The organism is Polyangium sp. 6x1, from assembly GCF_029946515.1.
GTDB lineage: Bacteria > Myxococcota_A > Polyangia > Polyangiales > Polyangiaceae > Polyangium.
The window spans coordinates 1-45,396 of the sequence record NZ_JARZHH010000082.1; the positions used below are offsets into that span (position 1 = coordinate 1).

The window sequence follows — 45,396 nt, forward strand, 5'->3', positions numbered from 1 at the left end:
GCGGACCTGCGGGCGGCGGGCTCGGCGGAGGCGCGGCGGCGTCCGGGGCGCCTGCGTCCGCGTCGCTCGGCGCGCTCGGCAGCGGGGCCACGGGCGCAGGCGCCTCGGCAGCGGCCGCGGCGGCGAGCTCGCCTTCCTTGAGCTTCGCGCGCTGGAGGAGCTCCTCGGAGTCGTCGCGCTCTCCCTTGCGCCGGAGCTCTTGATACTTCTTCAGCTCGACGATCGCCTCGGCGACCTGCTGCTTGGCCGACATGCCGGGGACGCTCGGCGCGAAGAGGTACATGAGGCCGAGATCGTAGTGGACCTGCGGCATCGACGCGTCACGCGCGAGCACCCACTCGAACTCGCGCTTCGCGTCGCCGTAACGACCGAGCAAGCGGTACGTGTCGCCGAGCGCGAGGTGCGCGGGGAGGTTGTCGCCGTCGTAGCGCACCGCGCCTTCGAGCAGCGGGAGCGCCTCCAGGCCGTTGCCGGCTTCGAGCAGCATCGCGGCGAGCTGCACGCGCGCCTCGACGAGGTCGGGCCGGCGTTGCACGGCGCGGCGGAAGTTGTCCATGGCGCCGGCGCGCTGGGATTGCTCGCGCAGGATGAGGCCCCGCAGGAGCAGCGCCTCGGGGTTGTCCTTGTCGCGCGGAGGGTTGTCCGCGCCGAACCCGTCGAGGATCGCCTGCAGCGCGTAGAGCGCGAGATCGAGCCTGCGGTTGCGGTAGTGGTCGCGGGCGATCACGACCATCGCGGGCCGGTAGTCCGGGTTGATCTTGAGCGCCTCCTGCGCGAGGCGTTGCGCCGAACCGGTGTCCTTCTGCAGGCTCTTCACCTCGGCGAGCGTGGCCGTGACCGCGGCCGATCGCGGCATGAGGGCGCGCTTCTCCGTGAGCAGACGTTCGGCCTCGCCGAGGTTGCCCTTCCGCGCGAGCAGCATCGCGTACGCGATGATCGCGGGCTCGTAGTCGGGCGTGATGGAGAGCGCCTTCTGGTAGCTCGCCGCGGCCTCGGGCTCGCGCAGGCGCTCCTGCACGGCGCCGAGCGAGTAGTGCGCGTGGTGCGCGCGCGCGTCGGTCTGGATGACCTGCTGGAAGAGGCCCTTCGCCGCAGTGAGATCGCCCGCGGCGAACGCGGCCATGCCTTGCTGGTAGGGCCCGGACGCGGCGGGCGGGAGCGGCGCGGGCGGCGGCGGCGCGGCCGAAATCGAGGGCGGCGCGCTCGGCGTGAGGGTCGGTGTCGGGCTCATGCCCACGACCGGCGCCTGCGGGCCCATCTGCTGGCCCCACGGGTTCATCCCGTTCGGGCCGTACGGATACGCGGCCGATGGTTGCGGCGGCGTCTGCGGCTTCTGCTGCGACGTCGTCTCCTCGCAGGAGGCCGCGAGGAGCGGCACGAGCGAGCACGCGAGCGCGACGAAGACCAAACGAGGCGAACGCTTCATGGCAACGTCACCGGGAGCGGCGCGGGCAAACCGTCGGGCTGGAGCGCGGGCGCCATGCCGGGCCGCGTGCGCAGGAACATGCCGTCCTGGTACATGAACGGCTGCCCCGTCTCGGGATCGATGATCCCCTGGCTCATGTCGCGGATCTTCGCGTCGCCGAGGATGTCCGTGAAGAACGCGAGCCTCTGGATCGCCTGGTCGACCTCGGGGTTTCGCACGTTCCACGCCCGCGCGTAGACCACGGCCTGCACGTAGAACTTGATCATGGCGCGGTCAGCGTCGTTGAGGAGCCGCTCGCGCGCCTCGCGCCACTGCTCGCGGCGCTTCTGGCGGATGGCGTCCGCGGTCTCCTGCAGGTCCTCGCGATCGCTCGTCTCGGCGAGCTTGAGGAGCTTCTCCTCGCGGTCGGTGTAGAGCTTCAGGCCCGGCGGGCGCGTGTTGTAGAGGCCCGTGCGGCACGAGTCGTAGAGCGAGCCCTGCCGCGCGAACGCCGCGACGGACAGCGCGCGCGACTCGTACGTCTTGATCACGGACTGAAGGTCGTTGAAGTACGTGTCGCCCGCCTTCTTGAGGTCGTCGCCGTACGTCTTGACGACCTTGTCGATGACGCCGGCGTAGCGATGGTGGCCGGCGTCGTAGTCCCACGACTGCCGGAGCCGATCGTTGACGACGCCGTACGCGCACTCGGCGGCCATGTCGGCCTGCATCGTGCCGAGCGCCTTCTTGCCGTCGACGGCGGCGAACGCCTTGAACTTGTCGAACGCGGAGGTGGTGTTGCGGCACCACTCGACCGACTTCGGATCGCTCCCCGCCTTGCGCATCTTCGCTGCGTGGTAGGCCGCCTGGACGAGGAACGGCGTGGCCGCCGGCGTGAGGCGGTTCATCTCGTAGTAGTCCTCCATCGCGGTCATGGCCTTGACGCGCGCGGCCTTGTTCGCGCCCTCGTCGAGGCCCTTCTCGTCCCACGCCTTGAGGTCGGCCGACGCGACGATGTAGTCGATCTCGGCCTTCTGCTCGACCGGCGCGTCGAGGTTCAGGAACGCGTTTCGCGAGGCGATCATCCGATCCCGCTCGCCTACGTTCGCGTACAGGAGGACCGCGCTTCGCGCTGCCTCGCGCCGCGCAGGTTTTTCGAAGCGACCGTTGCGCGAGATCGTGTCGTACGTCTCGGCGGCGGCGCGGTAGTTGAAGAAGAGCACGTACGATGCGCTGAGCGCGTCGTAGGCCTGCTTCAGGTACTTCACGCGCTCGCCGTAGCGCTTCGGATCCGCGGGCTTCGGGGGCTTGCCGGCCTCGTCGCCCTTCTCCAGCTTCGAGAGGTTCGCCTCGCTCCCGTACTCCTTGATGAAGAGCGCGTACATCTCGATGGCCTGGTCGTAGTCGCCGACCTGCTTGTAGCAGTACGCGCCGTTCATCGCGGCCTCGGGCGCCTCGTCCCGCGCCGGGGCTTTCTCCAGCGCCACGCGGTAGAGCGCCGCCGCCTCACGCCAGGCCTGCACGCGCTCCGGGCCGTCGGGCATCTTCTCGGCCTTCTCGAACTTCGCCGCGGCGTCGACGTAGTAGCCGCGCGAGATCGTGGGCTGGGCGATGCCCGTCTCCTTGAGCTTCTGCTCCTCGCTCACGGCGCAGCTCTTCGTCATCGCGGCCTCGGCGAGCGCGCGGGATCGCGGCACGTCGTTCTCGAGGTTCGCCATCGTCGTGAGCTTCTCCCACGCGAGGTAGCCGAACGGCGTCTTGCCGCACTGCTCGGCGTAGATCGGCTCGAGCCTGCGTCGCGCCTCGGCGAAGTTGCCGTAGAGGAAAGAGAACTCCGCGGACTGGTAGGCGTAGAGATCGCTGTTCTTCTGATCCTGGTTCGTCTGCGGATCCCGCGTCGAGAGATCCATCGCCGGCGGCACGCGCTGGATGTACTCATCGCGCGCCGCGATCGCGTCCTTGATGACCTTCGGCAGCTCCTCGGCGACGACCTTCTGCTTGTCGTTCTCCGTGACGATCTTGAGCCCCGTGCGTTGCTCGATCCCCTCTTGCCCGCCGGTGCGCTTGTAGAGCTTGTACTGGTCGAGCAGCGCCTGGTACGCGGTGTCGACGACCATGAACGCGGCGGGCTGCAGGTGCTTGTCGTCCTCGTTCGAGTCGCGGACGTCGACGCCTGTGCGCCGCGCGGTCTCGATCTCGTCGGCCGTCGGCGAGCGATCCATCGCCACCGCGATCACGACGACCATGTGGTTCGCGTCGGCGAGCCAGTAGCGGCTGTCGTAGGCGTCGGGCGCGTTCTCGTCCTCCTGAAGGACACCCTGCCAGCCGAGCGCGGCCATGCGGTACTCGGAGAGGGCGCGCTCGAAGAGCTTGGTGCGCGTCTCCTGCTCGCCGCTCTGGATCGCCGCGTTCACGAGCGCGCTTCCCGCGTTCGTGTGATCGGCCGCGGCGCGACGCAGGCCGCCGCGCACGAGGCGCTCGGCGGTCTGGATGGCCTCCGGATCGTCCTTGTTCGCTTCGACCCACGGCGTCTTGCCGACGTAGTTCGCGAGCTTCGTGCGCGCGTCGAGCGCCTTCGCCGCGTTCTCCGCGCGCTCGGCCGTGCCCTCGCGCGACTGGCCGGTGAGCGTGTCGTAGATGTCAGCGATCTGCGCCTGCATCACGGGCGCGTCGCGGTGCATCGGCCACTTCTTGAGGATGAGCTCCGAGACCTCGACCGTGTTCCGGTACTGGTTCAGCTCCTTGAACTCGGCCGCGAGCGCCTTGTAGATCTCGACGGTCCACTTGCGATCCTGCGGGATCAGCGCCGCGTTCTGCACGCGCTCGATCGCGACGCGCATCTTCTGCTCGCGGATCCGCGGGTCCTGCTCGAGGTCGAGGATGTCGCTGCGCGGGACGAAGGGCTCGTCGGCGGCGGGCCCCGTGAAGTCGAGGAACGTGAGCGCGCCGGCGATGTACGTGTACGACTCGCCGCGGAAATCCGTGCCCGGATCGCCCGTGAGTTTTTCCTGTTCGTCGGTGTACTTGAGCAGCTCGACGAACTGCCGGACGCTCGTCTCGTAGCGGAGCTGCTTGAAGTACGTCCAGGCGAGCTTGTACATCGCGACGCCGTAGACGGGCGGCTTCTTGTACTGGAGCGATCGCGTGTACGCGACCTCGGCGCGGTTCAAGCTGAAGGGCCCGCCGCCCGGATCGATCTCGTTGAAGTGGTAGTCGCCGATGAGCCACCAGACCTCGGCGAGGTACCGCGGCTCCGCGCCCTCCGCGACCTTCTGCGGGATCGGCTTGCAGCTATCGGGGTACGGGTTGACGAAGACGAGCTCGTCCTCGATCGCCGGCGCCTCCGGCTCGGGCTCCGGCTCCTTCCCCTTGCCCTTGCCCTTGGCGTTGCCCTTCTTGGGGGGCGGCTGCGCGGCCTTGCGTTTCGCGGCCTCGCCGATGGGGATCGGGTGCCGCGCCTCCCAGCCGAGCCAGTAGTCGCGATCGTGATCCTGCGGGAGCTTGCCGACCGTGTCCCGCGTCGGATCCTTCGGATCCGTAGGAACGGGGTACGGGTAGCGGTCGTGGCAGACGAGCGATCGGAAGACCTGCTGCGCCTCGAAGATCCGCGCCGAGTCGTTCAGCGCGTGGCCGAGGTAGTAGTAGACGCCGGCGAGCTCCTTGTACTGCGGGAACTCGCGGATGATGCGCTTGTAGAGGGCGATCGCGGGCCGGAGGCCGACGGCGAGATCGTCGGAGAGGTCGGTGTCCTCGCGGGCGCGCTCCTCGTAGAGCGCCGCGAGGCGGAACATCGCCGTGGGCGTGCTCTCGGGGTGCGCGTTCCTGCCGCTGTACGTCTCGACGAACTTTTCGAGGCGGCGGATCGCCTCCTCGCGCGCGGTCCGGAGATCCTTTTGCTCGACGTCGATCTCGCGATCGAGCGCGGCGATGACGCGGCGCCTGCGCTCCTCGTAGTGCTGCTGGATGATCCGCGTGATCGAGGAGCGGTAGTCGCGCGCGGCCTGCTCGTACGCCGCGGCCTCCTTCTCCAGCTCCGCGAGCACCGCGACCTGCTCGGGCGTGGGCGGCGGCGGCGGAGGCGCCTGCACGCGCGGCTTGAACGCGGGCGTGGGCGGCGGGATGGGCGGCGCACTCGCGGACGTCGCTGGAGGCGCGGACGCCTGCGGCGCGGGCGCCTGCGGAGCTGCGCTCGGCGGCGCTGAAGGCATCGCGCCCGGAGGCGCTGTGGGCATCACGCCCGGAGGTGCTGTGGGCGCTGCGCTCGGCGGTGCCGTGGGCGCTGCCGTCGGCGGAAAAGGCTGCGGCTGCGACGCGGCGCTCCCCGCGACGCACGTCGCGACGAGCAGCGCGAGGACCGACGACGCGCCGCGCCCCGACCGCGACGAGGAACGACGAAGCACGCTCATTTGCCCTCCGTCTCGGGCGCGCTGCTGTCATCGAGGACCTCGTCGAGCTCCTCGCGCAAGAGCTTCTCCTCGCGCGCCCGCTCGACGCGCAGGCTGCGTACGCGGGTCATCTGCTCCTCGCGCACCTCCCACGCCTCCTCGGTGATGCCCACGTCCGCGCGCAGGACGATGTTCCGCAGCCGATCGCGCACGAGGCCGAAATTCCGCATGGCCACCTCGCCCACGACGCCACGCGCCTGCTTGTCGAGCCGCTCGAGCTCCACTTCGTACCCCACCACCGCGGCCGTCTCGCGCGCCAGGATCGCCCGCACGTCCGTCGTCCTCCGCGCGACCTCGCGCTCGAGATCGCTCAGCGCGGCGAAGACCTTCGCGTCCGTCTCGTCGCCCTTCTGCAGGAGCGGCGCGACGCGCCTCGCATACGCGGCGAGCGACGCGCCCCCCTGCCCCGCCATCGCGAGGTGGACCTCGCGCAGGATCGCCTCGCGGTACGCACCCCGCACCTGCCCGTCCTCGATGAAGCGCTGATCGCCGAAGCCGACCTGCATCTTGCCGGCGCCCACGAGCTTGCGCAGATCCGTGATCTGCTTGCGGTAGATCGCGAGATCACGCTCGTGCACGGCGAGCTCCTGTTCGAACCGCGCGACCGCCGCGGGATCCCGCACGACGCCCGCCTGCGGCGCCTCGCGCAGCATGCGACGGAGGCCGTTCACCTGCGCCTGGAGCGAGTCCACCTCGAGCGTCATGCGCTGGACCGACTGCGACGCGCCGTTCCACTGCTTGAGCGCCTGTCCTTCGCGCTCCTGGAAATCCGCGTCGTTGACGGGGATCAGCCCGAGCCGCTTCTCCAGCGAGCGCCTTCGCGCGCGCACCTGCCCGATCTCGCCGGAGAGCGCCGAGGACTCGACCTCGTCCATGCCCTGCCCGATCGAGAGCCGCGCGATGCCTACGCGGTTGATGAGACCGAGCGCCTTCTCCTCGCCCGCCTTGAGCTCGGGGAACGCGCGGACGCGGTTCGTCGAGGCGACGACCGCGTTCAGCTTCTCGATGAGATCGTTCGACTGCTGGATCAGCTCGCGGCACTGCGCGATGCCCTCGATCACGGCGAACGCGGCCGGGCCGTCCTCCGCGTCGCGCGCCCACTGGATCGCCAGCGTGGGCAGGCCCGAGCTCGAATCGAGGACGTCGAGCTGCTCCTGGCTCAGCTTGTCGTAGTAGACGGCCGGATCGCTGGTCGAGCCGAGGAACGCGTCGACGCGCGCGCGCATCGGATCGTAGTTCGCGCGGACGCCCTCGTAGACCTTGAGCGACTTCTCGAACTGGCCCGCGCGCAGCATGAGGTCCGCGCGAAGCAGCGAGCCGTCCGCGATGTTCTGGCTGTTCGGATCGGCGACGGAGAGGACCTCGAGGGCCCGCTGCGCGCGCTCGACGTCGCCGAGACGGACGTACACCCAGCCGAGCTCGTACAGCATCGTCCCGAACTCCGGCGAGGATCGGTCGATGTGGTTGTACGCATCGACGGCCTGCGACCACTGATCGGACTCGTAGAAGAGCCGGCCGATCGCGAGCCACGCCATGTCGATCACCCGCTCGTGATCCTTCGAGTCGGGCGCGAGCTGCGTGACCTTGCGGAACTGATCGATCGCCACGACGTAGCGGCTCCGCGGCGCGCGCGGCGGCACCTCGCCCTCGGCGAGCGGAACGGGCGGCGGCGTCGCCTCCTTCATGGCCACGACGCCGAGCAGGTAGCCGGCCTGATGCGCGTATTCGCTCTTCGGATCGACTGACGCGAGCGCGGCCTTCGCGCCCGCCCAATCCTTCCTCACGACGAGGCCCTTGCCCCGCGCGTACGAGATCCCGCTCGTCACGGCCGCCGGCGGGAGTCGGTTCATCGCGGCGAAGACGTCGTCGAGGTGCCGGTAGTCCTTCGTCCTGAGCGCGATGTCGACGAGCCGCTCGAGCGCCTTGCTCTGGTAGGCCAGAAAGCGCGGCTCCTGGTTGCGATCGGTGATCTTGAAGTAGACGCGCCGCGCCGAGAGGTACTGCCGCGACTGGAAGTACGTCTCGCCGAGGAGCGAGAGCGCGTCGGGGTACGCGGTCGGGTGATCGGGGTACTTCTCGATGATCTCGTTGAGCAGCGTGGCCGCGCGCTCCCAGTCCTTCGAGCCCACGAGCAGCACGGCGTCGGCGACGCGCTGCGCCGGCGTGCGCTCGCGGCCCTTCGACTTCTGGATCGCGTCCTCGATCGCGCGCAGGCCGTTCGAGGCGATCGTGATCTGCTGCGAGGCGCTCGCGATCGCCTGCTCGGCGTCGATCGCCTGGGCGAGGCTCGGCGCGAGGGTCGCGAAGGCCGCGACGAGGCCCGCGAGGAGCGCCTTCCGCGTGCGGGAACCGCGTGTGCCGTTCATGCGTGCCCCTTCGGGAGATCGCTCACTTGGCGACGCCCTGCGGCGCCGGCGCGCCCGCAGGGGCGTTCGGATCCGAGAGCCCTTGCGTGACCTTCTCGACGAACCGCACCGCGGGGCGCTCCTCGATCGGCACGGTCACGCCGCCCTTCTCGAACGACACGATCTGCAGCGTCATCGTCTTGCCTTCGAGCGCGGTGAACGAGTGGTTCGAGCGGACCTCGAGCCGGTAGCCGCGCATGTACGAGAAGACGCCGTAGCCGTTGCCCTGCAGGTTCACGAGGACCTGCACGGTGTGATCGCCGGGCGGGATCGAGCCGTTGAAGATCGGGATCTCGCCGGCCTCGGCGATCGCGCCCGTCTGGTCGGTCTTGTTGTACTGGACCGCGCCGTCGAGGACGACGAGCAGGCGCGTGATCTTGAAGGCGCCCGAGAGCTCGTTCGTGTACTTGAGGTTCGCGCGGGAGCCGGCGCCGCCGCTCGACAGGATCGTGTCGCTGAGCAGCGAGAGGCGCGTGTGGCTGCGTCGGATCTGCTCTTTCAGCTCGTCGATGCGTTGCTCGAGGTCCCGCAGGCGCACGGCGTACGTCTGGCCGTCCATGCCAGGCGGCGCCGCGGGCTGCGCCCCAGGAGTTGGCTGCGCGCCGGGCATGCCCGGCGGAGGCGCGGGCTGCATCGGCGGCTGAGGCTGCATGCCGGGTTGCGTCGGCGGCGGCTGCATCGGCTGCGGCTGCATCGGCTGCGGCTGCATCGGCGGCTGCTGCATGCCGGGCTGCGTGGGCGCCGCGGCGGGTGGGGTTTGGCCGGACGGTACGGCATGAAGCGCGCCGGGGCCTGCCGGCGGAGGCGCCGTGGGGGCCTGGGCAAACGCCGGCGCTACGGTCAGCCAGGTTGCCGCGAAGGTCACGGCGAGCGTCTTCGGGAGCAATCGCATGAAGACCAACCCCATCGGTCGAAGGAAGGCGGGAGGACGCGCTGTCGCCCGGCGATGCTTGCCGGCCTTCGCCAAGTGTACGTTCCGGGAGCGCGCCGATGCAACCGAGGACCCCGCGCGCCCCGGGGACGTGACGTGCCGTGAATTTGCTGGCGCTCCGTGTCCGCCCTCGGCGCGAGGTCTTTCCGACGCGGCCGGGCACCCAAACTTCGCGGCTCCGCCCGTGTCCCGATCCGGTAAGGTGGCGTCGTGCAGCGACGACCCCCTCCGTTCAGAACTTCGGGCCACGTCGCGCGTCCCATGGACCGGTTCGACGCTTGGGGCTTCGGGTCGCCTGATGGCGCCCTTCGCCCCAAACCCCGGTTCGACCATCGCCACGGCCCCCTTTCGCCCGCTTCCGCATCGACGGAAACGCAGGGAACGAGGAGGTGACGATGGCGAGCATCTCTCGCGAGGAGGTGACCGACGAGGTCCTGATGATGCGGTTCCAGGGTGGTGACCGATCGGCGTTCGCCGGTCTCGTCCGCCGGCACAAGACGAACGTCTACAACTTCATCCTCCGCCAGGTCCGCGCGCCCCAGATCGCCGAGGATCTCGTGCAGGACGTGTTCGTCAAAATCGTGCAGAACGCGGCCGACTTCAAGCACGAGGCCCGCTTCTCCACGTGGACCTACGCCATCGCCCGGAACGTGTGCATCGACCACCTGCGGAAGGCCGCGCTCCGGCGGCATCCGTCGCTGGATCAGGCCACGAGCACCAGCAGCGGCGAGGAGGGACCGACGCTCGCCGAGCGCACGGCCGACGCGCACCCCACGGCCTCCGTCGAGCGGGTCGCAATCGGCGCCGAGCTCGGCCATCGGATCACCCACGCCGTCGAGCGGCTGCCCGCCGAGCAACGCGAGGTCTTTCTCCTGCGGGAGATCGGCAACGTGCCGTTCAAGGACATCGCAGAGATCACCGGGGTGCCGGAAAATACCGTCAAGAGCAGGATGCGATACGCCCTCGAGCGCTTGCAGGAAGCGCTCGCCGAGTACGAGGACTACGCTCGAGCCCTGCGATAACGCCGGGCAAGGTGCTCCCATGGATTGCCAGAAGTTCGACCAGGTCGTGATGGACGCGCTGTACGAGGAGCTCGACGAGCTCACGTACGCGGCGCTCCGTCGGCACGTCGAGTCCTGCGCCCGCTGCGGCGAGGCCTGGAACGGGCTCCGCGCGACGCGCGAGGTCGCGATGCTGCCGCTCGAAGAGCCGAGCCCCGGCCTCGAAGATCGCATCCTCGCCGCAGTGACGGACGCGCAACGCACGACGCCCTGGCACCGCAAAGCCCTGCGCGCCCTGGCCTGGGCCGGCAGCCACGCGATGCGGCCGCAGCTCGCGATGGCCGCGCTGTTTTTCCTGGTGATCGGGTCGAGCCTGCTGCTCCTCCGCGCCAAACCCGGCACGGTCGGGATCACGCCGGTGCGCGTGACCGAGCGCGGCGTGCCCGCGCCAGACGAGGGCGATCTCTCGCAAGCAGCCGCCCAGGCTCCGCCCCCGCCCGTGGCCGCAATGCCCATGCCCGCAGCCGCCGCCGAGCAGCCCGCGGAAGGCGCGAAGAAGGGCAAGGACGACGCGACGGACAAGAGCGCGGCGAAGGACGACGGCGCAGTGAAGGCGCTCGCCGAGGCGCGAGCCACGCGGGACGGCTCGGGCTGCGACGCAGCGCTGCGCCGCTACGACGACGTCGGCGCGCATTTCCCGGGCACGCCGCAGGCCGCCGACGCGATGTGGGAAGCGGCGCAGTGCCAGCGCAGCCTGGGCAACACGGATCGCGCGAGAGAGCTCTACTCCGCGCTGAAGCAGAGCGACGGATACAAGGCGCGCGCCGAGGAAGCGCTGAACGAGACCGACGCGCCGGCGCAAACGAACAACGCGGGCGGTGGGCTCGTCGCAAACCGCGCCGCATCTCCAGCCCCGGCCCCGCCTCCGGCCGCGACGTCGACGGTCGCGGGAGCCGGCAAGCCCGCGGCCGCGACCGGGGACGAGGAGGCGCAGCGCGCCAAGGCCGCGCCGGGCGGTGGTCCCGGCCGCAACGTGAACGCCGCGCCGAAGCGCGCCGCAGAGCCCGCCCCAGCCAACGCCGCGTACTGACCGGCACATCAACGGCCTGCGAAACCAGGCCGCAACCCGCTAGACTCGGGTCATGCGCCGATCACGCCTTTTCTTGGGCCTCGTCCCTGCCCTGCCCGTGGCCATCGCGGTGGGCGCTTGCGCCGAGGCGCCCATCAACGTGGGCCTCGTCATGCAAGCGCCCCTCGGGCTGCTCGACACGGCGACGCGCGTCACGCTGCGCGTCTTCGACAAGGGCAACGCGACGTGCACGCCCGCGACAGGTCGCGTCGAGAACGCCCCCACAGGCGACGCCGTGCAGACCTTCGATCTGCAGAAAGACGGCTGCGGCGAAGGCGTCACCTGGTGCAAGGACATCGAGCTCGATCGCGACGGCGCCGAGAAGATCTTCGCGGTCACGGCAGAAGGCGGCGCAGGCGTCCTCGCCGAAGGCTGCGCCGTGGAGAAGGTCGATCAGGACCCGCTCGAGGTCACAATCAAGGTGCAGCGCTACACGCCGCCCGCATGCTGCAACGACGGCGCCGTCGGCACCGGCGAGCAGTGCGATCTCGGTCCAAGCGTGGCGCTCGCGTGCAACGGGAGCCCCGCCGAGACATGCGGCGGCATCGCCCCCGACGCGGTTTGTCGCTGCGACTGCACCGCGCAAGAGATCCTGCTCTCCGTGAAGAACGCCGTGTCCCCCCCGCTCGACAACGACGGTCCGGGCACGAAGACGCACCTCGCGATGGAATTCTGCCCGGGCATCGAGGCGACGAAAAACGCGCTGCGCACCGCATACATGAGCACCACGGGCAGCGGCGGCGGCGACATCCTGATGCGCTTCCTCGCGGCAGATCTGTACCCGATCGAGAAGCCCTACCTGCTCTCGCAGCAGCTCCAGCTCCCCGCGCGTTGCACCACGCTGCCCGCGTCAGGCCCGCCGCTCGTGCAGCGCGATCCATCCCTCGCGCCCGTCGGCCTGAACCACGTCGCGATCGTCTACGCGAGCGATCAGGAGGCGACGAACAACTACCACATCTACCTGAACGCCCAGAACGAGTGGGGCTGCGCAGACGTGCCGCCACTCAAGATCAGCACGCAGGTCGGCGACGTGCAGATCCGGCCCGACGTCGCAGGCGGACCCGAGGACGCAGCGCTCGTCGTGTGGAACCGCGGCACCGGCGTCTTCGGTCGCATCTGGAAGAAGACAGGCGAGCTCGATCCGCCGATGGGCGAGATCCCCATCGCCACGAACGGCTCGGCACCGCGCGTCGCAGGCACCAAGGACGGCTGGGTGGTCGTCTATCAGGGCGCAGGCGACGGCGACGGCAACGGGATCGTCATGGTGACAGTCAAACCGAACGGCGAGGTCGGCACGCCCAAGCTCGTGAACGACGCGACGACAGGCCTGCAAGACCAGCCCGACGTGGCGATGCTCCCCGACGGTCGCTTCATCGTCGTATGGCACGCGAACGGCGACATCTTCTTCCAGCGCTACGACAAGGACGCCGTCCGCGTCCCCAGCACCGAGGATCAGAAGACCGTGAACACACAGACCAACGGCGCGCAGCAAAAGCCGAAGGTCGCCGCCGGTCTCGGCTTCTTCACGGTCGTCTGGGAGGACGAGCGCGGCACGATCGGCGCGCGGTTCATCGGAGGCACGTCCGGCTTCGGCTACAACAGCGTCACCGGCCAGAACGACGCGTTCCTCGCAAACATCCCCGACCCCGAAGGCACGAACGGCTCCCGCAGCGGGCCCGCCGTCGCCATCGGCGGCGCAGGCTTCGTCGCCATCGGCTGGCAAGACGACAACCAGAGCCACTTTGGCGTGTACGTGCGCCGCTTCCCCCTGCCGATCGGGCTGTAATCAAGGCGCTTCGCTGGGGCTTTGCCCCAGGCCCCAGCAGGGGTTGTCCACCCCTGCACCCGGACCAGCGCAAGCGCTGGACTCGTGGTCGATGAACTGCGCTCCGCGCAGTTCATCGAACGGGCCAGGTCAAGACCGCAACCGACCCTGCCAACCAAGACAGCCGCGCTGACCGTTCAACTGGCGACGTGGTCTCAGCGGCGGCCTGTGGGAAGAACTGCGCTGCGCGCAGTTCTTCCCCAAAAGGTCCAGGGCTGGCCCTGGTCCGGGTCGAGGGGCGGATAGCCCCCGCGGGGTCCGGGGCGGCGCCCCGGCGCGGCGCCTTCAGTTCGAGACGGGCCCTGCGTTCTCGCGCAGATACGCGATCGTGCGGATCGTCTCGACGAGCCGCTCGCGCTCGGCGGCTGTGATGTGCACGAAGCGCACGCCCATGCCCGGGTTTGGGTTGTCGTGCAGCGGGCGGACGACGTTGATCCACTGCACGGTTCCTTCGAGCACGAATGAATCGCCGCTGTTTGGCGGGGCGAAGCGGAGTGTGAGGCTCGTGCCGATGGGCAGGGGATCTGTCGTTCGCACGAAGATGCCGAGCTCAGAGATGTTCGTGATTGCGGCGTAGAGGAACGTTTCCTCTGTCTCGCAGTCCACGGACCAGGTCACGTCGTATCGCTCCGAGGAACGGCGTTCGTACCAGCTCGGGCGGCTCGCGGGGGCTGCCTCGTCCCCGCGCGTCGACGCAGGAGGTTTGTCCGCCGTGGCGGCTTCGTCGACCGCTCCGCGTTCTGGATCGCTCCCGCGACGCTCACCCATCGAACCCTTCGCGTAGCCGCTTTCCATACGGGCGCCAAGGGATCCGGCAGGCTTGCTTCGATCAACGCACGCGGAGCGCTCCGGCGATGACGCGGTTCTCGTGGTTCGGGCCACGGGTCACCCGGAAACGCGTGTCTCCGGAGAAGAAGCCGAAATACACGGTGTAGTCGCCTGGCGTGAAATTTGGCTCGAGCTCGAACACGTAGTCGTCCACCACGATGTCGTTCGGCTGCCACAGGTTCATCGCATATTTGCCATCGAGCACGGTGTGATCGCCGTTGTATCGGCGCTGGAAGCCGTCGATGTGCAGGAACGCCTTCCAGGTGCCGGTGATGGGCTTCACGACCCGGTAGTAGAAGCGCATGTGGTACTTGCGCTGCGGGACCACGCTGTCCACGGCCTGACCGGCGCCGTCGCGGACCTCCCAGCCGAGCACGTCGAGTTGATCCTCGAACGCGGCGTCGACCATGTGGAGCTCGGGCGGCGGCTCGTCGAGCACCAGTGCGCCGAGTGGGTTTTCGTTGCGCTGGCCGCCGAGCTCGCTCGACACGAGCAGGATCTGGCTCGACCGCGCGTCGAGCACGGGCAGGTTCGACCCCTTCAGCTTGCGGTGGAGCGCGTTCAGGCGCGTCAGCTCCTCGGCGCGGACGATGAGCCAGCGGCGATCCGTGCCCTCGGTGAGCCACTTGAATGCCTCGGCGGGATCGCTCCACTGCGCGACCTCGCCGCCGTGGTGGTAGTAGGCGATCGAGCGGGCGCGCACGCCGAGCAGACCGAGCGGCTCGCCGGGCTTCTGGAGACGCGCGTAGGCGTCGAAGACCTCCTTCGGCGAGAGCTGCGCCGCGAGCGCTGGGTAGTAGCCGAACGAGAGCACCGCGCCCGCCGCGAGCGCCGCGAGAAGCACGCCTGCGCCGCGTGGAAGACGCGTGAGGCCGAGGGCCGCGCGGAAGCCGTCGCGCAACGTGGCGAGCGAGATCGGCAGCATCGCTAGGACGAGCGGCAGCGCCCACCAGAGGTTCAAGCCGGCGTCGATGAAATTGCGCGGTAGCCTCTGCACGGACACCCAGCCGAGCCGCGTGCCGAGGAAGAGCATCGCGCCGAGGCCGACGAGCGCGGCCTCCACGACGACCGCGGCGAAGACGAGGTTGCCGTTCCAGACGGCGGCGAGCTCGCGGCCCAGGTTGCGGTAGTCCTCGACGAGGCCGTCGGCCCACGCGGCGATCGAACCAGGTTTGTCGGCGCGCCCCTCGAACCACGCGATCGCCACGAGCGCCGTGAACGCCACGGCGGAGAGGCGCATCAGCGTCGTCGCGTCCTGCTCGAAGCTCTTCGGGAACGAAGGTTTGTCGACCTCGAACACGCTGAACATGCGCCCGGGCTCGAGCACCATGTCGCGGTAGAGCACGAACGCGAGCAGCGCGACGCCGAGCGCGAGGGCCCGCGACGGAGGCGCACCGCGATCGAAGTCGGCGACGGCGAGCCCTGCGACGCCCGCGAGCAGCGCGACGCCGCTCCACGGGAGGAACGCGACGTGCGGCGTGAGCGCGGCGTACACCGCGTACGCGACAGCGGCGCCGACGAGCAGCGCGACACGCAGGCCCACCTCGCGCCTGCGGGCAGGCGCGTCGAGCTCGACGGGCGCGCGGAACAACCTGCCGAGCGCGAACGGAAGGAACGCGCTCCACGGGAAGAGCGCGTGGCCGAGGTGCCGGATCGTCCGATCGAACGTCGCATCCACGCTCGCCTTCTTGGTCAGCGCGACGCCGAGCGCGCGCGGCAGCGCCGCGTCGGGTGAGGTGCGGGCCAGGAGCGAGATCCCTAAGCCCAGGGCCACGAGCCCGAGGGCGAGCGAGAGCGCGCCGATGGCATGCTCGGCGGCGGATCGCTTCGCGGAAAAACCTCCGAGCTCGAGGACGAGCCAGGCGAGCCCCGCCGCGAGCGCCGGCACCGCGACTCCGATCACGAGCCCGCGCGACATGTATCCGGCCACGAGGCCGAGGGCCCCGACGAGGAGCCAGACGCCCTTCACGGCCCACGTGCGCGCGCCCGGGACCTCGACCTCTGCGCCTTCTTCGATCCCGCGCGCGCGATCGAAAAGCGCGCCCACGAGGCCCGCGAACGCGAGCGAGAGCGACGACATCGTGACGATGTCGCCGAGCATCGTCCGCGCCTGCATGAAGTAGAGCGGCGTCGTGGCGAGCGCGACGGCGCCGTAGAGCGCGGCCCGCCGCCCCGAGAGACGCGCGAGCAGCTCGTGCAACGCCACGACCCCGACGAACGCCCAGATCGCGAGCGGCAGCCGTCCGGTCCAGTCCGAAAGCCCGAAGAGCTTGAAGCCGAGTGCCATCGAGGTGAATGGCAGCTCACCCATGCGCAGATCGCTCAGCGTGGGCATCTGGTTGACGGCGTCGGGGAGCGCGAGGTTGTCCGCGTGGAAGACGTGGATCGCGATGCGGCGCGAGAGATCGGCCGCGTCGAGCTCGTACGGATCCCAGATCCCGCTCTTGCCGAGGGTCGAGAACAGCACCAGGGCAGCGACCACGAGGGCGAACGGGCGAGACCACGCGGCGAGGGAAGGCGCGCGGGCGCTCGCGTGGTTCGGCGTTTCCTCACGGGTCGCGCCGCCTTGGGCGCTCTCGGGGACGGCTTCCATGGGGGGCTTCTACCGCTGCTCGGGCCGGTAGCCAAAGGCGTTTGGCGGCGCGGACGCGCGCGCCGGGAACGAGCCCCCGAGCGTGGAGAACCGTAAGAAGCCGTTTGAGGCCTCCCTCGCTGTCTGCTATCGCGCCGCGCTGTGAAGATCCGTAGACCCGACCCCCGCGCCGAGCGCCCCGGCCGGAAGACCGAAACCGCGCGCGTAAAGCCGTCCGATGACGAACGAGCCGGCGCGTCCCCGCAGAGGGAGCCGCGCGGGCCGAGGCCCGAGCGAGGGCGCGGCGGAGGTCGGCCGGGCGAGGAGGCGCGCGGCGCGAAGGGAAAACCGCGCGTCGCCGAAGGACGAGGCCAGGCGCCCGGCGCGGCGCGCGGCAAGGGTCCCGCGAAGAAGGGGGCGCCTCCCGCGCGCAGCGGCAAGGGGGCACGACCGGAGGCGCGGGGCGCCGCGGCGCGGCCCAACGCGCCTGCGCGAGGCGGGAGGCCTGCGACGACGGACGATCTCACGCGGGGCGCCGCGGCGCGGCCTGGAGCGCCTGCGCGAAGTGGAAGGCCTGCAACGACGGACGATCTCACGCGGGGCCCGCGGGGCGGAACGGGCGCCGGTCGTCGCGCGGAGGCGCCGCGCCCGAGGCCCGAGCCTCGCCCCGCGCCGGAGGCGAGCGGGCCCTCGCGAAGCGGCACGGTCGCGCTCATCGGAAGGCCGAACGTCGGCAAATCCACGCTGCTCAACGCGGCGCTCCAGCAGCCGCTCGCCATCGTGTCGAAGACGCCGCAGACCACGCGCGACGCGCTGCTCGGCGTCGTGCACCACGGCGCCGCGGAGATCGCGCTGCTCGACACGCCGGGCCTGCATCGGCCGCGCACGCAGCTCGGCCGCGTGATGAACGAGGCCGCGCGGGACGCGGCGCGCCGCGCCGATGTCGTCGTCTTCGTGACGGACGTCTCGCCGCGACCCGTGAAGCACAAGGAAGACGGGACGCCCATCGCGCCACGCCCGCTCCTGCCGCACCCCGGGGATCTCGTCCTGCTCTCGGATCTCGCGCCCGATCGGCCCGCGGTGCTCGTCGTGAACAAGGTCGATCTGCTCCGGGACAAACGGCACCTCTTGCCGCTGCTCGAGGCCTACGGAAAGGTGCGGAACTTCGACGCGATCGTGCCCGTGTCGGCGCAACGCGAGGACGGGATCACGCTCGTGCTCGACGAGATCGCGCGCTTCTTGCCCGAGGGTCCGTTCCGGTACGGCGTCGACGACGTGACCGACAAACCCGCGCGGTACTTCGCTGCGGAGTACGTGCGCGAGCAGATCCTCCGCGCCACGCAGGACGAGGTGCCGCATGCTGCGGCCGTCACCATCGACCGGTACGCCGAGCCGCGCGCCGCGGGGCAAACGGTCCAGATCGACGCCACGATCCACGTCGAGCGGCAGGGCCAGAAGCGGATCCTCATCGGCGCGGCCGGCGCCATGATGAAGCGCATCGGCATCGCCGCGCGCGAGCGCATCGAGGAGCTCGTCGGCGGCAAGGTCGTCCTGCGCCTCTGGGTGCGCGTGACGCCGGACTGGCGCGAGTCTTTGCCGCGCCTCGAGGAGCTCGGTTACGGCAAGGCGCGCAGCGGCGGAGCGGACGCGGCCGAGTACGTGATCGTTGCCGAGCAGGACGCGGAAGCCGACGAGACCGACGACGAAGGCGACGAAGACCTCGACAACCTCGACGACGAGGGGGAAGAGGACGAAGACCAGGACGAGGAGGACCTCGACGACGACGACGAGGACACGTCCGACGACGACGAGGAGGAATGACGATGCAAGAAGACCAAATCGAGCAGCCGGACGAGGGCGTGAACCCCGCGCGGGTGATGAACGCTCCGCTGCCGATCGTCGCGATCGTCGGCCGCCCCAACGTCGGCAAGAGCACCCTGTTCAACCGCCTCGTCGGGAAGAAGACCGCGATCGTGCACGACGAGCCCGGCGTCACGCGCGATCGCCACTACAGCGACGTCACCTCGCGCGGCCGGAGGTACACGCTCGTCGACACGGGCGGCTTCGATCCGGAGAGCGACGATCCCATGCGCCAGGGGATCAAGCGCCAGATCGACGTCGCGATCACGGAGGCCGACGTCATCGTGTGTGTGCTCGACGCGAGCCAACCGCCGACGCCGGCCGATCACGCCGAGCTCGATCTGCTCCGCCGCGCGGGCAAACCCGTCATCTACTGCGCGAACAAGGCCGACTCCCAGCGCGCCGAGCTCGAGCTGTCCGATCTCTACCGCCTCGGCGCGCGCGACCTCATCCCCTTCTCCGCCCTCCACGGTAGGCGCATCGACGAGCTCGAAGCGGCGATCGCGGCCGCGCTCCCGCCTCTCCCGCCCGAGCCGCAGGAAGGCGAGGCGCCGGACGAGGCCATCCGCGTCGCGATCGTGGGCCGCCCGAACGCCGGCAAATCCTCGCTCGTGAACCGCCTGCTCGGCGAGGAGCGCCTCCTCGTCGACTCACGCCCCGGCACCACGCGCGACGCCATCGACACGCGCATCACGAAGGGCAAACACTCGTTCCTCTTCATCGACACGGCCGGCATCCGGCGCAAGGCGAAGGTCACGAAGGAGGACAGCGTCGTCGAGGCGGTGAGCGTGCTCCACGCGATCCGCGCGATGGAGCGCGCCGAGGTCGTCGTCCTCCTGAGCGACGCGTTCGAAGGCGTGGCCGAGCAGGACGCGAAGATCCTCGGCCTCGCCGTCGATCGCGCCCGCGCCGTCGTCGTCGGCCTCAACAAGGCCGACCTGCTCGACAAGAAGGGCTTCGGGAAGGCCGAGGAGAACGCGCGGGACAAACTCTCGTTCGTGCCGTGGGCGCCCATCGTGCCCATCAGCGCGAAGACGGGCCGCGGCGTGGGCAACCTGCTCTCCACGATCACGCGTGTCGCCAAGGCGTTCCGCACGCGCGTCGGCACCGGCGAGCTCAACCGCTTCTTCGAGCAGGTCCTCGAGCACCGCCCGCCGCCCACGTCGGGCGGACGCGCGCCGCGGCTCTACTACATCACGCAGGCCGAAACCTCACCGCCGCTCTTCGTGATCATGGCGAGCGCACCGGAGCAGATCCACTTCAGCTACCAGCGCTACGTCCAGAACCAGCTCCGCAAGAACTTCGGCTTCGAGGGCGTGCCGGTGCGCGTGAAGTACAAGGCGAGGCGACGCCGCGGCGAGTGACTAGTCCCCTCGGTGCGACGGCCGCCCCGACGACGGGCGGCCCTCGTTCACCGGGATCTCGACGCGCGGCGCCTCGTCGCGCACATGCTCCGTCCCCGCGTCTTTCCACACCGGCACCGAGCGGGCGAACACCTCCAGCCGCTCGATCTCCTCATCGTCGACCAGGCACCGCAAGCCGAGCACCGCCTGGTTGATCCCCGTGAAGCCGAGCGCCTTCGCCAGCGCGCGCAGCCTGTCCTGCTCGTCCTCTTGCGGCTCCGACGGGACCGAGATCGCCTCGCTCGACGGCGACTCCACGTGCCCCCGCAGCGCCGAAGCCGCGCTCCGCGACGGGCCCACGATCTCGCGCGCGAGCTGGCGCGCCGCGATCGCGCCCCGCACGAGGTACTGCTCGCGCAGGAGCTGCGCGTTCGTCCGGCCGACCCGCGCGATGAGCAGCGCTTGATCCTGCCAGTCGCAGATCCGCTGCAGGCTGTAGGTCGTGTTGAAGAAGATGCGCGGCGTCGGCATGAACGCGAGCGCATGCGCCGAGTCGATCCGCTCCTCCGCGAGGCGCGCCACGTCCTCGTCGTTCAGCCCGTCGATGATGCCGAGATCGCTGCCCCGGATCGGCGCCACGCTCCCCACGCCGAGCATCGTCGCGGCCCGATCCGTCACCGCACGCAGCACACGCTCGCCGAGCAGCGCGACGGCCACGCCCACGATCAGCGCTCCCTTGTAGCCCTGGAACAGGTAGCCCTTCTCCGCGCTGCTCGCCTCCTCCGGGCCGGAGAGCAGCGCCACGCCGAGGAACACCGACGCCACGCTCACGATGAGCAGCGTCCGCGCCGCGAACGCCATCATGCGCGCGGTCGAATCGTTGCTGGCCGAACGAAACAGGATCTGCCCGAGGTTCAGCGTGAACGACACCATGCACGCCGCGCCCACCGAGAGCGAGACGAGGTGCCGCAGCTCGTTCTCGCTCCGCGCGTACCGGAGCAGGATCACCGCGCAGGCGATGAGGATCGCCGACGCGACGAAGCCGAAGATCGTCGCGTGCCGCGCCATGCGCTGCACCGACTCGCGCATGAGCTCGTTCTCGTAGGCCCACATGCGCTCGACCTTCTCGCGCAGCTCGAGCCGATCCCGCACCGCCGTGCCCGGCGCGTACCCCACCTTCAGCCGGAAATCGCCGCGCGCGAAGCGCCGCTCGACCAGCATCGCCGAGCACACCGCGAGGATCGCTGGCATCGCGCACGCCCCGAGCACCCGCAGCCGCGCGATCGGCGACGTGCTCCACTCCGCGAGATCCTGGTAGGCGACTGCGAGCATCCCGCCGAGACACGCGAAGATGATCCACCGCACGAACGACGGCGCGATGAGCGCGAGGAACCCGAGCAGCGCGCGGAACCGCTCCTCGCCCACCAGCATCGACTCCGCGAAGGATTGGCCGATCAGCGTGTGCAGGAAGAACACCACGACCCCGATCGCGAGCCCGGAACCGATCTCCGCCACGTACTGCGGGCGGTTCGGCGCGACGAACCGGAAGAACAGCACCGCGCCCGCGTAGGCCGCGATCACGAGCACGGCGACCGCGAGCGCGCCGCGGACGGCCGATCGGGGCTCGGCCGGGCGGGCCGCGGGCGCGCCGTCGACGATGCGGGGCGGCGCGGCGGCGGATCGGGCCACCTCGGCGCTCTTGCCGGGCGTGTGCCGCAGGGTCGGCGGCGACACCGGCGATTCGGCGGGGGGCGCAGGATCGGGCAAGGCAGGACCTCCGCCTGCATCGTACCTGCCTGCGCTCCCCCTCCTGCCGCGAAATCGCGTCAGCGCCGCATCGTCGACATCGTCCGGCGCGAGCCGCGGTGGGTCTGCGTGCGGTCGGCGGGCTCGTCGATCTCGTACATCTCGGCGTCCGGCGGCGGGCGCACGGCCTTGCCGTGCAGGCCGCCCGGATGCTCGCCGCTCTCGTAGCGGGCGTCGCTCTCCTGGCTGCTGATGCCGCCCGACTGCGCCTCGGCGATGCGCCGCATCGTGCGCTCGTCGGCCTGCTTCGGCCTCGTGCGGACGACGCGCCTGCCGGACCTGCCGAGGCGCCCCTTTTGCACGAGCCACACCGCCGCGACCACGGCCGAAAGGAGCCCGGCCGCGCGCTGGATGCCGCGCCAGGCTCCCCGGACGCGGCGCTGCCACCTGCGAGGAATGTTCATGCGTGAAAGGGTGGGGAGGCGGGCCGCGATCGTAAAGCGGCGGCGACGCTCGGGGCGCGCGGCGCGAAAAAACACGCGGCGGGAACGAGTTGCCCCATTCCCGCCGCAATGCCCACGCGGGCGCTCGGTTATTTCTGCGTCGCCTTCCGCATCTGGCACATGAGATCACAGACCTCGAGCGGCAAGGTCTCGCGCTTCGGCTTCTGCTCCTCCTTGACGACCGGATTCGACTTCTTGGGATCGGTCGATTTCACGTTCGTGTTTCCGCTCGTCCGCGGAGACGCCTTCTTCTCGGGCGCGGCCGCCTCCTTCGCGGGCGCCGTCTTCACCTCGGCGGGCTCGGCGGGGAGCGTCGCGGCGCGCTTGAGGGCCACCTCGAAATGGGGCGAGACGCGACCGCCCAGCGTCATCGGCTCGGCCTTGGGGCGCGCACTCGCGGCGCCGATCGCCATGGCCGAGACCAGGATGGCGCCCACCGCGGCGACCAGCCACTGTCCTTTGCGGCTCTGCGTCGCGACCACCTCGGCGCGCGGCTCGGGGACCGGCGCGGGCGCCGGCTCGGGCGCGCCGAAGGGAAAGACCGGCGCGTGCGGCAGGACGGGCTCGGCCGGCTTTTGTGCCGATGCCGCGAGGGCCTTCAGATCGATGATGCCGGAGTCGTCTCCGTGTGCGCTCGTTTGCTTCGTCGTGGGTGCGTCGTTCGAGGCCTGGGCCACGAGTGAGCTCAGCGAAAACGTCACCGAGCCGTCCTCACGCGTTCCCGGGGCCTCCCTCGAGGACATCGTCGGATTGGATCGAGGAATGCTCTTCATGGCTCGTAACTCGCTTTCTCCACGTTCACGGGACCGGGAGCCTCGCCCCCGACCCGAATGGCGACGGTCACTGCATTCGACGCACGGCCGCGATGGAAGTTTTGGTGACCAGGCAAAAGTGAACGAAGGATGAAATCGATCCGTGGGGGACGGGGGGCGAGCGCTCGGCTTGGTCCGGGACGGGGCTCGTGGTAGCTCTGCCGGCTCGCGTGGACGGCCCGCTTTCCCGGGCGGACGCGGCATTTTCCCCCTCGATGCGCCCTCGGCTCCTCCTCCCGCTCGTCCTCGCCGCCCTCGCTGGGCCCTCGGCTTGCCGCCCGCCGGCCGAGCATGGCGTCGAACAGCGCCCGGCCCCGCGCCCCGACGCCTCCGCGCAGGCCCCCGCGACCCCGACCGCTTCCCCGGGCGCCGTTTGCACGCCCGGCGAGGGTCGGTGCACCTCCGATGAGATCGCGCTCACGTGCCAGGGTGGCGAGCGCTGGGTCGAGGAGCGCTGCGACGCGGGGTCGACCTGCCTCGGCGCGGGCTGCGTCTCGCTTCGCGCGGAGGGAACGTCGCCGTTCACGCTCGCGCGGGAGGCGCTCCTCGCGCCCCAGGGGGAAGGCTGGCTCGACGCGTGGAGCGCCGTGGGTCCGCTCCTCGGCCCCTTGCCCGAAGAAGCGACGACGCCTCCCGACGCCGGCGCCCCGCCCGCGCCCCGCGCCCTTTGCGCGAAGGACGGCTACGTCGAGGTCCACGAGAAGGCCGATTCCAAAAAAGGCCCGAAGCCCCCCACCCATTTCGTCCTTTCAGGGCTCCTCGTCTCGGGCCGCGCCCAGCGAATCCTGCTCGCGGCGGGCGTCTCCGGTCGCGTTCGCATTTCGGTGGCCGGAAAACATGTCTTCGATGCCACGCGCGAGGCCGATCCTGCGCCCTTCCGCGACGAGACGCGCGTCCCGCTCGACCTCGATCGAGGCGTCCATCGGATCGTCGTCGAGGTCGAGCAACCGACGACCGCGCCCACGGGCTTCTGGCTCCGCGCCCGCTCCCCTTCCGGCGGACCTGCTCCGGACCTGCTCTTCGCCACGTCTCCCGAGGCCACGTGCGCGCCGGCCGATCTCCTGCGCGCCGACATCCAGAAAAAGCCCACGGCCACGGGATTCGACATTTCCGTGCGGCCGGCGTGGATCGGCCTCGGCCCACGAAACACCCGGGATCTCCCTCATCGCGCAGAGCTCGCGCCGGACAAAGGCGCCCCTCGCCTCCTCTCCGAGGGCACCGTGCTCGCCGCCTCCCTCGGCACTCCGGACGGCGCGTTTTCCCTCTCGATTCCCTTCGAAAAGACCGGGACCACCGACCTCCGGCTCCGCCTCGGCGCGGCGCCCGGGACTGAGCAGAAGATCCCGCTCGTCTACCGCGGAGCCTTGCAGAAGCGCGTCGTCGCGCTCGCGGACAAACGCGAGACGATTGAAAACGCCTCGGCGACCCGCGGCGAAAAAGACAGCCTGCTTGCGCACATCGACGGCCTCGTCGAGAACCTCGCGCAAAATGATCCCGACATCTCCTGGATCAAGCGCCAGACCGAAGAAGCCGAGTCCCTCCTCGCCTCGCTCGAAAAAGGCGAGAGCCCGTACGCCGGCCGATTCGGCATCCAGCGCCGCGCCTATCGCAGCCCGCTCGACGGCCGCCTTCAGCCGTACGTCCTTTTCGTCCCGCGGGCTCATCGCCCCGGGGGAAAACCGCTCCCGCTCGTCGTCGCCTCCCACGGCCTCGGCAATCGCCCCGAGATCGCGCTGCGGGTCGTCGTCGGCGAGGCGCCCGAGGCGGGCTTCAATGGGCTGCTCGAAGCGCGCCATTTCCCGGGCCTGCCCGATCTCGGCGCGTTCCTCGTCGCACCCTGGCAATTCGGCAATGCGGGCCAGCGCCACCTCGGCGAGGACGACGTCCTCCGGGCCATCGCCGAGGTCCGCGCCCATTTCCCCGTCGACGAGCGCCGCATCTCCATCACCGGCTACTCCCTCGGCGGCACCGTCGCGTTTTACCTCCCCTTCCATTACCCGGACCTCTTCTCCGCCTCGGCCCCGCTCTGCGGCTATCCGAACCTGCTCGGCTGGGAGAGCATTCGAAAAGCCCCCCACACGCCCTGGGAAGACGTCCTCCTCGCCAAGCGCTACATCGTGAACTGGGCCGAGAATGGCCAGCATGTGCCGCTCTTCATCGTCCACGGCGGAAAGGACGACCCCACACGCTCGCAGCTCGTCGCCGATCGGTATCGCTCCCTCGGATATCCCTACAAGTTCGACGTCCAGGAGGACCTCGACCACAACGTCTGGGATTACGGCTACGAGGACGGCGACATGATCGGATGGCTCAAATCGCATCGGCGGCCAAAGGCGCCCGATCGCGTCCGGTTCGTCACGGGCGAGTGGCGGTACGATCGGGCGCACTGGGTGCGCCTGCTCGGCATGGAGGCCGAGGACAAATTCGCCGAGATCGACGCGCGCCATTCGAAGGCGGACGGCATCACGGTGAAGACCCGCAACGTGGAGTCGTTCGCCCTCGATCTGTCGCAGCTCTCGCTGCGCGAAGGGGCGGGCGTGACCGTGGACGGCGCGGCCGTCGAGGGGCCCATCGCTGCGGGGATGCTCTGGCTCGTGAAGAAGGGCGGCGCGTTCGTCCGCGTGCCCGAGGAGCCGTCGCGCAAAGGGCGCAAGCGCGCCGGGGTCTCGGGCCCGCTCGACGACATCGATCGCCACGGCCGCCTCGTCGTCTACGGCACCCAGGATCCCGCGCAGATCGAGGCGAATCGCCTCGTCGCCGAGCATTTCGCCTCCTTCGACACCTTCGCGGCCCGCTTCCCGGTGAAATCCGACGTCGAGATCACCGACGCCGAGATCGACCAGCGCAGCCTCGTCCTCATTGGAAATCCGCGATCGAATCGCGTCACCGCGCTCCTCGAGAGCGCGCTCCCCGTACGCTTCGAGCCCTCCGCGCTCACGTTCCGCGGCAAGCGGCACGAGGGCGAGGACGTCGGAATCTCGTTCATTCATCCGCACCCGCGAAACCCGGACGAATACGTCGTGGTGCACGCGGGCGTGGGCTCCGCCGGCACGCTCGCGAGCCGCCACCTCCCGCGCTTCGCCCCCGATTTCGTCGTCTATGACGGACGCATCACGGTGCAGCGGGGTGGTCACTTGCTCGACCGGCGCGCGGCGCTCGACGGCGGCTTCTTCGGCATCGACTGGAATTGAGATCGTTTCCGGGATCGCCTAGCGTCGATCCATGCGCACGCACTCGATCCCGTGGCTTGGTTTCGCCGCGCTCGTGACCGCTCTTTGCGCGGGCTGCGGCAGTGATTCGCAACCCCTGACGACGTCAGGCCTCGTGTCCGGCGGAAGCGCGTCGAGCGGCGCGGGCGGATCCGGGGGCGCGGGCGGCGGCGGGAGCGGCGGCGCCGGGCCTGTGTGTTCACCCGAGGGGCCCTTCGATGGCCCTGCGATCAAGCCGATCGACGCGCCGCCCGGCGAATGGTCCTGGATCCCGGTCGACGGCGCGAAATGCCGCGACGGCTCGCCCACGGGGTTCGGCGTGCGCCCGCAGGCGGGCTCCGACAAACTCGTGATTTACCTCGAAGGCGGCGGCGCCTGCTTCAATGGCACGACCTGCGGCATCAACCCGGGCTCCTTCGGCGCCGTGGCGTTCGCCGGTTGGAGCGGAACCGTCGGCAAGGGCGGCATCTTCGACACCGGCAACGACGAGAATCCGGTCAAGGACTGGAACATGGTGTACGTCCCGTATTGCTCGGGCGACATCCACGCGGGCAGCGCGGACAACGTCGACATCCCCGGCGCGCTCTCGCCGAAGGATCAGGACTTCGTCGGGTACGACAACATTTCCTTGTACCTCCAACGAATCATCCCGACGTTCCCCGGCCTGTCGAAGGTCCTGCTCACGGGCATCAGCGCAGGCGGGTTCGGCGCGGCGTACAACTACGATCGCGTGGCGCAGGCGTTTTGCCCGACGCCCGTGGTCCTGATCGACGACTCCGGCCCGCCGATGTCGGATTCGTACATCGCCCCCTGCTTGCAAGATCGATGGCGCTCGCTCTGGAACCTGAAAGAGACGCTGCCGGCCGATTGCGCGGACTGCACCGGCGCGGACGGCGGCGGGATCGTCCATTACGTGGACTACATCGGCGCGAAGTACCCGACGGGCCGGCTCGGGCTGATCTCGTCGACGCACGACAGCGTCATCACGCTCTTCTTCGGGTACGGCAAGAGCGACTGCCAGAACATCGACGGCGTCGCGACCGCCGTCTCGGGCGACGTGTACGCGCAAGGGCTCGACGAGCTGCGACAGAAACACATGAATGGCTCGGGCAACTGGGCGACGTACTACATCGACGGCACGATGCACACGCACCTGCTCACCGGGCTCTACGCGACGAGCGTGAACGGGAAGAAGCTCTCGGCCTGGGTCGGCGACGTCGTGAACGACGGGCCGATGGAGCACATCGGGCCCTGAAAAAAAACGAGGGGCCGGTTGGAGGCCCGGTCCCTCGTTCAAGGTGTCTGTCGCGACGCTGGGATCAGCGCTGCGCGACCCGGCGCGGGCGGAGCGTGACCGCCGGGATGCGGAGCGGCTCGAGCGTGTCCTCGCCGAGGGCCGTGACGAAGTCGTCGTTCGCCGTGAGCACGGTGTCACCCGCGATCACGAGACGCTCGTCGCCCTCGCCTTCCGCGACGAGCTGATCCTGCGGCACGATCCGGCCTTCCCGCGTCGTCGCGTCGAGGACGCGCACGTCGGGCGAGGCGCTGGTCGCGCGCAGCGTGACCCACGCGCTCACGGGCGTCGGCAGGGGCGCGAAGGACGTGTCACCCGCGAGGCCCGCGTACACCCACGGGGTGTCCTTGGCCATTCGCATCCAGCCGGCGCCGCGCTCGTCTTGCACGTAAAACGCGCCGTGCGCCGCGTCCGCGATGAGGCGTCGCGTCTCGCCATTCGCGCCCGTCGCCGTCACGTCGGCGTACACGAGGCGGCCATCCGGGCCGAGCTCGGCGTATTCCATCACCTTCATCGCAGCGACCTGCGAGACGCCCGAGAGCGTCTCCGAGCCGTCGCTGCGGACCGTGCGCTCGACACGCGCGCGGGGGGTTTGGGGGGCCGAGCGCAGGGAAGGCTGCACGAGCCCCGCATCGTCCACCGGCGGCACCGAGCCTGCAGAGAACACGTAGACGTGGTCTCCTGCCAGGGCCGGCGCCTCCACGCACGCCTCACCCGAGGAGGCGGCGTTCCCGCAGCCCGCCGAAAGCGAAGCCACGAGCGCCGAGAGAACCAGAGCGGAGATGTATTGCGTCGTCATGGCAACCCATATCGAGCGACGGGGTGCCCTTATTTCAAGACGTCGCGATTTTTTCTCGGAGGTGCGAAAGGATCCATGACGAACCCTCCCGCGATCCCGATCACATGCACATGAGGCGCGTCAGGAGGGCGACGTCGGCGGGGCGGCGGGCGGCGGCGGCGGGACGGCGGCGGGCTTGAGCAGCACGTTCGAGAAGAGGCCGTGCAGGCCCACGGCGAGCGCGTAGAGCGCCTCGCCCGCAATGAGGCCGCCGCCGACGAGCGACGTCGTGCTCATGTCCTCGGGCAGATCCTCGCCCTTCGCTTGCTTCGCAGCGACGCTCTTTTGCCAGGTGTTGTACGCGGACGACCCGACGCCGCCGACCGCGAACCAGACGCAGACCATGAGCTCGACGAAGCCGCCGAACGACGAGGCATACGGGCTCGGCAAGACGAACGCGTCCAGCACGAAACCCGTGGCGAACCCTTCCTTCGAGCCCTTCACGAAGGTCTTGTAGCGCTCGCTCGCGTGCAGGACCTTGCGGAGCACCTCGGTGCCGATGCCGATCGCGAGGCCGATCGCGAGCGCCTTGATCTTGTAGTTCGGCAGGTAGCCGACGTCCTGCAGCGCGCCGACGAACTTGAACGTCATCGCGCTCTGCCACTGCCCGACGTCGGCCTTCGGGTCCGCGAACGAGTTGATCGTCAGCACCGGGTAGGCCTTCATGAACGTCTGCGCGAGCACGACGCAGAGCACCGAGCCCATCAGGATGCCGATGCTCTGGTAGCGGAACTGCACCGTGCGGTTCGTGCCGAGGCGATAGCCCGTCGAGCGATCCTGCTGCATGTCGCCGCCGACCGAGCACGCGACGAGCAGGATGCTCGCGCTCATGAGCCCGACGCGCGGATCCTTCAGGCCGAAGCCGCTCATGAGCAGCACCGCGATCACGAACGCGCTCGAGATCGGGTTCGAGTCGCTGATGCCGAGCGAGATGCCGTTGATCAGCACGAACACGCTCGTCAGCAAGATGGCGAAGACCGTGAAGCCGATCGGCTGCCCCATCACGAACGTCGAGACGGCCACGAGCGCCGCCGCCCAGAAGACGATCCACGCGACGAGCCGCTTCGGGTTCACCTGCTTCCACGCGTCCTTCGCGTCCGCCTCCGCGGGCTTGCCCGCCTGCGCGCGCACGCGCCGGATCGCCTCGACGGCGATGAGCGACATGTCGACGACCGCCGCGCCGAGGATCATCGCGAGCGCGATGAGGAAGCCGATCTTGCGGAAGCTCTCGCCCTCCTTGAGCCAGCCGATCGAGACGAGGTACGGCGTGCTCCACTTGCCGATGAGGCCCGTCAAGAGCGCCGGGATCGCGATGCGCGCGCCGACGACCATGCCCGCGCCGATCGTCGACGCCGAGAGCTGCGTGGCCCCGACAGCCGGGAGCTTCTCGACGAGCGCGGCGAACACCACGCCCGCGCCCGTGCCGCCGCCGAGCTGCCCGATCGAGCGCTTGAGCAAGCGTTTGTCCGTGAGCGCGCGCAGGATGTTCGCGACCGCGTAGCCGCTCGGGAAGTCGAGCTTCAAGCGGTCGACGAGGATCGGCGTGTACACCATGCCGAGGCCCACGCCGAACATGCCGATGCACGCGAAGTAGAGCGCGAGGTGGTGCCACGGCGGCATCGGGATCCCGAGCCACGTCATCGCCTGGATGAGCACGCCCATGCCCGCCATGCCCGCGACGCTCGCGGCCATCGTCTGCATGTAGTTCGCGCCGTGCTTGCCCTCGGGCCCGTAGCCGTACGTGACCGCGCTGCCGAGGATCCCCGCGAGCACCTGCCCGCCGACGAAGAACCCGAGGCTGAAGTTCATGTACGCAGCGGCGATGCCGCCGAGCGGACCGAGGATCAGGATCGCCACGGCCGAGAGGAGCGCGTGGTAGGCCGGCGTGTCGATCTTCGGGAGGAACGCAAACTTGGGGCGCGGCGCTTCCTCGGTCTCGGCGGCGGCGGGCGTCGGGGTTGTCATCGGGAACGGGATGCTAGCAGCACGGACGGGCGCGAGAAGCGCTGGATCGTGGGCTCGTACGTCCGGCAAGACGGACCGGCCGGGGAGGCAGAGGAGAATCTGGACGAACCTACGAAGCTCGCTCGCCAGCGGGCTCGACCGACCCTATGGTCACGGGGCCCCGATGATTCCCACGCGCTACCAGAACCTCGAGCAAGCCCGCGCGCGCTTCGGCGACCGCGTGGACCGCCTCGCGCCGTTCCTGCTCCGCGGCGATCCGCTGGCCGACGCCGTGATCGAGGAGATGGAAGGCGCCCCCGCCGGGCGAGGTTTTTCCCTCCTCGACAAGGCCCTGCGCGCCCCCGACACGCGCGGCCTCGATCTGCCGCCGGCGATGCGCGCCTACCTCGAATGGGCCTCCCATGTGCCCGCCTGGGTCGACTGGGACGCGGTGCGCCGTGGAGGCGAGCTGCTCCTGCGCTCGGGGGCCCTCGGCGGCGCGGTGCTCGGCACCTACTCGCTCGTGCTCGGGTACGCCTCGCCCGGGGGCAACAAACCGCTCGTCTTCTCGGGTCAGCTCGTCGAGCGCGCGCCACGCCGCCTCGGCGAGACCTCGCGCTTCGTGCAAGCGACGGCGCAGCCGGGCGGGCTCTTTCGCATGGGCGAGGGATTCGCGATCACCCTGAAAGTGCGGCTCATGCACGCGAAGGTGCGGCAGATGCTGTCGCAGTCGCCGAAATGGGACACGGCGTCCTGGGGCATGCCCGTGAACCAGCACGACATGGCCGGCACGTCGCTCCTGTTCTCGCTCGTGTTCCTCGAAGGAATCCGCGCGTTCGGGCTCGACGTCGATCGCGACGAGGCCGAATGCTTCATGCACCTGTGGCGCTACTCGGGGCACCTCATCGGCGTGGATCCCGAGCTCTTGCCGGGGAGCGAATTCGACGCGTGGAACCTCGCGAACCTCATCCGGGCGACGGAGGGACGGCCCGACGACGACTCGCGGGCGCTCACACAGGCCCTCTTCGACTCGCCGCTCCGACGAGCGAGCAGCCCGGAAGAGAAGCGGCTCGGCACGTTCCGGCGGAACATCGGCATGGGTTTTTCGCGGGGGCTGCTCGGCGACGAGCTCGCCGACGAGCTCGGGATCGAGCGCACGCCGTTCGTCGCGGCGTTCCACGCGATCCGCGCGGTCACGCGCGTGGCCGAGCAGGCGCGCAGGCGCTCGCCGGCGGCGCATCAAAAGGCCATCGGCTCGGGGGCGCGTTACTGGGAGATGGTGGTGCAGGAGGGGCTCGGAGGCGCCCCGGCGCATTTCGCGCCGCCGGAGCGCCTCACCCGCGCGGCCTGAGACGAGCGAATCACTTGCGGCGGCGGCGGCGCGCCACGGACAAACCGAGCGCGACCCCGAGGAGGCCGAGCGCGGCCGTGGTCTCGCTCCCGCTCGACACGGCGCAGCTCGAGCTCGAGCTGCCGCTCCCCTTGCCGTCGCCGCCGAGGTTGTTCCACCAGTCGACGCCGCCCGGATCGCCGGGGGTCTCCGACTCGCAAGGCGGGTAGACCGGGCACGAGGGCGGCGTGCCGACCGCCTTCGTGGCCTGGAAGAAGTTCGAGATCGGCTCCTGCTCCGTCGCCGCGCCGAGCGCGAGATCCTTGTTGAGCGCCGCCCGCGCGAGCTCCGTGTTCATGCGCGTGAGCCAGAGCTCCGCCTCGTTGATCCCGCCGAACATCTTCTCGAGGTCGGCCTGGAGCTCGTCCATCGCCGTCACGTAGCCGTCCTTCGGATCGCCGTAGCCGCTCTGATCCGGCAGGAAGCTCACGAGCTGCTCGAGCCGGCTGCGGATGTCCCACGGCGACGTGGGCTGCGCGTACTGGTTCAGCCAGCTCGCGTTGTTCACGGCCTTGAACCCGTCTTCCTTCAACGTCGCGTAGTTCGAATCGGCCGAGTCCCAGTTCCACACGATGGAGGCCGGGTCGACCTGGAACGACGAGAAGTTCTTCGTCTCGTAGCGGCCCTCGCCGAAGACCCAGAGCGTCATCGGGGCGAAGGCGCCCGTGCCGGCGCCGACCATGCGCAGGGGCAGCGTGGTGCTCGCGCCGGGCGTGGTGATGCGGACGGGGCGCATCGAGCTCACGCCCTGGCCGGGGACGAGCTTCAACGCGAGGAAGTCGAAGCCCTCGCCGACGTAGGCGTCGATGATGGGCGCGACGTCGGAGTCGACGTTGTAGCCGTTCGTCGTGAGCCAATCCTTGAGCGCGTTCGGGTCCGACGACTTGAGCTGGACGGTGGCGTAGGGGCCGACGACCTCCTGCGAGATGATGTCGACGCCGCCGCCGGCCGCGTCGCCGCCGCCAGCGCCGCCCGCGCCCGAGGAGCCGCTGCCCTCCCAGCCGCCCCAGCAGGAGGGCGGCGGCGGGCAGTTGAGGGGCGGCGCCGCGACGGACGTCGCCGTGCGCTCGCTCAGGACCGCGAAGACCGCGTCCGAGGACAAACCGACGTCGACCTGGCCCTTGATCGGCAGGATCCAGGCAAACGAGGTGGGTTCGCCCGAGTATTCGATCTGATCCCAGAGGGTGGTCTCCGTCTGCGAGACCGAAAAGATCATCCGGTGGCCGGTCACTTGCGTCGATTCGTCCTGCGGCGGGACGCAGCCGCCGCAGGCGGCGGCATCGTGGGCGTCGGTCACGACGGCGGCGACGAGGGGGAGCGAAAGGAAGAGGGCGTGGAAGAGCTTCATGCTTGGGACCTCCGAGGCAGCACGCGCGGGAAAGCATGCATCGTGCCTCTCCGATTCTTCGGGCGTTTTCATGATCCCGACGCCCGGCCGCGGCCCTCTCGGGCACATCCGGGCACACGTTGACACGATTGCGTGGAGGTTCTCGGCGACGCGCCTTCGTGGTAGGCAGGGCGCGAACGAGGAGCGAGATTGTCATGCGCGAACCCCTGGATCCCGTGCTCCGACCCATCGACGTTTTCGCGGGCGCCCGCGACGCGTCGCGCCCCGAGGATCGCCTGCGCGAGGTCCGGAGGCGCGCGGCGCGTCTCCGCGAGGAGCTGCTCTCGGCGCCGCCGGTGCCCTGTTATCGATCCCGCTCGCTCGTGCGTGTCCCCTATCCGACGCGATATGCGCTGCGCGACGCGTTCCGCGGCCCGACGCCGTTCGTGCACATCCTGAACCGCGTCTTCCTCGTGCAATTCGAGGCCGAAGGTCGGCTCCGCACCCTGCTCGCCTCGCCCTCCGACGTCCGCGCCAATGCCGAGACGCCGTTCTTCAAGCGCCTCTCCGGCACGTTCGGCCCCTTCAAGGACCTCGGCCAGCGGATCATCGCGCCCGAGCTCGGCACCGTGGCGTCTTGCCTCGCCGAGGCGGGGCTCTCTCCGGAGGACGTCGATTACATCACGTACGATCACCTGCACACGCAGGACGTGCGCCGCTGGCTCGGAACGCAGGGCCGTCCAGGTCTCCTTCCGCGCGCAAAGTTGCTCGTCATGCGCCAGGAATGGGAGAGCACGCTCGCGCTCCTGCCGCCGCAGCGCGATTGGTATTGCCCGGGAGGGATCGACGGCGTCGATCCCTCGCGGATCGTGCTGCTCGACGGCGACACGAAGCTCGGCGAGAGCGTCGTGCTCATGGCGACGCCCGGCCATACCGAGGGCAACCATTCGATCGTGGTGCGTACGTCCGAGGGGATCTTCGTGACGAGCGAGAACGGCGTCGGCCCCGACGCATACGCCCCGCGCGCGTCGCGGATCCCGGGGCTCCGCCGGTATGCCGAGGACACCGGGATGGAGGTCGTGATCAACGGCAACACGCTGGAGCGCGGGATCGACCAGTACATCTCGATGGTGCAGGAGAAAGAGGTCGCGGGCGCGTCCCGGCAAAACCCGGATTTCCCAAACATGGTCAGCTCGTCGGAGCTCAGCGCCTATGCCCTGTTCCCCGGCGTCACGCCGACGTTCTCGTTCGGCGATCTCACGCTGGGCAAACCCGCGCGCCCCGTCCACGACACCCCCCGGACCCACGCCACCGGCGCGGCGGTCTCGGCCTAGGAAAACAGGAGAATACAATGGCCGTCCTGATCTTGACCGGCTCCGCGAGTGGGATCGGCGCGCACATGACGGGGGTTTTCGCGCGCCGCGGCGACACCGTCTTCGCGACCGACGTGAACCTCGCCGCCCTGGAAAAACGCGCGGCGGAAGGCGCGTGGGGGACGAACGTTCGTCTGGTCAAACTCGACGTGCGCGAGGCCGCCGACTGGGAAGCGGCGCTCGATCGCGCCGAGCGCGAGGGCGCTCCGCCCGATGTCGTGATGAACGTCGCGGGCGTGCTGAAGCCCGGCTGGGTCACGGACCTCTCGCCCGACGACGTCGATTTCCACCTCGACGTGAACGTGAAAGGAACGGTGCTCGGCACGCGCGCGGCCGCGGCGCGGATGATCGCGCGGGGGCGGGGCGGGCACATCGTGAACATCGGCTCGCTCGCGTCGCTCGCGCCCGTGCCGGGGCTCTCGCTTTATGCCGCGTCGAAATTCGCCGTGCGTGGATTCACGCTAGCCGCCGCGATGGAGCTCGCCCGCCACGAGATCGCCGTGACGCTCGTCATGCCCGACGCCGTGCAGACGCCCATGCTCGATTTGCAGGTCGACCACGCAGAGGCCGCGATGACCTTCTCCGGCCCGCGCCCGCTCACCGTCGAGGACGTCGAGCACGCGCTCGTCTCCGAGGTGCTACCGAAGCGCCCGCTCGAGATCACCTTGCCGCTCGGCCGGGGGATCTTGGCGCGCGCGGCGAACACGGCGCCGGCCGCTTCGCGCTGGCTCGAGCCGATCCTCACGAAAAAAGGCCGCGAAGCCCAGGAGCGCATCAAGCAGGGGCGCTAGTCCACCCCGGCACCTTCGCCCGCGGCGCAGGCGAAGCGCGCCAGAGGTCCCGGGCGAGCCATGCGAAGACGCGCGGGTTGTGCCGCGCTTCCGTGAAATGGTAGGGCAATCGGGGCTCGCCGAACGGCACATACACGCGCACCGGGACGCCGAATGCGCGCGCCTCCCGCAAGGCCGGCCCGAACGGCCATCCGAGGAGCAATTCGACCTCGCACGGCGTCCCGTTCGAGACGAGCTTCTGGAGCGCCTGGCGCACGAGCGGCGCGTCGTGCGAGGCCACCCCCACATGCCGCGCCTTGCCCGCGAGCGCGTCGACCACGGCGAGAAAACCCGCCCGCGGATCGAGATCCGGCGCCGCAGGATCCGCCATCTGCCCCTTCACGACGCGCACGGGGACGTTCCGCCGCGCCGCCCAGGCCGCGTCCCGCACGCTCCGCGCGAATCGCCCGGGCAACGTGAATCCGATGGGCGTCCCCCCGCCCATGGCGCTCTCGGCGAGCGCCCGCGTCTTCTCCACGGCCTCCGGGCGCTGCGCGTCGAAATGCACCCGCGCGGACGAGAGCGCCGCGCGCGCCACGATCTCCCCGACGAGATCACGCGAGAACCCGAGCGCCGGGGCCTTGATCGCGAGGTAATGGTCGCCTTCCGCCTCCGCGAACGCCTCCAGCGTGGCGAGCGAACGGTTCGCCACGATCCGCGGGGACGTCTTCTCGCCGTTCCAGAAGCAAACGACGACGCCCATGCCCGCCTCCCAGAGCTTGCGGCTGAGCAAAAGGGCGTCGGTGATCCGCGGCCCCGCGACGTATGCGCGCCCGGCGCGCTTCGCGATCGGCTCCCACGCCGCGAGCGCGGCCAGCTTCAGACCTCGGATCTCGTCATCCATCGCCATTGCCTCCTCAATGTCCCGAGCGCGCGCGCGACGGCCTTGCGCGACAGCGCGGACGCGCTCGCGAGGCTCATCGGATACGCGCTGAGCGAAACCGTGGCGCGCTCCTCGCTCGTCCAGGGCTTGATCCACGGCGCGACGCCGCCGAGAAATTCGTACGACGAGAGCTTTTCCGTCGCCGCGCGGCGCAGGCTCTCGCGGAGCAACAAGATGCCCGGCGAGGCCTGCCGGAACGATTCATCATAGCCGATCTTGAGCAGCCAGTAGCGCCCGGCGTGCTCGACCGCGAGCTGCATCGCCGCGGCCCGCCCGCCGATACGGAGGAGCGCGACGCGCAGGATCCCCGAGCGCGCGGCGGCGAGGGCGTACGTCCTGAAAAACCTTCCGACGACCTGGTCGAACGACATCGCGGTGCGCTCGCGGCCCTTCCAGCCGGCGGCCTCGACGCGGAAGGCCTCGTCGAGGACCGCCGCCGCCTCCTCGGGCGAGGGCGAGAGGAACGAATACACGATTTCGCCCAGGCGCTCGGCGTGCCGCTCGGCGCGGCGCATGTCCTGGCGCCTGCGGGGCGAGAGGTGGCGCTCGGGCTCGACCCAGGAATCGTCGAGCGCGACGAACGGGCAAGGCTTCGACGGGCCGACGCGGACGACGCCACGGCGGCGGTAGGCCAGCTTCAAGGCGATGATCGTGGGCGAGGTGGCGAGCACGCGCGGCAGGTGCACCGGAAAGGGCCCGCGGGCGAGCGCCTGGCAGAGGGGCCCAAGTGTTCGGGGCCCGCCGTGGGACAGATCGACGGGCTCGCCGAGCTCGATCGCCCCGGCGGGCATGAGAGAGGGCGAGAGCCCGCCGTGATGGACGAGCGCCGCAATCGCGGGCGATTCGCGCGGCGGCGTCGTCACGATGACACGCAATCGATCGGACACGCCGCTCGCCGAAAGCCAGCTCTCCGTCCAGAGGCTCTGCTGCATCGGAGTGTCCTGGAGCGAATCGAGCGCCGACCACGTCTCTCTGATTTGCGAGAGCGATCGGGCCCCCGCGAGGCGCTGGGCGGAGTTCCCCGCGCGGCCCCTTTCGTCCACGCTCGCGGGAGGCTTTGGCCGTAGCTCGAGCTCTTGCATTCCGTGTCCCCCACGCTCTCGGGCGCCGTCGTCGGATCTTGGACCGCCCCCCGTGGCCCCGCCACCTCACACGACCCATGAAAACCCATGCAAACACGGGCCCGGAGGCGCGGATATCGGCGCCCGGCGCTCCCCTCGGATCCCGAGGTCTTTCCCTGCGCCGGCGGCGCGCGCCCGGGGCATGCGGGCCGCGGCGAGCGCTCTCCAGGTTCTTCGGCCAATCCCTTGCATACATGCGCTCGCGCGGCGCTCTCCGGGCATTTCTTTCTCGCCCGGCCCCGCGCCCCCCTGGCATACCGCCGCGACCCTACGCGCGCGGCCTGACTTTTCGAAAAGGAGTCCCCCCGTGAACAGGATGCTTTCGAGCACGCTGCTGCTCCTCCTCGCCCCGCTCTCGCTCGTCACGACGGACGCCGTCGCCGAAGTTGGGCCGAGCGTCGAGCTCGTCGGCGAGGCCGTCGCGCGGTGCGCGGGCGAAAACGCGGTCGTCTCGCTGCGCCTGCGCAACAAGAGCGGCCAGACCGTGCCTGTGCGGGCGAGCGCCGCGGTGGTGGTCGCGTGCCGGGCCGAGGACGGCGAGGGAAAGGCGGACGAGAAGCGCGGCGATACGCTCGAAGTCGAGGAGCGCATTCCGGACAATGGGGGCAGATCCGTCACCTACACGCTCGTGCTGGAGGGGCGGATGGGCTGCAACGCGGAGGAGCGCGTGGCCGCAATCGATTACGAGTCGGTGAAGCTCGACATCGACGGAGAGGTCGCACCCTTGCGCATGGAAGGGTGCAAAGGCTCCCGTTAATCGGTCGGTTCCGTGGGCGGCCCGCTGATCTCCTCGGTCGGGGGCACCCATCGCTCGGCGTTCGGGCCCTCCTCCGGCGTGGTCCCCTCGGAGTACGACGGGCCGCCGAGGTACGAGCCCGCGCCGCCCTCGGCGCCCATCGGCCCGCGCGAGACCGGCTCGCCCCCGATGTCCTGGGACATCGCCCCGCCCCGCACGCCGGGCACGTCCTCTTGCGTCCGAGGCTGCGAAGCCCCGGCGTCGCCCCGATCAAAAGGCCAGGATTGCTCCTTCGCCATGATGCCCTCCAGGGCTTCCCCATGGGGCCGTCACGGACAAAACGCTAGCCGTCCGCGCTTCCATGGTTCGACGACGTCGAGGACTCCGCTCGGCGAGCCGAGCTCTGCCCGGGCGACAGCGCCCCGAGCACGGCCCTGAGGCCCTCGATGATCTCGGCCGAAGGCTCCCCCTCCCCGATTCGATACCCGCCCACGGGCTTGCCGTTCGTTTCACCCAGCCAAACCCACGCGCGCTCCCCCGACGGCGCCTCGAAGCCGAGCTCGGCGCGCCGCCCCTCCTCGAGGACGCGCACGTCCTTCCACGCGAGGGCGCCGAACGGCGCGCGCCGCCGCAAGAGCTGGATCCGCGCCCCCACGGACCGCAGGAGCGGGAGCGCCGCGTCCTCCCCGATCGGATGCACGAACCTGACGTGCCGGGACAAACACTCCCCGATCGCGAGGATCCCCGCGCGCGTCGCCGCGCGATCCGCCGGCGCGGCCACGATCCCCACGGAGAACCAGTCCGTCGCCGCGATCCCCTCGCCTTCGGCCCGCGGCCGCAGCGTGACCACGAGGCTCTCGTCGCCTTCGAGCCGCACCTCGACCGCCCGCTCGCCGAGCTCCGTGAGGGACACGCGGACAAACGGCTTTGGCAGGACGAACCCGGCGAACGCCCGCGCGACGAGCGCCCGCGCGTGCACCGAGAAGAGCCTCCGGCCGGGATCGGCCTCGGCGAGGCGCTCGGGCGTGACGGGGACGAACTCCTTGTCGCCGTACATCTCCCGGTAGGTCTCGAAGACGCCATTGCAATGCGCGTCGAAGACGCACGCCGCGCAGCCCGCGGGCTTCGATTTGTCCCGCCGCTTGACGAGGTACTTGTCCCAGGGCTTGCTGAGGGTCTTCTCGCCGTCGACGGCGATCGTCATCGTCTTCTCGCCGTCGTGGTGAATGAAGGGCGAAAGCTCGGGCGCGACGCAATACGGGAGGTTGCCGATGTTGACGTCGAACCCGTCAGGGAAGCCGCGGACCATGCGTTCGAAGGGCCCGACGAGGCTCCGGTATCGCGGGATCATCGCGGCGAGCTCTTCCTCCGTGCGCACGCCCGCGTCGAGCGGCCGCACCATGTCGAGGTGGAGCTGCGAGGCGCCGAGCGGCAGGAGGAGCTCCGGAAACGCGTCCACCGATTCGTGGTTCGATTGGACGACACACATGTTCACGGTGAGCCGCTGCCCCCGCGCCCGCACGTGACGCATCGACTGCACGATGCGGGCGAACGATCCGTCTTTGCGCGTCGTCCGCTCGTGGGCCTCCTCGGTCGCACCCTGGATCGAGAAGCGGAACGTGAAATTCCCGCCTGTCGCGAGGATCTCGTCCACGAACGCGGCGCGGGCGGTCTTCACGCCGTTCGTGAAGATCACGATCTCCTCGAAGCCGAGCGCGACGCTCTCGCGCACGACGTCGAGGAACGCAGGCTGGAGCGTGGGCTCGCCGCCGAGCAACGTGATCTTGCGATGCCCGGCGGCGCGCGCGGCGCGGATCTGCTCCAGGATCGGCGCAAGCGGCAGGGGCCGCGCGCGACCGAGCGCCGTCTCCTGGCCGCTGACGCAGAAGACGCAACGGTTGTTGCACATGTGGCCGAGCTGTATTTCGATCAACGCTCGGGGCTCCGGGTCGCCTTTGGCGCCCTGCGCCCCGAACCCCCGCAACGCTCGGGGCTCCGGGTCGCCTTTGGCGCCCTGCGCCCCGAACCCCCGCAACGCTCGGGGCTCCGGGTCGCCTTCGGCGCCCTGCGCCCCGAACCCCCGCTGCGTCTTCGGCTCCATCGACCGGAGATAGTACAACAAAACGAAACCCCGCCACACACGACGTGCGGGCGGGGGCATGTCGCTCACGCGTGGGCGCTTTTCTAAGCTGCCTTCCTCTCCCAGACGCGCATGTTCAGCTGATCCTTGATCCAGGCAAGGTGACGCTGCTCGTCGGAGAAATTCCTCTCGAGGAGCGCGCGCACCTGCGTCGGCAGGTCGGCCACGTTGAGCGCCGCCTCGTACGTGCGGTTCGTCAGCTCCTCGTTCCCCCGCATCGCGAGCAGCGCGCTGTGATCGCCCTGGGCCGTGATGGCCGTGAAACCCTCGATCAGGAACCCGGCCCAGGACGTCTCCACTTCGGGCTCGCCGCCGCAGGCGCGCACCTGCTGCGACAGATCCCGAATGTGCCGCTGATGGTCTTCCTGGAACCGGACCAGGTTGCTCCGGATGTCCTCCATCTTGCAGGCGTCGATCGCCTGCTTGTACGCATGCACCGCATCCACGTCGAGCTTGATCAGTTTGTTCAGCTTTTCAGCCACTTCGCGGTTATCCATGGAAAACTCCCTCGTTGGGGCCCTTCCAGGCTCGGCATATCCATGGGGGACGAATGCACGGCGTCGAGCCCCGCCCCGGGAAGCTTTCGCCCCGCGACGTGCACAGGCTGCTCGTCGGGCAAACCCATTCGCTCGTGGACAAAACCTCGCAAGCTTCTTGCAAGCAAGGCGGGACGGACGGCGACCCCTGCGGCGCCCGATCCGTGAGCCCATCGCGGAGGAACCGAACGGGGAGGACTATCGTGGCACTCGACCTCACGAAGGAAACGGGCGTGGCCCTCGACGCCCAGGAAGACTTCACCTGGCGCGACATGGTGCGCGAGCCGATCAGCAAGCTGAACGACGACGCGTTCACGCGCCTGCGCATCATCCTCATGAACGGCGTGGAAATGGAGGCGAACCGCTTCCAGCACGCCTTCGCCCGCATGAACGCGCCCATGCGCGCCGATCTCGCGCGCGTCCGGCGCATCGAGACGCACCAGCAGGTGCTCGTGAACTGGCTCCTGCCGGCGGACCAATCGCCGCTCGAGACCACGATCGCCTACGAGCAGGTCGCCATCGAGGTGACCGCGAGCCTCGCGCTGCTCGAGCCCGACCCGTACATCGCGCAGGTCCTGCGCTTCGGGCTGCTCGAAGATTTCGATCACCTCTATCGATATTCGGCGCTCATGGACCGCATGGAGGGCAAGGACGCGAACGCCATTTTGCAATCGTACACCGACGTCCTGCCGGGCCGGCCCACGGTGGTCGAGCACCGGTATCCGACGGACGATCTGCGCGAGCCCTACGATCGCACGACGGCCTCGCCGATCACGAAGCTCGTGTCGCTGACGATCATGGCGGGCGAGCAGCAGACGCAGAATTACTACCAGAACATCGGCCCGCTCTTCGCCGACCCGGCGGCGCGCCTGCTCTACGCGGAGATCGCGCACATCGAGGAGCAACACGTCACGCAATACGAGTCGATGATCGACCCGCACGAGACGTGGATGGAGAAATGGCTCCTGCACGAGTGCACGGAGGTCTGGAACTACCTCGCCTGCATGGAGCAGGAGTCGAATGCGAGGATCAAGGCCATCTGGGAGCGCATGGTGGCCTACGAGCTCGGCCACCTGAACCACGTGATGGACCTCTTCCGGCGCGTGGAGAACCGCGATCCCTTCGAGATCATCCCGACGAGCTTGCCGGAGGGCATCAAGTACATGAGCCACCGCGACTACGTGCGGCAGGTCCTGAAGAACGAGGTCCACCTGCGCAGCGTGGGGACCCAGTTCGTCCCGGTGGGCGAGGTGCCCCCGGATTCACCCTCGATCGCCTACAACCGGCAGATCAATTCGGCAGGTTCGCCCAGCCAAACGGTCGCGGCGGGCTACGTCTACACGCCCGGGACCGAGCTCGCGAAGAAGGCGGCCTGAAGGGAGCCTGGAGGAGGAAGCCATGAAAGAGCCGACCGACATCGGATTGAACCGGACGGGGATCGGGACGAGCCCGCTCGATTCGAAGGAGCTCATCGAGGCCGCCGAGGCCACAGTGCCGAGCTCGGAGGGCGACGCGTCAGGCATCGCGAGCCTGCGCATCTCGTACGCCGAGGAATCCGGCATCGTGGGCACGATGCCCCCGCCTTCGACGGTGAAAGGCGCGGTGAAATCGGTGCTCGAAGGCCTCGGCGCCAAGAACCCGGCCGTGTTCCTGGACAAACTCGCCGAGCGCCTGCAATTCGAGCGGACCGGGACGCGCATGTACGAGAGCGTGCTCGCGAAGTTCGACGCGCTCGGGAGCTTCGACGGCGGGCCTTCGCGCGAGGCGCTCCTCGAGTTCCACGGCGAGGAGCTCCGGCATTTCCACGTGCTCCGGAGCGCGCTCGAGAGCATGGGCGCCGATCCGACGGCGCTCACGCCCTCGGCCGACATCGCCGCGGTGGAGGCGTCGGGCCTCTTGCAGGTGCAGAACGATCCGCGCACGACGCTGCCGCAGGCGCTCCACGCGCTGCTCGTCGCGGAGCTCGCCGACAGCGAGGGCTGGGACATGCTGATCGAGCTGGCGACGAACCTGGGGCACGAGGCGATGGCGGACGATTTCCGCGACGCGATGCGCGCCGAGGAGAAGCACCTCGCGCACGTGCGGCAATGGGTGGCGAACCACGCGATGCAAGACGCGGAGGGGAAGCTCGAGCAAGCGGCCTGATCGAAGGGCCGATCAGAACGGGAGCGGGGGCGTCATCACGAAAAAGGCCGGCGAGAGCTGGCCCGGCGGGATGTCGCCCTGCCCCGGATCTTTCTCCGTCGTGAGGGCATACGCGGCGCCGCCCGCCGCGCCGCCCGCGACGACGACGCCGATCGTCGTCCAGAACCACCAGCGCGCATAAATGGGCGGCGGGCGCTGGAGTACGAGCGCGACCGTGCGCTCGCCGCCGGCCGTGACGATCACGCTGGTCTCGTAATCGATGTACTCGGGGTGGCGCGCGGCGACCTTGTGCGTGCCTGGCTCGACGAGCGTCTCGAGCGGCGCCTGTCCTGCGCTCTTGCCGTCGACGAGGACCGTGACCCCCGTCTTCGGCGCGGTCACGAGGAGCTTGCCGACCTTGGCCTTGCTCTGGAGCTGGGCATCGATGACGTACGCGCCGCCGCCCGGCAGCTCGACGCGGGTCCGATAAGGGAAATATCCATCCGCCTCGACGAGCACGTCGGCCGGGCCGGCCTTGAGCGCGAGGGGTTTGTCGAGGGGGGACATTCCCGCGACGACGTCCCGCACGAGGATCCGCGCGCCTTCGACGTTCACCTTCACGGTGAGGCGCGAGAGGCGTTTTTCGAGGGCCGCGATCCGGTCGTTCAGCCCCGGGACCTTGGCGAGCAGCTCGGCGGGCGCTTTTTCGCGGAACGCCGTAAGCTTTTCGAGCGCCTCGGGCAGCCTGTCGAGCGCTTCGAGGGCGCGGCCCATGTTGTAAAGCAGCGCCGGCTCCGGGTTCAGCGCATACGCCTCGGTATACGCCGCGAGCGCGTCGAGGGGGCGGAGCTTGTCCATCGCCTTGTCGCCCTCGGCCTTGCGCTCCTTGGCGCGCGCCACGAGCGCGGGATCCTGCCCGGCGGGCGCCTGCGGGGCCGCTTGCGGCTCGTCGGCGAATGCGAAGTTTGCGATCGTCGTGGACAGCGCGACGAGAAGGACGTGGGAAAGGCCAGCGCGGAGGCGATTTCGGCTCATGGCGCGCTCCTAGAGGTGGGTCGGATCCTCCGCCGGAGGCGGGGGCGGCTTGGGAGGCTTCGGCGTGGGCGTCGGCGCGGCCGTGGCCGTCGCGGTGGCCGGCGGCGGAGCGGGCGTCGGCTCTTTTTTCGGCCCCGGCCCTGCGGCGACGGGCGCTGTCGTGGTCGTGGGAACGGGCAGGATGGCAGGGGCGATCATGGGCTCGGGCGTGACGGCGGGCGTCGGCCCGAGGGGAGGCGCGGGCGCCTGAGGGGGCGGCGGCGCCGTCGCGGTCGTCCCGGCCATATCCCCGGCCGGCTCCGCGGGCTTTTTCGTCTGCGAGGCCAGCACGGCCAGAAAAACCCCCACCACCACCGTCGCGAGGCCCGCCGAGACGAACATCAATCGCCGGTTCGACATCGGCTCGCGAGAGACGACCACCGTCTTCGCATTCAGCAACGTCTGCGGCGCGGCGCCGGCGGGGCCGAACGGCATGAGCGCGGCCATGAACGAATCGATGTCGGGCCACCGATCGTCCGCGCGCTTGGTGAGCGCCTTCATGACCACGTCCGCGAGCTTCTGCGGCAGATCCGGCCGGAGCTCGCGCAAAGGCTTGGGCTCGTCCGCGATGATCGCGGCGAGGACTGCCGTCGCGCTCGCCTCGTCGAAGGGCCCGCGTCCGCCGAGCAGCTCGTAGAGCACGACGCCGAGCGACCAGATATCCGCCCGCCCGTCGACGTTCTTCGTGGAACGCACCTGCTCCGGGGACATGTATTGCGGCGTGCCGAAGGCCGCGGTCGTGGCCGTCTGCGCGGCGTTGTCCCGTTTGTCGAGGACCTTCGAAATGCCGAAATCGAGCACCTTGACGACGCGCCGCTGACCTTCCTGGCAGAGGAACAAGTTCCCCGGCTTGATGTCGCGATGTACGACGCCCATGCGATGCGCCTGCGAGAGCGCCTCGCACGCCGAGAGGATGTGGCCGACGGCCTCCGGATACGGCAAGGGGCCTCGGATCGCGAGCTCCTGCCCGAGATCCCAGCCCTGGAGCAGCTCCATCACCATCATGGGGCTGCCGTCCGGGAGGTTGTCGACGTCGTAGACGCGCACCACGTGCGGCCCCTGGATCCGGGCCGCCGCGCGCGCCTCGCGCTCGAAGCGCGCCGTCACGTCGGGCAGCGCGCGCGCGTCGGGGCGCAGGAGCTTGATGGCCACCGCCTGCTCGGTGCGCTGGTGCCGCGCCTGCAGGACGATCCCCATGCCCCCTTGGCCAAGGACGGACTCGACGACGTACTTACCGGCGAGCACCGTGCCCGGCGCCGGGGCGCCGTCGGGCGAGGCCGGATCCCGGGGAGCGGGGTCGGTCACGGGCGCAGCATACGCGTGAGCGCGTCCTGTGTGAAGAGGCGAACGCGGCGAAGGGTCGTCGTCCGGGGCTTGGGCGGGGGTGCGGCTGGCTCGATGGTCCCGCAGTTCTTGATCCCGCCCTGTCCCGCGCCGCCGTCGGGGCACTCCACGACCGGGCCGCCGACGCCGCCGACGCCGCCGTTCCCGCTGGAGCTGGCCGCGCCGCCCGTGCCGCCGGTCATCCCGATGCCGCCCGAGCCGCCGTTCCCGCTGGAGCCGCCCATGCCCGCGACGCCGGCGTCCGACTCCACAGGTCCGCCGACGCCGCCGCTTCCGCCGCTTCCGCCGCTTCCGCCGCCGCTTCCGCCGCCGCTTCCGCCGCCGCCGCCGCCGTTGCCCGCGTTTCCGCCGCTTCCGCCGCCGCTTCCGCCGCCGCTTCCGCCGCCGCCGTTGCCCGCGCTTCCGCCGCTTCCGCCGCCGCTTCCGCCGCC

At 70.0% G+C, this 45,396-nt stretch carries 32 protein-coding genes and 1 pseudogene; 13 read left to right on the top strand and 20 right to left on the bottom strand.

The genetic code is table 11. The annotated features are described in order from the left end of the window. The 4 genes from QHF85_RS42935 to QHF85_RS42950 all read right to left on the bottom strand — a co-directional run. Window positions 1-1,426: tetratricopeptide repeat protein (locus QHF85_RS42935; RefSeq protein ID WP_281333272.1), on the bottom strand; the 1,426-nt coding region annotated here is incomplete at its 3' end. Continuing rightward, complete coding sequence (locus QHF85_RS42940; protein WP_281333273.1) at window positions 1,423-5,808, bottom strand: hypothetical protein; 4,386 nt, start codon at window positions 5,806-5,808, stop codon at window positions 1,423-1,425. The genes QHF85_RS42940 and QHF85_RS42935, both read right to left, overlap by 4 nt. After that, a complete protein-coding gene (locus QHF85_RS42945) occupies window positions 5,805-8,213 on the bottom strand; it encodes a tetratricopeptide repeat protein (RefSeq protein WP_281333274.1) in 2,409 nt (802 codons plus the stop codon). The genes QHF85_RS42940 and QHF85_RS42945 overlap by 4 nt, the downstream gene beginning before the upstream one ends. A gap of 22 nt (window positions 8,214-8,235) precedes the next feature. Beyond that, the gene (locus QHF85_RS42950; RefSeq protein ID WP_281333275.1) at window positions 8,236-9,144 is read right to left on the bottom strand and encodes a hypothetical protein; all 909 of its coding nucleotides are present in this window, start codon (window positions 9,142-9,144) and stop codon (window positions 8,236-8,238) included. A 434-nt stretch (window positions 9,145-9,578) separates the two neighbouring features. Between QHF85_RS42950 and QHF85_RS42955 the strand changes: the two genes are divergently transcribed. Genes QHF85_RS42955 through QHF85_RS42965 form a run of 3 tightly spaced genes read left to right on the top strand, consistent with a single transcriptional unit; the run spans window position 9,579 to window position 13,099 of the window. After that, a complete protein-coding gene (locus tag QHF85_RS42955) occupies window positions 9,579-10,205 on the top strand; it encodes an RNA polymerase sigma factor (RefSeq protein WP_281333276.1) in 627 nt (208 codons plus the stop codon). 19 nt (window positions 10,206-10,224) lie between these two features. Beyond that, complete coding sequence (locus QHF85_RS42960; protein WP_281333277.1) at window positions 10,225-11,274, top strand: zf-HC2 domain-containing protein; 1,050 nt, start codon at window positions 10,225-10,227, stop codon at window positions 11,272-11,274. Between the two features lie 52 nt (window positions 11,275-11,326). Continuing rightward, window positions 11,327-13,099, top strand: coding sequence for a hypothetical protein (locus tag QHF85_RS42965; protein ID WP_281333278.1), 1,773 nt, complete (start codon window positions 11,327-11,329; stop codon window positions 13,097-13,099). A 324-nt stretch (window positions 13,100-13,423) separates the two neighbouring features. Here the strand turns inward: QHF85_RS42965 and QHF85_RS42970 are convergent, their stop codons facing one another. Further along, window positions 13,424-13,906: a TIGR02266 family protein gene (locus tag QHF85_RS42970; protein WP_281333279.1), complete on the bottom strand. Its 483-nt coding sequence runs from the start codon at window positions 13,904-13,906 to the stop codon at window positions 13,424-13,426. A gap of 61 nt (window positions 13,907-13,967) precedes the next feature. Further along, window positions 13,968-16,559 (bottom strand): glycosyltransferase family 39 protein, encoded by a 2,592-nt coding sequence (locus tag QHF85_RS42975; RefSeq protein ID WP_281333280.1) that lies wholly within the window; start codon window positions 16,557-16,559, stop codon window positions 13,968-13,970. 141 nt (window positions 16,560-16,700) lie between these two features. Here QHF85_RS42975 and era point away from each other — a divergent pair, with 141 nt between their 5' ends. Both era and der read left to right on the top strand, forming a co-directional pair. Next, window positions 16,701-18,359, top strand: coding sequence for a GTPase Era (era, locus tag QHF85_RS42980; protein WP_281333281.1), 1,659 nt, complete (start codon window positions 16,701-16,703; stop codon window positions 18,357-18,359). 2 nt (window positions 18,360-18,361) lie between these two features. Continuing rightward, a complete protein-coding gene (der, locus tag QHF85_RS42985; RefSeq protein WP_281333282.1) occupies window positions 18,362-19,762 on the top strand; it encodes a ribosome biogenesis GTPase Der in 1,401 nt (466 codons plus the stop codon). On the opposite strand, the gene QHF85_RS42990 is transcribed toward der, so the two are convergent. From QHF85_RS42990 to QHF85_RS43000, 3 genes are all read right to left on the bottom strand, one after another. Continuing rightward, the gene (locus QHF85_RS42990; RefSeq protein WP_281333283.1) at window positions 19,763-21,508 is read right to left on the bottom strand and encodes a hypothetical protein; all 1,746 of its coding nucleotides are present in this window, start codon (window positions 21,506-21,508) and stop codon (window positions 19,763-19,765) included. Window positions 21,509-21,567: 59 nt separating this feature from the next. Then, window positions 21,568-21,951 (bottom strand): hypothetical protein, encoded by a 384-nt coding sequence (locus QHF85_RS42995; RefSeq protein WP_281333284.1) that lies wholly within the window; start codon window positions 21,949-21,951, stop codon window positions 21,568-21,570. A 128-nt stretch (window positions 21,952-22,079) separates the two neighbouring features. After that, window positions 22,080-22,691, bottom strand: a complete 612-nt coding sequence (locus QHF85_RS43000; protein ID WP_281333285.1) for a hypothetical protein — start codon at window positions 22,689-22,691, stop codon at window positions 22,080-22,082. Between the two features lie 326 nt (window positions 22,692-23,017). On the opposite strand from QHF85_RS43000, the gene QHF85_RS43005 reads away from it, so the two are divergent. Both QHF85_RS43005 and QHF85_RS43010 read left to right on the top strand, forming a co-directional pair. Next, a complete protein-coding gene (locus tag QHF85_RS43005) occupies window positions 23,018-25,993 on the top strand; it encodes a prolyl oligopeptidase family serine peptidase (RefSeq protein ID WP_281333286.1) in 2,976 nt (991 codons plus the stop codon). Between the two features lie 31 nt (window positions 25,994-26,024). Next, window positions 26,025-27,266: a pectin acetylesterase-family hydrolase gene (locus QHF85_RS43010; protein WP_281333287.1), complete on the top strand. Its 1,242-nt coding sequence runs from the start codon at window positions 26,025-26,027 to the stop codon at window positions 27,264-27,266. 64 nt (window positions 27,267-27,330) lie between these two features. On the opposite strand, the gene QHF85_RS43015 is transcribed toward QHF85_RS43010, so the two are convergent. Both QHF85_RS43015 and QHF85_RS43020 read right to left on the bottom strand, forming a co-directional pair. Then, window positions 27,331-28,104, bottom strand: a complete 774-nt coding sequence (locus QHF85_RS43015; RefSeq protein ID WP_281333288.1) for a hypothetical protein — start codon at window positions 28,102-28,104, stop codon at window positions 27,331-27,333. Window positions 28,105-28,224: 120 nt separating this feature from the next. Continuing rightward, a complete protein-coding gene (locus QHF85_RS43020) occupies window positions 28,225-30,108 on the bottom strand; it encodes an OPT/YSL family transporter (RefSeq protein WP_281333289.1) in 1,884 nt (627 codons plus the stop codon). A gap of 163 nt (window positions 30,109-30,271) precedes the next feature. Between QHF85_RS43020 and QHF85_RS43025 the strand changes: the two genes are divergently transcribed. Next, entirely contained in the window at window positions 30,272-31,438 is a 1,167-nt protein-coding gene (locus tag QHF85_RS43025) for an oxygenase MpaB family protein (protein WP_281333290.1), read from the top strand. Window positions 31,439-31,448: 10 nt separating this feature from the next. Here the strand turns inward: QHF85_RS43025 and QHF85_RS43030 are convergent, their stop codons facing one another. Further along, a complete protein-coding gene (locus QHF85_RS43030) occupies window positions 31,449-32,825 on the bottom strand; it encodes a DUF2330 domain-containing protein (RefSeq protein WP_281333291.1) in 1,377 nt (458 codons plus the stop codon). A 158-nt stretch (window positions 32,826-32,983) separates the two neighbouring features. Between QHF85_RS43030 and QHF85_RS43035 the strand changes: the two genes are divergently transcribed. Then, window positions 32,984-34,138, top strand: coding sequence for a hypothetical protein (locus tag QHF85_RS43035; RefSeq protein ID WP_348652806.1), 1,155 nt, complete (start codon window positions 32,984-32,986; stop codon window positions 34,136-34,138). Between the two features lie 17 nt (window positions 34,139-34,155). Continuing rightward, window positions 34,156-34,968 carry an SDR family oxidoreductase gene (locus QHF85_RS43040; protein WP_281333293.1) on the top strand — a complete coding sequence of 271 codons (813 nt, stop codon included), beginning with the start codon at window positions 34,156-34,158 and terminating at the stop codon, window positions 34,966-34,968. Here QHF85_RS43040 and QHF85_RS43045 read toward each other — a convergent pair. Both QHF85_RS43045 and QHF85_RS43050 read right to left on the bottom strand, forming a co-directional pair. Further along, window positions 34,952-35,851, bottom strand: coding sequence for a hypothetical protein (locus tag QHF85_RS43045; protein ID WP_281333294.1), 900 nt, complete (start codon window positions 35,849-35,851; stop codon window positions 34,952-34,954). The genes QHF85_RS43040 and QHF85_RS43045 overlap by 17 nt on opposite strands. After that, the gene (locus tag QHF85_RS43050; RefSeq protein WP_281333295.1) at window positions 35,827-36,822 is read right to left on the bottom strand and encodes a GNAT family N-acetyltransferase; all 996 of its coding nucleotides are present in this window, start codon (window positions 36,820-36,822) and stop codon (window positions 35,827-35,829) included. The genes QHF85_RS43045 and QHF85_RS43050 overlap by 25 nt, the downstream gene beginning before the upstream one ends. Before the next feature lie 496 nt (window positions 36,823-37,318). On the opposite strand from QHF85_RS43050, the gene QHF85_RS43055 reads away from it, so the two are divergent. After that, window positions 37,319-37,768 carry a hypothetical protein gene (locus tag QHF85_RS43055; protein ID WP_281333296.1) on the top strand — a complete coding sequence of 150 codons (450 nt, stop codon included), beginning with the start codon at window positions 37,319-37,321 and terminating at the stop codon, window positions 37,766-37,768. Here QHF85_RS43055 and QHF85_RS43060 read toward each other — a convergent pair. From QHF85_RS43060 to QHF85_RS43070, 3 genes are all read right to left on the bottom strand, one after another. Beyond that, window positions 37,765-38,046 (bottom strand): hypothetical protein, encoded by a 282-nt coding sequence (locus tag QHF85_RS43060; protein WP_281333297.1) that lies wholly within the window; start codon window positions 38,044-38,046, stop codon window positions 37,765-37,767. The two genes, QHF85_RS43055 and QHF85_RS43060, sit on opposite strands and share 4 nt — an antisense overlap. A 44-nt stretch (window positions 38,047-38,090) precedes the next feature. Beyond that, a complete protein-coding gene (locus tag QHF85_RS43065) occupies window positions 38,091-39,680 on the bottom strand; it encodes a radical SAM protein (protein WP_281333298.1) in 1,590 nt (529 codons plus the stop codon). A gap of 251 nt (window positions 39,681-39,931) precedes the next feature. Further along, window positions 39,932-40,384, bottom strand: coding sequence for a PA2169 family four-helix-bundle protein (locus tag QHF85_RS43070; RefSeq protein WP_281333299.1), 453 nt, complete (start codon window positions 40,382-40,384; stop codon window positions 39,932-39,934). 242 nt (window positions 40,385-40,626) lie between these two features. Here QHF85_RS43070 and QHF85_RS43075 point away from each other — a divergent pair, with 242 nt between their 5' ends. Then, window positions 40,627-41,799 carry a hypothetical protein gene (locus tag QHF85_RS43075; RefSeq protein WP_281333300.1) on the top strand — a complete coding sequence of 391 codons (1,173 nt, stop codon included), beginning with the start codon at window positions 40,627-40,629 and terminating at the stop codon, window positions 41,797-41,799. A gap of 22 nt (window positions 41,800-41,821) precedes the next feature. Then, window positions 41,822-42,568, top strand: a complete 747-nt coding sequence (locus QHF85_RS43080) for a ferritin-like domain-containing protein (RefSeq protein ID WP_281333301.1) — start codon at window positions 41,822-41,824, stop codon at window positions 42,566-42,568. A 12-nt stretch (window positions 42,569-42,580) separates the two neighbouring features. Here QHF85_RS43080 and QHF85_RS43085 read toward each other — a convergent pair whose 3' ends face one another. The 3 genes and pseudogenes from QHF85_RS43085 to QHF85_RS43095 all read right to left on the bottom strand — a co-directional run. Beyond that, complete coding sequence (locus QHF85_RS43085) at window positions 42,581-43,582, bottom strand: PEGA domain-containing protein (RefSeq protein ID WP_281333302.1); 1,002 nt, start codon at window positions 43,580-43,582, stop codon at window positions 42,581-42,583. A gap of 9 nt (window positions 43,583-43,591) precedes the next feature. Next, window positions 43,592-44,926 carry a serine/threonine-protein kinase gene (locus tag QHF85_RS43090; protein WP_281333303.1) on the bottom strand — a complete coding sequence of 445 codons (1,335 nt, stop codon included), beginning with the start codon at window positions 44,924-44,926 and terminating at the stop codon, window positions 43,592-43,594. Continuing rightward, window positions 44,923-45,396 (bottom strand): annotated as a pseudogene (locus QHF85_RS43095) (hypothetical protein); the annotation flags it as partial. The pseudogene QHF85_RS43095 and the gene QHF85_RS43090, both read right to left, overlap by 4 nt.

Bases quoted from the DNA above. Each gene is read 5' to 3' on its own strand.
- QHF85_RS42940 (WP_281333273.1), bottom strand. From the start codon at position 5,808: ATGAGCGTGCTTCGTCGTTCCTCGTCGCGGTCGGGGCGCGGCGCGTCG.
- QHF85_RS42945 (WP_281333274.1), bottom strand. From the start codon at position 8,213: ATGAACGGCACACGCGGTTCCCGCACGCGGAAGGCGCTCCTCGCGGGC.
- QHF85_RS42950 (WP_281333275.1), bottom strand. From the start codon at position 9,144: ATGCGATTGCTCCCGAAGACGCTCGCCGTGACCTTCGCGGCAACCTGG.
- QHF85_RS42955 (WP_281333276.1), top strand. From the start codon at position 9,579: ATGGCGAGCATCTCTCGCGAGGAGGTGACCGACGAGGTCCTGATGATG.
- QHF85_RS42960 (WP_281333277.1), top strand. From the start codon at position 10,225: ATGGATTGCCAGAAGTTCGACCAGGTCGTGATGGACGCGCTGTACGAG.
- QHF85_RS42965 (WP_281333278.1), top strand. From the start codon at position 11,327: ATGCGCCGATCACGCCTTTTCTTGGGCCTCGTCCCTGCCCTGCCCGTG.
- QHF85_RS42970 (WP_281333279.1), bottom strand. From the start codon at position 13,906: ATGGGTGAGCGTCGCGGGAGCGATCCAGAACGCGGAGCGGTCGACGAA.
- QHF85_RS42975 (WP_281333280.1), bottom strand. From the start codon at position 16,559: ATGGAAGCCGTCCCCGAGAGCGCCCAAGGCGGCGCGACCCGTGAGGAA.
- der (WP_281333282.1), top strand. From the start codon at position 18,362: ATGCAAGAAGACCAAATCGAGCAGCCGGACGAGGGCGTGAACCCCGCG.
- QHF85_RS42995 (WP_281333284.1), bottom strand. From the start codon at position 21,951: ATGAACATTCCTCGCAGGTGGCAGCGCCGCGTCCGGGGAGCCTGGCGC.
- QHF85_RS43005 (WP_281333286.1), top strand. From the start codon at position 23,018: ATGCGCCCTCGGCTCCTCCTCCCGCTCGTCCTCGCCGCCCTCGCTGGG.
- QHF85_RS43010 (WP_281333287.1), top strand. From the start codon at position 26,025: ATGCGCACGCACTCGATCCCGTGGCTTGGTTTCGCCGCGCTCGTGACC.
- QHF85_RS43015 (WP_281333288.1), bottom strand. From the start codon at position 28,104: ATGACGACGCAATACATCTCCGCTCTGGTTCTCTCGGCGCTCGTGGCT.
- QHF85_RS43020 (WP_281333289.1), bottom strand. From the start codon at position 30,108: ATGACAACCCCGACGCCCGCCGCCGCCGAGACCGAGGAAGCGCCGCGC.
- QHF85_RS43025 (WP_281333290.1), top strand. From the start codon at position 30,272: ATGATTCCCACGCGCTACCAGAACCTCGAGCAAGCCCGCGCGCGCTTC.
- QHF85_RS43030 (WP_281333291.1), bottom strand. From the start codon at position 32,825: ATGAAGCTCTTCCACGCCCTCTTCCTTTCGCTCCCCCTCGTCGCCGCC.
- QHF85_RS43040 (WP_281333293.1), top strand. From the start codon at position 34,156: ATGGCCGTCCTGATCTTGACCGGCTCCGCGAGTGGGATCGGCGCGCAC.
- QHF85_RS43045 (WP_281333294.1), bottom strand. From the start codon at position 35,851: ATGGATGACGAGATCCGAGGTCTGAAGCTGGCCGCGCTCGCGGCGTGG.
- QHF85_RS43050 (WP_281333295.1), bottom strand. From the start codon at position 36,822: ATGCAGCAGAGCCTCTGGACGGAGAGCTGGCTTTCGGCGAGCGGCGTG.
- QHF85_RS43060 (WP_281333297.1), bottom strand. From the start codon at position 38,046: ATGGCGAAGGAGCAATCCTGGCCTTTTGATCGGGGCGACGCCGGGGCT.
- QHF85_RS43070 (WP_281333299.1), bottom strand. From the start codon at position 40,384: ATGGATAACCGCGAAGTGGCTGAAAAGCTGAACAAACTGATCAAGCTC.
- QHF85_RS43080 (WP_281333301.1), top strand. From the start codon at position 41,822: ATGAAAGAGCCGACCGACATCGGATTGAACCGGACGGGGATCGGGACG.
- QHF85_RS43085 (WP_281333302.1), bottom strand. From the start codon at position 43,582: ATGAGCCGAAATCGCCTCCGCGCTGGCCTTTCCCACGTCCTTCTCGTC.